This window comes from Rudaea cellulosilytica DSM 22992, assembly GCF_000378125.1.
GTDB classification, from domain to species: Bacteria; Pseudomonadota; Gammaproteobacteria; order Xanthomonadales; family Rhodanobacteraceae; genus Rudaea; species Rudaea cellulosilytica.
Map to the genome: position 1 here is coordinate 1 of NZ_KB899244.1, position 57,671 is coordinate 57,671.

The 57,671-nt window shown below is 59.5% G+C and carries 36 protein-coding genes and 1 tRNA gene (1 of these 37 running past the window's edge); 18 read left to right on the plus strand and 19 right to left on the minus strand.

Annotated elements, in window-relative coordinates:
* Positions 1 to 1,421, minus strand: a 1,421-nt coding sequence (locus tag F455_RS23680; protein ID WP_211212345.1) for an IPT/TIG domain-containing protein, incomplete at its 3' end; no start/stop codon positions are given.
* Positions 1,422 to 1,927: 506 nt separating this feature from the next.
* Between F455_RS23680 and F455_RS21245 the strand changes: the two genes are divergently transcribed.
* Positions 1,928 to 2,662 (plus strand): transposase, encoded by a 735-nt coding sequence (locus F455_RS21245; protein ID WP_051084230.1) that lies wholly within the window; start codon positions 1,928 to 1,930, stop codon positions 2,660 to 2,662.
* A 134-nt stretch (positions 2,663 to 2,796) separates the two neighbouring features.
* On the opposite strand, the gene F455_RS0116650 is transcribed toward F455_RS21245, so the two are convergent.
* Both F455_RS0116650 and F455_RS0116655 read right to left on the minus strand, forming a co-directional pair.
* Positions 2,797 to 3,042: a hypothetical protein gene (locus F455_RS0116650; RefSeq protein WP_018974451.1), complete on the minus strand. Its 246-nt coding sequence runs from the start codon at positions 3,040 to 3,042 to the stop codon at positions 2,797 to 2,799.
* Between the two features lie 11 nt (positions 3,043 to 3,053).
* Positions 3,054 to 16,286 (minus strand): IPT/TIG domain-containing protein, encoded by a 13,233-nt coding sequence (locus F455_RS0116655; protein ID WP_018974452.1) that lies wholly within the window; start codon positions 16,284 to 16,286, stop codon positions 3,054 to 3,056.
* A gap of 517 nt (positions 16,287 to 16,803) precedes the next feature.
* Here F455_RS0116655 and F455_RS0116660 point away from each other — a divergent pair.
* From F455_RS0116660 to F455_RS21255, 4 genes are all read left to right on the plus strand, one after another.
* A tRNA-Ile gene (locus F455_RS0116660) sits at positions 16,804 to 16,894 on the plus strand.
* Between the two features lie 57 nt (positions 16,895 to 16,951).
* Entirely contained in the window at positions 16,952 to 17,782 is an 831-nt protein-coding gene (locus F455_RS0116665) for a metallophosphoesterase (RefSeq protein WP_018974453.1), read from the plus strand.
* Complete coding sequence (locus F455_RS21635) at positions 17,779 to 18,249, plus strand: hypothetical protein (protein ID WP_018974454.1); 471 nt, start codon at positions 17,779 to 17,781, stop codon at positions 18,247 to 18,249. Before F455_RS0116665 ends, F455_RS21635 begins: the two co-directional genes overlap by 4 nt.
* Before the next feature lie 126 nt (positions 18,250 to 18,375).
* Positions 18,376 to 18,807, plus strand: a complete 432-nt coding sequence (locus F455_RS21255) for an antitoxin Xre/MbcA/ParS toxin-binding domain-containing protein (RefSeq protein ID WP_018974455.1) — start codon at positions 18,376 to 18,378, stop codon at positions 18,805 to 18,807.
* A 6-nt stretch (positions 18,808 to 18,813) separates the two neighbouring features.
* Here the strand turns inward: F455_RS21255 and F455_RS0116680 are convergent, their stop codons facing one another.
* Entirely contained in the window at positions 18,814 to 19,140 is a 327-nt protein-coding gene (locus F455_RS0116680) for a helix-turn-helix domain-containing protein (protein WP_018974456.1), read from the minus strand.
* 120 nt (positions 19,141 to 19,260) lie between these two features.
* Here F455_RS0116680 and F455_RS21260 point away from each other — a divergent pair, with 120 nt between their 5' ends.
* From F455_RS21260 to F455_RS0116705, 5 genes are all read left to right on the plus strand, one after another.
* Positions 19,261 to 19,518, plus strand: coding sequence for an AbrB/MazE/SpoVT family DNA-binding domain-containing protein (locus F455_RS21260; protein WP_018974457.1), 258 nt, complete (start codon positions 19,261 to 19,263; stop codon positions 19,516 to 19,518).
* A gap of 1,155 nt (positions 19,519 to 20,673) precedes the next feature.
* Positions 20,674 to 21,381: a hypothetical protein gene (locus tag F455_RS23105; protein ID WP_157578979.1), complete on the plus strand. Its 708-nt coding sequence runs from the start codon at positions 20,674 to 20,676 to the stop codon at positions 21,379 to 21,381.
* A complete protein-coding gene (locus F455_RS0116695; RefSeq protein ID WP_018974459.1) occupies positions 21,378 to 23,237 on the plus strand; it encodes a hypothetical protein in 1,860 nt (619 codons plus the stop codon). Before F455_RS23105 ends, F455_RS0116695 begins: the two co-directional genes overlap by 4 nt.
* A 42-nt stretch (positions 23,238 to 23,279) precedes the next feature.
* On the plus strand, positions 23,280 to 23,522 hold the full coding sequence (locus tag F455_RS23110) for a hypothetical protein (protein WP_157578981.1): 243 nt from the start codon (positions 23,280 to 23,282) through the stop codon (positions 23,520 to 23,522).
* A 3-nt stretch (positions 23,523 to 23,525) separates the two neighbouring features.
* Complete coding sequence (locus F455_RS0116705; RefSeq protein WP_018974461.1) at positions 23,526 to 24,515, plus strand: hypothetical protein; 990 nt, start codon at positions 23,526 to 23,528, stop codon at positions 24,513 to 24,515.
* Between the two features lie 2,025 nt (positions 24,516 to 26,540).
* Here F455_RS0116705 and F455_RS21265 read toward each other — a convergent pair.
* Positions 26,541 to 27,752 carry an OsmC family protein gene (locus tag F455_RS21265; protein WP_018974463.1) on the minus strand — a complete coding sequence of 404 codons (1,212 nt, stop codon included), beginning with the start codon at positions 27,750 to 27,752 and terminating at the stop codon, positions 26,541 to 26,543.
* A 274-nt stretch (positions 27,753 to 28,026) separates the two neighbouring features.
* Between F455_RS21265 and F455_RS21270 the strand changes: the two genes are divergently transcribed.
* Both F455_RS21270 and F455_RS21275 read left to right on the plus strand, forming a co-directional pair.
* Positions 28,027 to 31,059, plus strand: coding sequence for a TonB-dependent receptor plug domain-containing protein (locus F455_RS21270; protein WP_169337368.1), 3,033 nt, complete (start codon positions 28,027 to 28,029; stop codon positions 31,057 to 31,059).
* Complete coding sequence (locus tag F455_RS21275; protein WP_169337369.1) at positions 31,056 to 32,180, plus strand: DUF1684 domain-containing protein; 1,125 nt, start codon at positions 31,056 to 31,058, stop codon at positions 32,178 to 32,180. The genes F455_RS21270 and F455_RS21275 overlap by 4 nt, the downstream gene beginning before the upstream one ends.
* Positions 32,181 to 32,912: 732 nt before the next feature.
* On the opposite strand, the gene F455_RS0116730 is transcribed toward F455_RS21275, so the two are convergent.
* On the minus strand, positions 32,913 to 33,824 hold the full coding sequence (locus F455_RS0116730) for a LysR family transcriptional regulator (RefSeq protein ID WP_211212346.1): 912 nt from the start codon (positions 33,822 to 33,824) through the stop codon (positions 32,913 to 32,915).
* A gap of 199 nt (positions 33,825 to 34,023) precedes the next feature.
* On the opposite strand from F455_RS0116730, the gene F455_RS0116735 reads away from it, so the two are divergent.
* Positions 34,024 to 34,890 carry an NmrA family NAD(P)-binding protein gene (locus F455_RS0116735; protein WP_018974467.1) on the plus strand — a complete coding sequence of 289 codons (867 nt, stop codon included), beginning with the start codon at positions 34,024 to 34,026 and terminating at the stop codon, positions 34,888 to 34,890.
* Between the two features lie 105 nt (positions 34,891 to 34,995).
* On the opposite strand, the gene F455_RS0116740 is transcribed toward F455_RS0116735, so the two are convergent.
* Complete coding sequence (locus F455_RS0116740) at positions 34,996 to 35,520, minus strand: DUF1993 domain-containing protein (RefSeq protein WP_157578985.1); 525 nt, start codon at positions 35,518 to 35,520, stop codon at positions 34,996 to 34,998.
* Positions 35,521 to 35,789: 269 nt separating this feature from the next.
* Between F455_RS0116740 and F455_RS0116745 the strand changes: the two genes are divergently transcribed.
* Both F455_RS0116745 and F455_RS0116750 read left to right on the plus strand, forming a co-directional pair.
* Positions 35,790 to 36,365, plus strand: coding sequence for a DUF3011 domain-containing protein (locus F455_RS0116745; RefSeq protein WP_033410431.1), 576 nt, complete (start codon positions 35,790 to 35,792; stop codon positions 36,363 to 36,365).
* A gap of 212 nt (positions 36,366 to 36,577) precedes the next feature.
* Entirely contained in the window at positions 36,578 to 37,216 is a 639-nt protein-coding gene (locus F455_RS0116750) for a class I SAM-dependent methyltransferase (RefSeq protein WP_020684096.1), read from the plus strand.
* Between the two features lie 226 nt (positions 37,217 to 37,442).
* Here F455_RS0116750 and F455_RS0116755 read toward each other — a convergent pair whose 3' ends face one another.
* The 3 genes from F455_RS0116755 to F455_RS0116765 all read right to left on the minus strand — a co-directional run bounded on the left by F455_RS0116755 (position 37,443) and on the right by F455_RS0116765 (position 41,018).
* The gene (locus F455_RS0116755; protein WP_018974471.1) at positions 37,443 to 39,611 is read right to left on the minus strand and encodes an insecticidal delta-endotoxin Cry8Ea1 family protein; all 2,169 of its coding nucleotides are present in this window, start codon (positions 39,609 to 39,611) and stop codon (positions 37,443 to 37,445) included.
* A 493-nt stretch (positions 39,612 to 40,104) separates the two neighbouring features.
* Complete coding sequence (locus F455_RS23575) at positions 40,105 to 40,233, minus strand: SnoaL-like domain-containing protein (RefSeq protein WP_281167399.1); 129 nt, start codon at positions 40,231 to 40,233, stop codon at positions 40,105 to 40,107.
* 287 nt (positions 40,234 to 40,520) lie between these two features.
* Complete coding sequence (locus tag F455_RS0116765) at positions 40,521 to 41,018, minus strand: Hsp20 family protein (RefSeq protein ID WP_026293476.1); 498 nt, start codon at positions 41,016 to 41,018, stop codon at positions 40,521 to 40,523.
* Positions 41,019 to 41,226: 208 nt separating this feature from the next.
* On the opposite strand from F455_RS0116765, the gene F455_RS23685 reads away from it, so the two are divergent.
* Together F455_RS23685 and F455_RS0116775 are read left to right on the plus strand one after the other, a co-directional pair.
* Complete coding sequence (locus F455_RS23685; protein WP_018974474.1) at positions 41,227 to 41,610, plus strand: YgaP family membrane protein; 384 nt, start codon at positions 41,227 to 41,229, stop codon at positions 41,608 to 41,610.
* A 214-nt stretch (positions 41,611 to 41,824) separates the two neighbouring features.
* Entirely contained in the window at positions 41,825 to 43,114 is a 1,290-nt protein-coding gene (locus F455_RS0116775) for an NRAMP family divalent metal transporter (RefSeq protein WP_033410433.1), read from the plus strand.
* Positions 43,115 to 43,478: 364 nt separating this feature from the next.
* Here the strand turns inward: F455_RS0116775 and F455_RS21280 are convergent, their stop codons facing one another.
* The 4 genes from F455_RS21280 to F455_RS0116795 form a co-directional block, all read right to left on the minus strand.
* Complete coding sequence (locus F455_RS21280) at positions 43,479 to 43,976, minus strand: nuclear transport factor 2 family protein (RefSeq protein ID WP_083919009.1); 498 nt, start codon at positions 43,974 to 43,976, stop codon at positions 43,479 to 43,481.
* Positions 43,977 to 44,109: 133 nt separating this feature from the next.
* Positions 44,110 to 45,144, minus strand: coding sequence for a lysylphosphatidylglycerol synthase transmembrane domain-containing protein (locus F455_RS0116785; protein WP_157578987.1), 1,035 nt, complete (start codon positions 45,142 to 45,144; stop codon positions 44,110 to 44,112).
* The gene (locus F455_RS0116790) at positions 45,125 to 45,673 is read right to left on the minus strand and encodes a sterol desaturase family protein (protein ID WP_211212347.1); all 549 of its coding nucleotides are present in this window, start codon (positions 45,671 to 45,673) and stop codon (positions 45,125 to 45,127) included. Before F455_RS0116790 ends, F455_RS0116785 begins: the two co-directional genes overlap by 20 nt.
* Positions 45,674 to 45,996: 323 nt before the next feature.
* Positions 45,997 to 47,538, minus strand: coding sequence for a GH39 family glycosyl hydrolase (locus F455_RS0116795; RefSeq protein ID WP_018974479.1), 1,542 nt, complete (start codon positions 47,536 to 47,538; stop codon positions 45,997 to 45,999).
* 219 nt (positions 47,539 to 47,757) lie between these two features.
* Between F455_RS0116795 and F455_RS0116800 the strand changes: the two genes are divergently transcribed.
* Complete coding sequence (locus F455_RS0116800; protein ID WP_051084231.1) at positions 47,758 to 48,957, plus strand: XylR family transcriptional regulator; 1,200 nt, start codon at positions 47,758 to 47,760, stop codon at positions 48,955 to 48,957.
* Positions 48,958 to 48,968: 11 nt separating this feature from the next.
* On the opposite strand, the gene F455_RS0116805 is transcribed toward F455_RS0116800, so the two are convergent.
* From F455_RS0116805 to F455_RS0116825, 5 genes are all read right to left on the minus strand, one after another.
* Entirely contained in the window at positions 48,969 to 51,353 is a 2,385-nt protein-coding gene (locus F455_RS0116805) for a glycoside hydrolase family 31 protein (RefSeq protein WP_018974481.1), read from the minus strand.
* Between the two features lie 133 nt (positions 51,354 to 51,486).
* Positions 51,487 to 53,085: a GH35 family beta-galactosidase gene (locus F455_RS0116810; RefSeq protein ID WP_018974482.1), complete on the minus strand. Its 1,599-nt coding sequence runs from the start codon at positions 53,083 to 53,085 to the stop codon at positions 51,487 to 51,489.
* A gap of 5 nt (positions 53,086 to 53,090) precedes the next feature.
* Entirely contained in the window at positions 53,091 to 55,049 is a 1,959-nt protein-coding gene (locus tag F455_RS0116815) for a sialate O-acetylesterase (RefSeq protein WP_018974483.1), read from the minus strand.
* Positions 55,050 to 55,051: 2 nt separating this feature from the next.
* Positions 55,052 to 57,322 (minus strand): WD40/YVTN/BNR-like repeat-containing protein, encoded by a 2,271-nt coding sequence (locus F455_RS0116820; protein WP_157578991.1) that lies wholly within the window; start codon positions 57,320 to 57,322, stop codon positions 55,052 to 55,054.
* A 22-nt stretch (positions 57,323 to 57,344) separates the two neighbouring features.
* A protein-coding gene (locus F455_RS0116825; RefSeq protein WP_018974485.1) for a TonB-dependent receptor crosses the window boundary here: on the minus strand, positions 57,345 to 57,671 show its final stretch. It continues 2,547 nt past the right edge of the window; only the last 327 of its 2,874 coding nucleotides appear in the window; the start codon falls outside the window, past its right edge; it ends in the stop codon at positions 57,345 to 57,347.

Sequence of the window (57,671 nt, forward strand, 5' to 3'; positions counted from 1 at the left end):
GTCGCTGTCTGGCTGTTGATACCCGATTGCGAGCTGCTGACCGTAACGGAGATCTTGCCGCTTGTTGCTCCGCTCGGCACCGTGGCCGTCAAACTCGTCGCGCTCGCCGCCGTCACCGCGGCTGCGGTGCCATTGAACTTCACCACATTGTTGGCTGCGGTCGCGCTGAAATTGGTTCCCGTGATGGTCACCGACGTGCCCACCGGACCGATCGATGGACTGAAGCCCGTGATCGTCGGCACCGGCACAGTGACCGAAAACGCCAATGGACTCGTCGCCGAGTTCACCGCTCCCGTCACCGATACAGTGAACAGACCGCTGATGGCAGTATTGGGTACCGTGACGGTCAAGCTTGTCGGCGTCGCCGCCGTCACGGTCGCAAACGCCGCGGCCCCGTTGGGCACGTTGGTGAAATACACCTGGTTGTTCGTCGGGGTCGAAGAGAAATTGGTGCCGCTGATGACGACCGAAGTGCCCCATGGTCCGCTGCTCGGGCTGAAACCGTTGATCGTGGGGTCGGGCAGTAAAACGGTAAAACTTGGACCGGTGGCCGTCATTCCATTTACTGTCACGGCGACCGCACCGCTCGTCGCGCCAGCAGGCACCGTCACAGTGAGGCTCGTCGTGCTCGCTGCTGTCACCGTCGCCGCCGTGCCGTTGAAGCTCACACTGTTGTTGGCAGCCGTGGGACTGAAGTTCGTACCGGTGATCGTTACCGTCGTTCCGACGACACCACTCGTTGGATTAATACCCGTAATAGTCGGCGCTGGAATGATCACCGTAAACGAGGGACTGGCGTTCGAAATTAGACCGGAATTCGTGGTCAGCGTGATCTGACCCGTCTGCGCGCCAGCAGGAACCATGACGACAATGTTGTTCTGATCCAGAACAGAATAAATGGAATTCTGGACGACACCACCGCCAAACGTGACGTGTGCGGTTGGTGTCAAATTGCTTCCTGAGATCGTGACGGTGCTGCCCACCGCCCCACTGGTGGGATCGGTGTAGTTGATCACGGGTGGGTACAAGTAGGATGAGGGCGACGAGGCCTGCACCCCACTCACCGTGACCCAGAAGAATCCGTTCGTGGCCCCGCTCGGCGCGACCACAGTGAGGCGAGTCGTCGTAGCCGTTTGGATTGTGGCCGTCGGTCCTGTCCGGCCGCCGAAGTTCACGGTATTCAGGCTCTTTGTCGCACTGAACCCGGTGCCGTTGATCGTGACCACCGTACCCGGTGGACCCGAAGCAGGACTGAAGCTGGTGATAGTGGGGCCGCCGACTGCCGCTGCGACGCCATTAGCGAACGCGGCCCAGTGGACGATCGAACTGCCCGTTTGCGCAAAACCCTGGCTCGAAAGAAGCAGAAACAGCAGCCCTAACATCGCTCTTGTCGCGACGGTGCATCCCTTCCGCAATCCCATTGCTTTACCCCTAGATGACTGTTTCTAAATGAACTTTAAACTCTAGGGAAAGCCTTGCAATTGTCAAGAAGAGGTTTGTGAATAATCTGAGACATGCTTATGAATTTGGGCCCCAAACCGCTGTACGCCCGCGCGGATGACCGCGCAAGGCCATCGACCTCATAGTGAAGCCAACGACGAGGGAGCCAAATTCAAACGGAAATTACTTGTCACCTTTCTGACCGCACTCGGCACCCATGAAAACGCGCGGATCGAAGCCTACAGCGAGTGGCTTCATTCCGGTGTAGCCGATGAAGACCTTGCCGCAATCCGCACACACTTGCAGCAGGAACGTGCGCTCGGGAGTCCCTCAAGCCCAAGCCGGCGCGAAAGGTGCGGTGCGAAAGGTGACAGAGTAATTACCCGTTTGGATTTCAGCATTTTCCTACACATCGGCGCGACGATTCTCGGGTGCCGCGGAAGAGGCCATGAACCATGCTCTGGTCCCGTCACTGCCTCCTGCTACCATGCCGCGCCGCCCTCGTCTGGTCATAGCCGGTATCCCGCTTCACATCACGCAGCGTGGCGTGAATCGAGCCGCTACCTTCATCGACGACGAGGATTGCGAACTCTACCGCGAGCTGCTGGCGGAGTCCGCGGCAAACTACGCCATCAGTGTCCACGCGTATGCATTGATGAGCAATCACGTCCATCTGCTCGTCACTCCCATCCGCGCTGGCGATCTGGCTGCAGCGATGAGACTGCTCAACCAGCGATACGTATTAGCGTTCAACCGACGCCATCATCGAACCGGCACGCTCTGGGAAAGCCGCTTCCGTTCGTGCCTGGTCGATACCGAACGATACCTGCTGACCGTCTACCGCTACATCGACCTCAACCCGGTTCGTGCTGCCATGGTCGATGCGCCGGAGCGTTATATCTGGTCAAGCGCACGCACGAACCTGGGACTCGCTTCCGATCCCTGTGTGATCCCTCATCCCGTCTATACTGCACTCGGCACCGATGAAAACGCGCGGATCGAAGCCTACGGCAAGTGGCTTCGTTCCGGTGTAGCCGATGAAGACCTTGCCGCAATCCGCACACACTTGCAGCAAGAACGCGCGCTCGGCAGTCCGCGTTTCCAGGCCATGGTGGCCAAGACTCTCAATCGCCCTGTCGCCGTACGCCCGCGCGGAAGGCCACGCAAGGTCCTCGGCATCATCGCGCAGCCAATGACGAGGGAGCCCAATTCAAACGGATAATTATTCCGTCACTTTCTTCTAATGAAAAATCGGATTTTTCGCGAGTCACTTACAGCTTGGCGTTGACTTTGAGTAGTCCGGATAGTGCTCCGAACCAACTTTTGTTGATGGTCCCCTACCTGCGACTATTGTCTCTAACGGTCTCTTGCCCGCAGAAATGTCGATTTTGCATCTTCAAGGGCCTTTTCGAAATCCGAGAAAGAGAATTTCAACTTCACTTCCTCTTTTAACAAATAAAGGTCAGTAAGAAATTCGATTTGCATAGCCTCGTCTTCGTCTTCCTTGCTGATCTGGAATAGTCTCTGGCTTCTAAAACATACCTCTAGGACGAGATATTCTCGTCCCTCTTCACTAACGAAGGTCATCGTGAAATCGCCCATAAATTCTCCAACTATGGCTTTTGATTTTGTGGGTCTAGGAACCCAACTGCGCCGTTTGCATCAAATCTAACTCCCGCACCACTCGGCAATCTGAAGTCAACCCCACCTCGGGTAAGTTCAGTTCGAACAGCATCGTCACTCCTAATAACATAGCTAACAAAGCTTCCCGCAACAGCATTCTTGTGCATTACCCCTCCTGTCAACGGCGGGAAGGTACCTCCTGGGCGGCTTGTGTCATGTTTGTCCCAAGCCCGAGCCGCTGCTGATAGTCCTGTGTCATTTACTGGTTTATTTGCATACTCTTCTAATTCCTCGGGGGTCAATTCCGAGGCCGTTCTTCTGAGATTATTTATCGTCGCTTGCTCCCTCGCCCTCAACACGTCCATTTGATCAATCGGGTTGTTGGCCTGACCGCCTTCCCCGATCGTGTCTTCTACGCGGAGATTTGGGTCGGCTCGCTTTGCTTGATTCAACGCTTGCTTTGCCAGCGCTTCTTTAAGCAACTCTCCCAGATACGATTCACCACGCGCCCGTGCTCTTTGTCCCATCGGAGTATTCGCCTCCGACTCGGCCTCGTCTCTCTCTTCCATCGCGACTTTCTTGCCATTCGCGACCATTTCGCGAATCGCGCCGACAGTGACAATCGGGAGCTGTTTGTTTGATTTCAAATTTCCGTTGACATCGGAATCCTGATCGTTGCCGTTGGACTTAGGCCCCGTGCCAGCTGGCGCGCCGCCGTAAGTCAAGGAGCCTCGAAGCTTTCCGATCTCACCGGCCAGGAAGGTGCGATCACTTGCCGCCTGGCACAACGCATCCCCCATGCAATGATCTTCGACGTTGTACCCCGTCGGGTCCTTGCCTGACAGCGGGTTGTTGCCCACATAGCTGTATGGATTCAGCGCTTGAGAACCCGTGGTGTTGGCGATGAACGGATCGACTTGCAAGAAGCGACCAAGTTGATAGTCATAGACCCGCCCGCCCATATGGATGAGCTGCACATCATCCGCATGATCGTGCTTCGTGAACCCATGAATTGTATCGCCTAGATTGAGCGTCCCGCCCGCACGATCGCTCATGTCCCCGTTTCTGGCCTTGCCAAACGCGTCGTACATCCGCGTCGTCGGCGTATTATTGTCCAGCACATTGATCGTGCTGCCCAGGCGGTCCCTGAGCACCACGCTGATGCTGTCGACGCCATTCGTCCGACTTACGATCACCGGCCCCAGCTCGTGCACCTGCGTGGCCCCCGTGCCAGTGCCGACCTGCTCGTACCCGTTCGGCCCGAAGTAGCGGATGCCGCGGCTCGACACTTCCGTGGTCATGCTTGCGTTCGTCGAGTACGTCCACTGCATCGAACCGGTGCCGCGACCGATGCTCGTCGGATGGTTGTCGGCATCGTAGGTCGCGCTGATCGCCCCGCTGATCACGTTGCCGTTGGCATCACACCCGTAGCTCAGTCCGTTTGCCGAGGTGGCTGCATGCGGGCCGCAGCCACTGCCTGCGCCGGCATACGTATAGTTGGCCGTGCCATTGTCAGTCTTGCTATGGATATTGCCACTGTCCGTGTAGCTGTAGCCAACTAGTCCGCCGTTCGCCCGATTCGTCGACGTGAGGCGCTGCAGGCTGTCGTACGAATACGTCTCCGTGTTCGTACTGCTGCCCACTGTGCGCTGCTGGGTGGCCAGGTTGCCGAAGGCATCGTAGGTGTAAAGAAGAGCATCGATGGCCGAGCCGCTCCAGTTCAACGTATACGCCTGGCCGGTCACCGCATAGTCTGCGTGACTGCCCGTGATCACGCCGGGATATTGCTCAGCCGTGACATGGTTCCAGGCATTCTGCGCCTGCGCGGTCCAGTACACGTAGCTGGTGGTTGCATTGCTCAGCGCGTCGAGCTGGCCGTAGGCCGTGTAGGTGTGTTTCACGCTCAACCCGGCACCGCCCGTCGGCAACGCCGGGTAGGTCTGCGTGTCCACCCTGCCGTAGGTGCCGTCGTACGTGGTCGAGCTGGCCAGGTTCAGCGTGCTGCCCGGCTCGTTGATCGTCGTGGTGGTGCTGGTCGGGCGCGTGGCGCTGTCGTAGCCGTAGGTCTCGCTCCACGTCGTCGGGTTTAAGGTCAGTGTGGCGCTCGTGCCGCGTTGGCGCGTGATGGTATTCACCTGGCCGATGCCATTGACCGGATCGTAGGTCCAGGTATCGAGCAGGTTTTGTGGATCGAGACCAGCGCTGCTCGGCAGCGATACCTGTTGTTGTTGCGTCACGCGGCCCAGGGCATCGCGGCCGTTGATCGTGGTGACGACACTGCGCGCGTCGGTTTGCGTCAGTTGTTCGCCGAACGCGTCGTAAGTGAAGTTCCACGTACCTTGGTCCGGGTCGATGCTTTGCGTGCGCTGGCCTAGTGCGTTGTAGCTCGCCTTCGTTACATTGCCTTCCACGTCCTTGATCGCTGCGACATGACCCTGGGGCTCAGTCCAGTAGCGCGTGGTCTTGCCGTTGGTGAAGTTCGAGTTTCCGTTCGCGTCGATCGTCTGCATCAGCTGGCCCAGCGCGTTGGTGCTGCGGCTCATGTAGATCGTCGGATTCGTTGGGCTGCCGTCGGTGCAAGCGTTGGCACTGACTGTGATGTTGGTCTGCCGCCCCTTGTAGGCGTAGGTCGTGTCCATCGTTCCGCCGCAGGCGGCGGGCGACGATTTGGCAGTGACGCGATTCAATGCGTCGTAGCCGAGCTCGGTGTAGTTCGGCGTATCGACGCCGACATAGTAAGGCGTGCCCTGCATCGACACCGTGCCGTTCTCGTCATACTTGGTCAGCGTGGCGCTGAATGAATACTGTAGTGCCGGGGTAACACCGTTCGTTGTGCCGCTAAAGCCGGCTTGGGCTTCTTTCACCTTGCGACCGAGCACGTCGAACCAGGCGACCTTGGTCGGGTAGCCTAACTGAGCGCTGACTGCGCGGTATGCGACGTTGGCCTCGTTGCCATCGCTACCGACTCCCGCACAACCGCCGGCGCAGTTCGTCAACGCGATGTTGATCGGCGGCTCGATGTTGGCGTTCGGGGGCGAAGCAGTGCTCGGAGTCTGGTGCGTGATTTGCGTGGCGCGACCGAACACATCGTAGACTGTACTCGTCAGGATTCCGTTCGGATCCTTCGCTTGGATTATCTGGCCATCGCGTGGCTGGACCTGAGTCGTTACGGTCTGGCTCAGGCCGTTCGGGTCGAGCGTTTTGGTATAGACGAAATAACCGTCTGCTTCTGCGGTGCTGCCGCTCTTGGTGTAGGTATAGCTTGTGGTGCGGGTCGGGCTCAGTGCAGCAGCGAGATCCGGAGCATTGACCACCACCTGGGTAGGTAAACCGTAGCTGGAGGCCGGATAGCTGTAAGTCGTGGTCGACTGCTGGTTAGCGACGCCCGGCTGAACGGTTTTTGTGGCCGGCGTGCGGTCGGCGTTCCAGCTAAATTGCGTGGCCACCGTCTTGGAGCTGAGGTCCGTACCGGTCGGCGGCGTGACGCCGGCGACATAGCTCATCGAGACCGTCACGCTGTTTTGCGAGAGCTTGTTAATCCACCAATTGGACACATTCGTGGAATCGTAGGTGTTGGCCGTCGTCGTCACGTGGCTGCTGACGAACTGTCCGCCGGACGCGTCGTCGTAGCGAGTCACCGTTTGGATGAGCAGGTTGCCGTAGCCGTCCCACCCAGACAAACCACCAGTCGTCGTCGCTGCATTCACCGTGGCTGTGTGCGAACTCTGGTTGCCGGTGGTCAAATCAAATTCCGCCGCCGTCTGGTTGTCGAGCAGAACTTGATAGACCGTATTTCCTGTCGGCACCACGAGATTGTCTCCGACAATCTGTGTGCAATCCTGGCGATTCGTCAGATTGCAGGTGTAGGTATTGATCTCCGAATGCACTGTATGGCTGCCCAGGTTGGCGCTGGGCGCAGACTGAGTGTTGACCTGCTGAATGCGACCGACAAGCGGGAATTTTTGGTTGAACGTCGTGGTGGTTTGCAGACGCCGGGTTGCGTCGCTCGATACGTTCTCCGCCGTGATCGTGCGGAAGCCTTGGAAACCGCGGCCATAGTGGTTGTACATCGCATCGCCGTAACTATAGATCGCACTTCGCGATCCCGTAGACGAACCGATGCCGTTCGACTGCAACATTGTGCTCACCACTGGCATGCTGCTACTGAAATAGTAGTGCCTGCTATCGATGTAAGTGCCGTCTACCTGATACTCGGCTACGCCATCCCGCGTGCACAAAAACGCTTCCGCCAGGGTGTCGAAGTCCCAGACCGCCGTATCACCCAAACCGTTTGTCGCGGAATACATCAGTCCTGGCAAGGGGGCGTAACTCGAACATCCACCGTTGAGACCAGAGGGCAAGGAGGAACGAGGCGCCTGACCTGGTAGCGACGCGCCCTGATTGAAGTTGGCATACAGGGTGACGGTGGACGAAATCCCCGAGGCAGTGCTAGCCGACTTCGGATTGGGCTGGAAGTTACTGGTTGGAGTTCCGTTTGCTCCGTTTGCGCCGTCGGGTAGATATTGCGGGCCGAAGTCGCCGTCCACCACATCGCAAACGGCGTAGTAGGTGTTCGTTCCCTGGTTGTTGATGACAAGAGGCTTTCCAGAACATCCCAAGAGTGCCGGGACGGTTTCGAGCCCCGTGCCTCCCATATCGTTGGATACGGAAGAGTCACGCGTGTTGTTGACCCCCGACACGAGAGAAGTTGGCACCCTCTGGACGGTGAACGTAGTCGAATCGCTCTGAACGAACTTCAACATGTCGAGGTGATAAGCGGAATGATCGGCCTGCGCGCCGCCGAACGTGTTTGATGTGTAGAGTCCCGCAGCGACACGGCCCTCCCATGCGTACGGATAGTCCGGGGCGTTATCGTTGGGGGGAAGATTCACTCCGGATCCCGGATCCTCAGGACAGGCCAGTGCAAGGCATTGGACTGGGCCCGCGGCTTCCGTCGGGGGACCCACTGGAATGGACGCACCGGTAGGATTGACCGACGGGCATTCGCTGTTATTCAGCGGACCGACGATGGCCACCGTGCACATTTTGAGCGCGAAACTCGACGGATAGACAATGTCGGGTTTGCCATCGCCATCGATATCCACCGGCGAAAGTTTGTTGAGATACCGGTAGGAGCCGTTGTAAGTCTTGTCAGTGAGCCCCGTCGAGTCTCCCGTATAGATGGGGTCCGCGAAGGTCCCTCCTCCCCGATTTAGTCGGATGATCCACTGGTCGCTGTGGTCGCCGCCCCACTCGGACGGCTTGGCCATCACTAAATCTTCGAGCCCGTCTCCATTGACGTCCATCCAGCGCGTCACGCCAGTGGCGTGTTTCGAAATGGTAAGCGCGCAATCATTGAGCTGCGTCAGGCCCATTGCTGCACAGGCGGTGAGAGTGGCCGATACGGTGGCGGAGGTTCCCGTTCCAGACAGCGCCGTCCGATACACGCCAACAAAATTCGACGCTCCGGAGGAGAGATTGCTGTCCGTGATGAAAATGTCCGGAATACCGTCGCCATCGAAATCTGCAATGTGATCGATGGCTTGGGTGGTGATATCGTTCGTCCCGCCGCCGCCGTTGACGCTAGTCAGGCAGAACAGCGACGCTAATTGCTTTTGGAAAGATACCGGCGAAGTTGCACTGGCAAGCGACCCCGTAAGCGTGTTGAGGTATACCCAAACGCAGCGGTTGCTATCGACCACGACGATATCTAGCTTGCCGTCGCCGTTCATGTCCTGGAAGAAAACTTCGGAGTTCGAATCGACGGGGACATTGGTGGTGATCGTCTGGAACGTGCTGTTGAACGTTGCCAGGGGAGTGGAACCGGCGCTCAGAGCAGCACCGGTCGTCCCGGCCCAGACGCCCAATTGCAGCATGCCGGGAGTCGCACTCACAACGCCATTCGAGTCGATGGTGTAAGCCGGCAGGATGCTGAAGTCGGTGCGGCCGCTGCCATCTATGTCACCACGCGCGATCTTGTAGAGTGCGAGATCGCGATAGAACGGAGTGCCGGTCATGTCCACGGCCGTGATCTGTCCGTTGGCCGCAACTTTGGCCAGGAAAGAAGAAGTCTGGCTGTCGGTGCTGTTCGATCCGAGCACCATGTACTCTGGGGTGCCGTCACCGTCGAGATCACCAATAGACGCGAAACTCCACGCCTGCAAACCCGTCGGCAACACGTTACCCACATTTGCCATCGCATTAAGCGAGAAGTTGGGCGTGCCGTTGCTGTAGGTAAATTGCGTCGGTGAATGGCAGATGCTGCCCGCGCATTCGGTAAGGCGCATCATCATCAAACGCTGGTTGTATGACGATGCCGCGTACACTGGCGTGTACGTACGCACCGTCGTACCTGACACCGCAGTCGTGATCGATTGCAGCGCTTGTGTCTGCATCGTTAGGCCACCGGCAAGATAACTCGATGAGGTGTCCTTGACTCCAGCGGCGCCGCACGGCAGCGTGATCTCATCACAGTTGCGAGGCTCATAGGCAAATGTCACGGTCCGATCGCCACTCGTCGTGCCGTAGCCCGTGTACTCGACCTTGCTCAGCAGCACCTCACTGTTGCCGTTATCGGTGTAGGCATACTTTTGGTTGTTGCCGACCCGATCTTCGATCTTCTCGACCAGCCAACTCAGCGCTGCCGGTGCTCCCGTCGGCTTCACGCGCGAAAGCGCGCCAGAGGCTGTCGAGCACGACGTGCCGCTAGTGACGCCGCCGTAGTGCAGGATACGTCCGTTCTTCTGCTCGACACGGAAGCACGCCGCATCGCTGCCGTCGATGTCGCCATTCACCTGCGTGATGCGCGAGTAACTATCAACCTCGGTGCGATATTCCGCGCCGTTCTTGCCGTAAGTGCCAGCGACCTTGACCAGACGCTGACCATCCAGGCACAAGCGGTCGGTCGCTGCGTACGCCACGCCCAATGTCTGCCCATCCTGCTCGGGCGTCTGCGGACAGCGGTGAATGGAGCTGAGACCCGAGATCGTCCAGCCCATGCCCATCACACCGTTGCCGCTGCGGCTGTTGTAGACCAGCGCCAGATCCGGCTGCATGCCCGCGCGACCAGGCGGCACCACGATCGGTACGTGATACTGCGCTGCGCCACCATCCGTACTCGCCTGCCCTGCCATCGTGCCCACGGTCGGATCGTGGGTGACCGCATCGTTGATCGAGGTCGCTGCGGGCGGCAGGCTCAGAGTACCTCCGGATGTCGCCGTTCCATCTTGCGACACCGCCACCGTCACCGTAACCCCATTGCCGCCGATGCTCAGCACGCCCGTGTACGCTGACGATGTCGTGTTTGCTCCATTCGGCGTCAAAGTGACCTGGGCGCCAGTTCCGCTCCCCGTTCCGCCGCTCGGACTGAAGCCGAGCCAACTCGTCGCCGTCGAACTGATCGTCCACACACAGCCGCTCGGTGCGTTGACGGTAATTTGTTGGGACGTGCCTGCGACATTGAAGCGCACACTGGTCGGGCTGACCGACAACCCCGCGCACGTGGGCGAGGTGCCCCCGATCGTCACCGCAGTACTCTGGGTGTAGGTGCTGCACTCGCCGTTGCTGTTGCACGCGGCGATTTCGAAGTAGTACGTGCCGTTGCCGGGTGCGGTGTAGCTCGTGCTCGTCGGCGTGAGCGGAAGATGGCCGTTGACGAGAGTCCAGGGACCGCTCGCCGAATTGGCGACCTGGAGCATGAAATACGTGGCCGCGGGGCCGGAGGAATCCGGAACCCACGTCAACCCGATGACATTCGACCCGCCGCTCGGTGGTGTCGCAGTGAGGCTGATCGGCTTGTTGGGCGGATTGGGGCTGCACCCCGAGACTTGGTTTCGCGCGACGACGTAGGCCGTACACGCATAAGGCGTGGCCTCGCACGCCGAAACCGCATAGTAATGTCCTACGCCGTCCGTCGGATTGAATGTCGCCGAGGTCGTGCCGGCGGACGAGCCCTGGCTCGTATCGACATTCCAATTCTGCCCGTCCTCGCTGATGGCCACGCGATAACTCGCGACGGGCGTGCCGGTCGTGGCAGCGTTCCATCGGATCGACGCGGCTCCGATTGCCGGAGTCGACGACGGCGAGGTTTGAATGACGCACGCAGGCGCGTCCGGCAAGGGCGGGCCGACATACACCACGGCACTGGCTTCATCGCCAAACAGCGTCCTCGTTCCGGTGTCCTGCGCCATCTGCCAGCGGACGGTATAGATTCCTGGCGTCGCGGGCACCTGGACCGGGAACATAAAGGTCGCCGTGCCTCCAATGGGGATCGAGGCCGAGGCCGGAAGATTGACGCGATTGCCGCCCGCCCAGGATTGCCCATCGGTTTCCGCGAGATAGATGTTTTGCGCGCTCGTCCAAGTGGTCAGGCCGCGGTTTTGCATGACGACCGTGGCCGTCAGGTTCGTCCCGGGCGGATACATCGTGGGATTGATCACCGTATTCGAGCCGAACGGTGACTGCCCCTGGAATCGCGAGTCCAATGGCTGGGTCGTATCGACCGTGAACGACGAAGACGACGTGGCGGTTTGCGTCACCCCATCGATCGTAACGGCGACGGTGACCGGGCCGGTTTGTGCGCCCACGGGCACCTGCACCGTCAACCAGTTATAGCTGGCCTGGAGAACGTTGACCGGCGCGGCACCGGAGAATGTCACGGTGTTATCGCCGGCGACTGGGCTGAACCCCGAACCGGTAATGGTGAGAGTGGTGAAGTACACACGCCCATGCAGCGGCGACAGACCGTTGCTGTCGATCGTCACGGGCGGCGGGATATAGTGGAAGCTGCTCGTGCTGGTGGCGACTCCGGCAGAAGGCGTCACTACCGTGATCGGACCGTTCTTCGCGCCGATAGGCACACTGGCGACGATCTGCAGGTCGCTCCAGCTGACGATCTGTGCGGCTTGCCCGCCCGACTGGCCGTTGAAGAATCCGACGTTGCCAAACGCTGCGGGGTTGTCGCCGAAGTACTCGCCGTTGATCGTGACCTGGGTTCCCGGGCCGCCCTGCGTGGGAGTGAAGCTAGTGATGTGAGCCTGCGGCAACGGACCGACAATAAAATTGCTCGGGTCGTAGTGCGATTCCACTTCGACAAGGCGGCTGTATTGGCTGTCCACACTGCCATTGACCACCACGCGGATCGCCGTCGTAGTCACCGGCATGAATACCACGCGACGCTTCACCCGATTGTTGCCGGTGACGCTGGCGACCGTGACCCAGGTCGAGTCCTGCAGCGCTTGGACGTCGAACGCCGTCGCACCGTAGTTGGCGAAGGTCGTCTGATCCGTGGGATCGATGCCCGACGGGTAATTGTCGCCCAGCGTGTAGACGATAACGTCGTTGATTCGCTTTGCAGCCGAGAAATTCACCTGGATCCAATCGGGAAAGGCGTACGCCGTCGCGTCGTTCCACCCGCCGCCGTGTCCCCAGGCTCCTCCGGCAATATCACCGTCGATGACGGTATCGGAGCTAAAGTTCGCATTGACCGTCGATGAGGCGGACGCCGTCGCCCCGGCCCACGTCGCGGCGTAATTGTCGACGGGCGAGGCGTTGCTCTGACCGTACTGGTTGGTGATGACGACCTGGCCTGTCGTCGCTTGTGAAGGCACCCACACGTCGAGTTCGGTCGTGGTGGCTCGCGTCACCGCAGCGGCGACGCCGTTGAAGGTGACGACATTCGCGCTCGTTGAGGCACTGTCGAAGTTCAATCCATAAATCGTCACCTGCGTGGCGGTCGGGCTGCTCACCGGAGTGATTTTCGAAATCACCGGTGGAGCCGTCACGGTAAAGGTCGGGCCGGTGACGGAGGGGTTGCGTTGTTCGATGCGCGTGATTTTGATCGGACCCGTCTGCGTGCTGATGGCGATCCGGATACGCAGCTTGGTGGCCGAGGCATACAGAACGTTCTGCTGCACATCGTTGATCGTCACGACATTGTTCGCGGCGACCGGATCGAAATTGCTGCCGTCAATACTGATGATGGAATTCATTGGGCCGCTCGCCGGCGTGACGCCGGTGATGGCCGGGACGGGAATAACCGTGAAGGGAGTGCCGCTGGTTCCCGTCTTGCCGTTCACGGTGACCGACAGGGTGCCGTTGGTTGCGCCACTGGGAACCAACGCGTTGATGGAGGTGCTGTTGGCGGACACGACCGAGGCGGTGACGCCGTTGAATTTGACGATGTTGCCCGCGCCGTTCGGGCTGAAGTTGCTACCGCTGATCGTTATGGTGTCGCCGGGGATGCCATAGGTTGGCGTGAAGCCGGTAATGCTAGGCGTTGGATTGGTGATCGTGAAGGGCGTGGTGGTCGTCGCACCTTGTGCGGCGCCATTCACCACAGTGATGGGCCCGTCCGTGGTGCCGCCGGGCACCGTGAAGGTCACGGCCGTGTCCGACCACGTCGTCGGCGGGATGATCAGGCCGTTCAACCTGAGATTGCCGATGCCCTGAGAGTTTCCGAAGCTGATTCCCGACACCGTGACCAGCGTGCCGTACGGGCCGCTCTGTGGACTGAAGCCCGTGATCGCGATCGGTGGATTGCCGACCGTATAGTCGCTCGAGCTGGTGGCCATCTGGCTAGCGATGCCGCTCTGCGAACTGCTAACCGTCACCGCAATCTTGCCACTGGTGGCACCGCTCGGCACCGTCACGGTCAAGCTCGATGATGTCGCGGTCGTCACCGCCGCTGACGTGCCATTGAAGGTCACCCCATTGTTGGCGAGCGTGGTGCCATCGAAGTTGGTTCCCGTGATCGTCACCGATGTGCCCACCGGACCGATCTGCGGGCTGAACCCGGTGATCGTCGGCGTGGGTACGGTCACGATGAAGGGGAAATTGCTCGTGACCGACGCCACGGCTCCCGTGACGGCCACCAGGACGTAACCGGTGAACGCATTGGACGGCACCGTCACCGTCAAACTGTTGGTCGTCGCCGAATTCACCGTCGCGACGATGGTCGGGTTTCCGGAGGAATCGGCGAAATACACCTGGTTGTTTCCCGCGGTCGGCGAGAAATTGGTGCCGCCGATCACCATCGTGCTGAAGCGGGACGCACTGGTTGGCGTGAAACTGCTGATCGTCGGCGCGGGAAGTTTGACGGTGAACGTCGGACCGGTCGCCGTCAGTCCATTCACCGTCACGCTCACCGCGCCCGTCGTCGCGCCGGTTGGGACCGTCGCTGTCAGACTCGTCGTCGTGGCCGCCGTGACCGTGGCCACCGTGCCGTTGAACTTGACCGTGTTGTTGGCCGGCGTCGAATTGAAATTGGTGCCGGTGATCGTTACCGCGGCACCCACGAGTCCGCTTGAGGGACTGATGCCGGTGATGGCCGGTGTGGCGGTAACGACGGTGAGCGATTGCGAGCTGAGATTGGAAACCAGACCTGTGCTCGACCTCAAGCTGATCTGGCCATTCACTGCCCCTGCGGGCACGATGGCCTGGACGGTTTGGCCGGACACGTCTACCGAGTTCTGAACTGCCCCGCCACCGAACGTGGCGGAGTGGACGAAATTGAAATACTGTCCGGAGATCAGTATGGAGCCGCCCACAGATCGGCTCGTGGGCGTGAAACTGTTGATCACTGGCGGATATTCATAGACTCCGGCCGATGAGGCTTGGACTCCACCTACCGTGACGTAAATCAGTCCAATGTTGCCATCGGACGGCGCCGTCACTGTCAGCGTTGTGGCTGTGGCTGCGGTGACGTTGGCCGCTCCGGACGTCGGACTCCCGAAATAGACGGTATTCGCGCTTGGTGTGGTGCTGAAGCCGGTACCCGTGATCGTGACAGTCGTCCCGGACACGCCGGAGGCGGGACTGAAGCTTGTCACGGTGGGACCGCCCCCGTTCAGCATGGCCTGGGGGGGACGCACGCTCGTCGCGCTCTGGCCACCACTGGAAGTCCCGTTCGTGCTCTGCGTGCCGGAATTCACCGTGAAGGGCACGCCGGTGGTGCTAGTCCAGCCGTTGGTCGAGACGCCGACCGTGCCGGTCGTCGCGCCCTTCGGAACGGTAACCTGCAAAACACCTGAGGTGGCCCGCAGCACATTCGCTGCGACGCCATTGAACGTTACGACATTGGCCTGCGGCACGATGCTGAAGTTTTCACCGTACAACGTGACGGTATCTCCGGCCTGCCCGCTGCGCGGTTCCATGCCGGTCAGTCGAACCACACCGGTGGCGGGTACGCCCCACGCCTGCAATTCCACGATCCGCGCGTAGCCGTTCAAGCCGGCGTTGTTGACCACGCGGATTCCCGATGCGGCCGTCGGCGGAAACGTCACCGTTCGCTTGACCAAGTTGTTGCCCGTCACCGACGCCACGGTTACCCAGGCATCGGTGAGCACCTGCACATCGAAGTCGGTCACGCCGTACTGGGTGAAGGCCGTCGAGTCGTCCGCCGCCGACGCTGCGGCGTAGTTGTCCTGCAGCGTCCACAACGTGACCGCGTTGACGACCTGCATCGCCGGGAAGGCGATTTCGGCGGAATTGGGAAACGCATCGTCGCTGCTGTTAGCCCACCCGCCGTTTTCCGCGAGGCCCCAGTTGGTTCCGTTGGTCACCCCATCGTTCAATGAGGAGGCCGAAAAGTTCGGACCGTAGCTGGAGCTTGCGCTCGCCACCGCATGCGCACTGGCCGCTGCGACGTTGTCGATGCCCGCCGCACCCCATGCCTCGATCTCGACGATACCGATGCCGGTCTTCGTCCCGGCCGTTCCGACCACGCGAATGGCGGTGGTCTTCACCGGGACAAACGACACCGTGCGCTTGATCAGCTTGTTGCCGGTGACGTGGGCAACGGTCGTCCAATCGCTGCCGGCTTGCACTTGCACGTCGAACCCGACGGCACCGACCTGGGTAAAGGTCTGCACCTCGTTGGGCTCGCTCGCTGTCGCCAGATTGTCCTGTGGCGAGTAGACGGTCACGGTGTTGATTGTCCGCGCCTGGGCAAAACGGATCTGCGCCCAGTCGGGCGTGGACCCGTTGGTCTTGCCCAACCAACCGCCGCCGTGACCGAAGGTCACACCGACACGATCGCCATCGTTGAGCGAGGAGGCCGGATAGGCGTTGCTGGTCTTTGAGGTAACAGCCAACCCGCCTTGTGCGGCGGAGGCCCAATTGACGATGGTGTCAGTGGTTTGGGCGAGACCCTTGCCCGAAAGAAGAACAAACAGCACCCCAAACGTCGCGCGCGCGGCGACGGCGCATCCCTTCCGCAATCCCATTGCCTAACCCCTGAGTGACTGTTTCTGAACGAATCCTTAACTTTAGGGAAGGCCCCGCAAAATTGTCAAGAAGTGGCTTGTGAAGATTTGTATAGGCAGTCGGATTGCGCCTGCGGCGCCAGAGATGGGCATACCTAGCATTCGTGCGCCGAGCACACACTTCTCCTCGTCCTGGCCTGCTAAATACAGAATTTGTGGAGCCGGCCCTACCTGCGATAATGCACCCCAATCGACGCGTGATTAAATTGAACCCGAAGTAATCTGATCAAGGAAGCATTGCCGCGCGACGCAGGCAATGGGAACGCTACGATGCTTTCGTCTCTTGCAGCCCTGGTAGTCGAGCCTCCTACTTACCACTACTTACCAAAAAGATAAGTAGTGGTAAGCAGCCAACGGCCGCGCCGATACGGCGTCCGTCTTTGCTCGACGAGCGCGAAACTGTGCTACGCTAAACGTAGTATGGCTTCTCTCCTTGCCCTCTACCGCCTTCGAATATCGGTACGATCGTGACGATCGCGCCCCTGTAGCTCAACGGTAGAGCAGCGGATTTATATCCCGTAGCGCCAGATAAGCGGCCCATCCCGGTTCGAGTCCGGGCAGGGGCACCACCGAGCCCATTTGCACAGCGCGCCGTTGGCCGCCACGCACCTCGTTTGATGCTTCCCATGAAAATTCTCGTTCTCTCTGATCTTCACCTCGAATTCGGAACGTTCGTCGTGCCGGAGGACATCGACTACGACGTCGTGATCCTTGCCGGGGATATAGCCGTTCCCGGCGTCAAGGCCGTTCACTGGGCGGCTCGGCAATCCACGTTCGGTCGCGCCAGCGACGTATTGTTCCTCGCTGGCAACCACGAGTTCTACGGACAGTGCGTCCAGCCGGAACTTACGGCAATGAAACGAGCCGGCGACTACCGCGTGCACGTGCTCGACGGCGACGAGGTCGTCATCCGCGGCGTGCGCTTCTTGGGCTGCACGTTGTGGACCGATTTCGCATTGCACATTCAAACGCCAGACGGCCGGGTATCGGATCCGGTTAAGGCTATGCACGAGTGCCGTCAGGTAATGAATGACTATGTTCAGATTCGTACACAGGTGTACGAGGACCAAGACGGCGCACTACGCCCGCTGCTCAAGCCGGAACACACACTCGAATTCCATCGGCAGCAACGCGTATGGTTAGAGGCCAAACTCGCCGAGCCCTTCGACGGTCCCACCGTGGTCATCACCCACCACGCGCCACATCGTAACTCTGTGGCGGAAGAATACGAGAGCGATTGGGTATCCGCGGCCTATGCCAGCGAGTTACCCGCGTACTTCTTCGATGTGCCGGTGCTTTGGATCCATGGACACACGCACGTGTCGCTGGACTACTATGTCGGGAATTGCCGGGTTGTCTGCAACCCGCGGGGGTACATGGAAGGGCATCCAAAAGCGATGCCAGAAAATGACACGTTCAATCCCTGCTTTGTCATCGCCGTCAACGAGGTGCCATGAACCTTTTCCTCGACACCGAATGGGCCGATCCACAGGGCCAGCGATTGGTCAGCTTGGCGCTGATCAGCGAGTGCGGCGAGCACATGTTCTACGCCGAGCGCAATCCCCTCCCGGTGGAACCCACAGCTTTCGTGTGCGATGTCGTGTATCCGTTGCTCGATCGCAGCCGGCACGCCATGGACGATCGGCTGTTCACAACGCGGCTACGTCGATTCTTCAACGGCATGGATCATCCCTGCGTGATCTTCGATCACGGCGGCGACGCCGTACTGCTCCAACATGCACTCGCTGGTTTCAATCTCCCCAGCGCCGAAGCCGAGTCGTGCGGTCCGATCCCACGAGTCGAAACACGCAACGTTGCTCACAACGGCACCATCAGCATGCTGATCGAGGACTGGTTCGACTCTCATTCGGAAGCCAAGGGTTTCCGCCATCACGCCAAGGTCGATGCCAGGCGCTGCGTATAGCGTATCCGGCTTTGTCCGGGAAGATCGAGCCCGACTGGTCGACCACATGAGAAATATCACAAATGGGCAACGAGGAGCGATGAAACTATGCTGCACATCCATACATTCTTGATGGAGGGCGCCTAGATGACGTCGTATGAGACGCTCTATCACGAAACCTTGGCTCACCTCTCCAAGCGCATTCGACATCAACCCTTTCCTGCGAAGCTTGTCCGCAACCTCGCCGGCGATCTGCACGTCGAGCTGGAATTCGTGATTAACACCCTAGGTTTGTCTCGCCGCAACGTTTTCCGAAAGATCGAAGAGAGCAAAAATCTCGATCCCGGCCAAGCCGAGCGAGTCATCGGCATGCAGAGACTGATCGGCCAAGTACAAGCGATGATCACCGAGAGCGGCGACAGAGAAAAGTTCGACGCAGGGCGATGGCTCGGTGAATGGATTGATCAACCGTTGCCGGCACTGGGCGGTCGACGACCAGCAGAATATCTCGGGGACAGCGCGGGTCGCGAATGGGTTTCCCAGCTGCTGCGGCAGATTCAGGCAGGCGTTTTCGCGTAAGTTAGGCTAGTCCGCTTTTCCCTTGCGGCTGGAAGCTACAGTAACTTTCCTGGAAAGCTTTGAGCCTGAGGATTTGAAGTCCTTGATCACCTGAGCCAGACGATCGTCGTCCGCGTAGAAGTACGCCAGTGGGACGGAGGCAGCGTAAGCCAATCTCGCCGCCATGCCCATGTCGGGCTCATGAACTCCGACCTCATATCGATTGACCCTAGGTGACGCTACGAACGGGTCCAATCCTGCCTTGATGCCAAGCTGCTTTTGAGACAAACCCGCAGCCAGCCGTGCCTCTCGCAGGCGTCGGCAAAAGATGGCTTTGGGGTCCAAAGGCCGCATCTCGGCTCCGCAAATCAGGGAGCTACGAGACTCGTAACTTTCGCTTGCCAGCGATACTACGATTATCGTAGTGTTATTTGGGCGGATAGCTCCACACGCACCTCCATTGAGGGTGGGATTATGGTGTTATCGCAATTGGAACAGTCTGGCGGCTCGGTGATCGTGGCGATTCCGAGCGACATCCTTAGTCAGCTTGGCGTAGAAGCTGGGCAGAAGGTAGAACTTGCAATAAAAGACGGCGTCCTCGTCGTCCAGCCGCACCAACTTTCACCAGAGCCAACGCTAGAGAACGGGGTGAAGAAGACGTTTGTCCCATTTGCCGCCGAATGGGGTCGTGTCAGAGCAAGGTTCAATTCCATGCCCAAGCGCAGCGATTGATGGAAGCGGTCGATGTGGAAGAAGAGGGCTCTGCAACGGCGCCCGACTCACTGCTCAGCCACAGCCAACGAAGGCCAGAGCAATCAATCAACCCCGAATCCATTCACCGATAATTTGGCGCTCGAACAGGCCGAAGGGTTCTAGTCTACGATTGAAGCCGTTGACACTTCTCGCTGGATCGATGTCGCGGTGATAGCGGAGTTCTCTTCAACAGGCCGCCCAAAGAGATCCAGTGCTGCTCTCGCCCATTTCATCCGACGCAACCAGCACGAACAAGGCGACCATTTCCCAGGATACATCTGACTCCAGAAATTTTTCTTGTACTTATCCCGGCAAAATTCGTCATGCGCATCCATGAGAGCGTCGATTCAGTCTTTCAAAAACCGCTTCTTCGCTTCGATAGTTCAGCTTTCGATCACCTGACCAACGTACGTGACGTCGACACATCGTCCAATTTTTCGTTATTCAGAAAAAACCCTAACTCAGACAACGAAGTAAGCAATTGACTGTATAAGCAAAACTAATTTTCTATCACTGTTTTTAGAAAACGCAATAAAGCGTCTGAAAAATCAATAAAAACATGATGTTGCAAAATTATAATCTTGCTGACATTGAAAGAATTTGATACGGTCTATCGCTTAAATAATTTTTGGTTGAGGCCAGTTCAGGTCTTCACCTTCTGCTCTTGCAGACCATAGAGCTGGCCTAAGAATTTGCACTAAGGAGACCTAATCGCTCAGACGCGCCTATCCACCCGCACTAATGTCCTTTCCGAACCCGGAAATGAAAACGGGACCCCTGGCAGGGTCCCGCGATGCTGAAACGGCTGGTACCGAGATAGCTTCGCTCATTTAAGGGTCGCGGTCAAGTATTGCCCGGCATTCGCCGAGGCTCACCGGGATCTTCTGCCATGCAGCCATCTTCTTAGCGTTCAGTCGAAAAGCGCGCTCGTTCCCGCGCGGCGCATCTATTTAACGTGCAGTCGGCCAAGCACGGCGCGCTTCCATTCTCAGTCCAGACTTTCTCCGCACACGCTATCGCGTGCGGATGGCACTGTGCCCTTGGCGCAGCGCATTGCGCCTAGCCGAACCTGGAATATCTATGCCGTTTATTTTCTCAACAGATTCTCCCGGCTCAGACTACAGAGCCAGCACCATGCGTGTCTCCGTTGATCCTACCGCTCCGCTCTGTAAGGATATCCCCCGCCCTTTCCAACCACGCGTGTTTGGTCGACGCGAATTTGAGAAGCGCGATGTTTACGGCTTCCTGTCCGTTAAAGAAGGACGACCTGTCGAAGTCGACGGATTGTCAGCCATCGCGGTGGCACTCGCCTTCGAGTGCGATCCCTGGGTGGCGTCCTATACAGAACGACCACGCTTCTTACCTGTTGGAGATAAGAGTGTCGAACTGGATTTCTGGGTTCGTTTAGTTACTGGCCTAGAAGAATTCCTACTCCTTGTGCCCGATGCTGATTGCGTTCAGACGCTTGGCGGCATCCCGCGGCCGCGTGAGGCGGATCGCTATCTAGCTATTGCCCGAGACGGCGGCCTTTCGCTTCGTTTTGTAACTGAACATGACGTTCGAGCTGCTGGTGCGACTATCACGCAGAACAACCGTCTGCTGGCTTTTACTCAGGTCGCCCAGTCACTTGGCAACCATCTGGCGCTGCGAGCCCGAATCCTCGCACATTTCGACCTGCAACCTCGCGCCCGCATTGACCAGATTGAGGTGGCACTGTCGCCGTTCCACCCCGCCGACGTCCAGGCAGTGATCTGTGAGCTCGTTTACCTAGGAGCTCTCGACTTTGATCGGGGTAACGAACTTAACCGTCGCACGGTGATTGAGCGGAGAGTCTGGCTATGAGGCCGCGCTTCACCACCACGGAGGTTGCCACCCTACTGGCACTGCCACGACCCGACACGGCGACAATGACGGACCTTAGTGATTCGGAGAAGCAAGCCGTTCAGAACCGTACCAACGCGCTCGTTGAACTCATAGAAGGATCGACGATCAATCAGGTTGCCAAAGCATACGGACTGCACCGCAAGACACTCAGTCGTATGTTGGACCTTGTAATGGAACCCGCCATCGGCGGTGGCATCAATGGCTTCGCCGTGTGCATGCCCGGCGCACGCCTAGTCGATCCGCAGCCTCGGGAAACCGGCCTTCCCATTTTAGGCCGGGCCCATGCGATGGCCCGACTTGTTTTGGCCATTCCGGAGATCGGCGTACTGGCAGCCAAGTTCAAAAACACACTGCCCACGCGAAAACGGACCAGTCCGTCGTTCGACCGTCTCTACGCAGAGATGAAGCGAATTCTTAATGCGAAAGAGCTGGAAAATAGTTACCCACTTAACACTCGGGACGGTGGACGGAGGGTGCTGGCCACTTTCATCAAACGGTTGCGCAAACGCAACGCAGAACAGGCCATGGCCTTCGCTACTCCGACAACACTGACCAGATGGGAAGATCTAACGGGTATTCGCCCGTTTGACGAAATACAGTTTGATGGACATTACATTGATCTCAAGAACCAGTACGTCGCCGTCCCGCTGCCAGACGACACTTACGTGCTCGCGCCGATTTCAGGACTGTTGCTCCTCGCCGAGCTCGACAAGGAATCTCGCGCATGCGTGTCCTGGTCGCTGATCATTGACGCGTCGTACGACCAGCTCGACTTGCTTAAGACCCTTGAACGTGGCCTGACACCTTGGCGACCGCGCGATCTCACCGGGCTACAAATGCGGTACTTGCCCAACGCGTGGATGCCAACCATGGGAGACGGACTACCTCCCCGCCCACTCAGACTGTCGCTGGACAACTTCTCAGCGCACATTGCCAAGCATGCCCGACGCACTCTGCTGCACCATCAACTTGGGGTTTATCGGTTCGGTGTCGCCGGCATTCCCGAGACCCGAGGGAACGCCGAGGCGTTCTTCAAAGTAATTGAGCAAAAGGTACTGCGATTCCTTGCGGGCGGATTCGAGCCCGAGACGAGAAGTCGAGCTGAACAGAAGATCTCTACCAGGAAGGCATCGAACTATCCGATCTTCCAAGACTTGCTTGAAAACTTCATTGATATCGCGATCAGCACGTACAACGTGACTGCGCATGCAGAAATGTACAACCGCAGTCCGCGCGAAGTGATCGAACACTTTCTTGAGTCCGGCGGGATGCCCCTGCGTTCTTCGCGTTCCATCGATGACGCGCGCAACATGCGCCGCATTCGTATTCGGGTCACCATCCGCGGCAGTGAAGCCAACGGTGTTCTGCCCCATGTCAACTATGGGTATGGAACATACCGCAGCGAGAAGCTCAATCCACGTTGGGACTTGATCGGAAAAAAGTTCGACGCGTTCATCGAAGACGATGACGCAAGGTTCCTGACGCTTCTCGACGAGCACGGGTTGCCCTATGTCACCCTGCAGACTCTGCCTCCCTATTCACGGACACCACATGCGCTCACCCAGCGCAAGCGTGCGGAACAACTGCGGAAATCAAACCCGAGACGTTGGGAAAACATCGACGATATGATCGAGGCCTATCACGCCGATGTCCGCGACTGCGCGCGGCGCTTGAAATGGGCGGCTGATGAAATCGCAAGCGGCTCGGTGCCAAGGGCGCCTGCAAATCCGCCGCGAGCCACGCCAAGTGGCGCTGCACAAACTCTGGCAGGACTAATGCCACGCGGTGGCCCGGTGAACTTGCGTCGCCGCTAATGCGGAGATTCTCTCTTCCGATAGCACCAACCCTATCCACCAATGTTTCACTCCATGACGCCGAGAATCGCTGAAAAATCTGTCGATGACGTGAAGAGTACGGTGGCGTGGATCGACACCAGTACCGTGTGCCCCTCATACATAGATCCCATTGACAACACATCCGGAATTGCCCAGCCCATGCAGACATATCGAAAATTACGCAAACAAAGCCCACACCACAAGCCGCTGGCAATGCTGCTCGTCATCAATCCTTCGATTGCGATTAGTCAAAAAGTGACCTGACCCATGACGACCGATGATCGCCATCCGATGTTGCGGTCGCGCCGGCCCATGATCATTACCCGCCCCGGCGAGCGCCTTGCTGGCGATGCCAAAAACAGCATCGAAATTGGGGCCGACGCCATCTGGATTGACGGCAAGGGGCGCATTGGCAAAACGTTTGGAGTCCGCCAACTCATCCAAACCGATACTTGGAGGCCCTTTTCGATGTACATCGCCGAGTTCACTTACACCAAGCCGTCCAAGCCCGGCGAAGGTTACTTCGCCAGCTCCCTCCTACTTCAACAAGGCCAGACTGTCTCGTCGAGCGCGGCCAGCAACGCTACGCTCATGCGCGCCATTCGCATGATTCAGGAGGAGGGACATCGCCAAGGGGCCGAGGTGATTGGCCTTGCGTTTAATGAGGCAAACCGGTTCACTGCTAATGACTACGAGCACGTGATGTCAGTGGCGAATGAATTCGAAAAAAGCGGACGTGTCTTTTTCTTCTTCATCAATCAAACCGATTCGGGTCGCTTTGGGTTTTCGACGATCGATAAGATGCCGCCTCGGCATATTTATGGCCGCTTTTTCACCACATCACACCACTACACCGGACTTCTCTGGAATGTGCCAGAGGCCGACAAATCAATCCAAGTGATCTCCGATGTGGCACTTGCCTTCCGGGAGTACGACGAGGAGCTTATTTGGCCAAAAGGATCTGGCCTATCTTTCACTCAGTATTTCGCGCCCAATGCCTACGCAGCGGGTTGGCGGTTAGGAAGCCAGATTGAGCTGATCAAAAAGGAAATCGATGCCCTGCGTGCAGAGTACGGCCTTCCTTATGTCACAGAATGGCCGATGCAGTCTTTTGAACGTTTCGTCTACTTTGTACTTGTCCGCGTAGCATACGAGAACCCGAACTTCACGGAGCTTACCGCCGCCAACATCCGCGAAGGACTGATCAGGGCCGGCTACCTAGAGATCGAACCAGGCTATCAGGGGGTATCGGCATGATCGCTCGAGCAATCGAATCCGGTCGCGCCGAGGTGCTTCGAGGCACGGTGGCGCGGGGCTCCCTAACCCCGTTTGCCTCAATACTTGATGCGCCGTTTGTTGGCAGTGACTTTTCGGTTCTACCAGCCACTTCCGCCTTCGGATTGCTTGCTCGAATGGTACGACTCAACGCCTTTGAGCCCACTGACCTATTTCGCCTGTTCGGGATTCGCGCCCGGCGCGCGGACGACCTTTCAGAGCTGATGACGTTCTCCCAGGCACGCCATACGGCACTGGCTCGGGCCTTGCGTCTGAGTTCAGTGCCGCCAACCTGGAACCTGACAGTGTGGTTCCCATTCCAATCATCGTCAGAGATACTCCGGCCAGAATGGGCCTTCCGGTACTGCCCGCAGTGCATACGTTCTGGCTATCACACGCTGTTGCACCAACTTCCATGGATTAATCGCTGCCCTTGGCATGGTGCGACATTGATCAATGCGTGCCCCTGTTGCGGGAGCAAGCCTCCAGTGCTCGCCGACTGGCGTTTCGACAGAAACCTGACGTGCAATTGTGGTCACGCACTTCTGTCGACGAACGCGGCCCTCAAGCAATCAGTGGGACCTCCCAGTGGTGCGGCCGACTTCATCGCCGGGTATTTGGAATGGGCAGCCATTGAACGAGAACGTGTCACGCTCGTCGCCCCGGAGCATCCGACTAACATCGCATCGGCGCTAGGCGACCTGATTCCGCTGCCAAGGAACTGGGCGCGCCGGTATGGCGAACGAGATTCACGTAGACATACCCGCGTCTGGCGAGCCGCCGACCACGCTCCACATCCGGATCGAAAGGCGATCAAGCAATTCGACACGTTACGACAGGACCGCCCTGGTTTTTTGGTGGTTCCAGATCAAACGCGTGGTTCAATTGCTCACGTAGCCGCAGACCTCGCACTCAAGCTTCCCAGTAGCTCACTTACCGAACGAGAAATGAATCTGTTCCTGGCTGGAATTGGAATGGGTACTCCAAAGGCATTTCAGCCGGCTCAACGCAGGTTCTCTACAACGCTTTCTACATTGCCGCCGTGGGTGGTTGCTGGGCAGCAGTTCTTGAATCTGGCTTGCCTCCATCCGATGGCCTACCGGCCTATCGTAAAGCTAGTAGATATCATCGCTCCAGATGACAGATCGTCATTCAACTTTCACGCGCAGGCAACGATCTCCGAACTAAATCTTTTGATTCGGGCGTGCGGGCACCTCCTGGCACGCGGATACGCCGAGGGCCTGAGGGCAATCTTATCCCGGTACATTCCAGACTTGTACAAGATGAGGCGTGATGCTCCTCATTTGACCACGCCTTGGATCCTAGTGACTCGTGATCAAACCCGGCTCTTCAGCATTCGCGTAGTCTGGATACCCATGGACTGCACCCAAACTGCGGCGGCAGACCTACTTGAGGAAGCAGAAGTTGCCAATCAGCGTCGTGAACGCAGACACGGCAAAAGCCGAGAAAGGCTCGTACATAACGGAGCGTGATTTCCTGGGCAATCGACAACTTGCTACACGCTCAAGTGCGGGGCTACAAATTTGACCCAGCCTTTGTGCGTGGCACGGAAAAGAGCGCACCGGTGAGTGCGCGCTCAAACGCAGTGACGAATACACCCCAGCGCAGCGGTTGTATAAAAATCAATAAGTTGCATAATTCACACTAGAGTGCGGTGAACAGTAGCTGGCTGACTACGCACTCCAAATGATCAATCCACGCAGCAAGACATGCCTTGCTGGACAACCTCCGCAGCCGCTGGATATCGCAGGAAATGTTGGGCGTAACGGCACTTATCCTGTGCAACCAGCGCAGACATTCTTGTGCATCGTTAGCTTCTCCGCAGACAAATTTGTGCAACGTAGTCTCCGCTGCACCGTCGGAATCGCCCTGCCCCCGCTTGCCCAGCTGTTTGCAAACGGCCAGTTCCGGTCAGTCGTCCGTTCTAGCACGCGGCCAAAAACAGCTGTTCGTCATTGTCGGCTTTGCGTCGGATTCAAACAGGAATTACTGCGCTTCGGCGACGTAAGCGTGATGCACGATCTTGCCTTCCAACTTCTGCGCGTCCTTGACCAGATTGTAGAGCGGGCAGGTCTCTTCCACTGCCTTGGCCAAACCGCCGATATCGGCAGCGCTGTTCGGCGATTCGACTTTCACTTTGTAGGTGATGTAGCCGTAGCGCGCGGGCGAAGTGACATTCCTTCCGAAACGCGGGCTGAGGTCGGCGTCAGCGGTGAGTTCGAGCTTGTCCAGCAGCACGCCGCGCGCCGCCGCCTGGATTTCGAAGATGTGGGTCGGGCAGGTCGTGACGACGCCGAGCAGATTTTCTTCCACGGTCGGGGCAAGGCCGCGGCCTAGCAGATTCGTTGCGCTGTCGTGCAACGCCTGGAAATAGTTGTCGCGGCCCAGCCACGTCTGGCGCAGGCCGGTATTCGGTTCGACGCGCGTATGCGCAATCAAGGTGCGCGGTTCCGTCGATGCCGATTTCGTCTGGCTTGGTTTCAGTGTGCCCTTCGTCACCGGCACCTGATCTTCGGTGATGAAATCACGCAAACCCGGTTGTGAGTTGGGGACGCGCTGCGCCGGCGTTTGGACGTATTCGATGGTGAGCGGGCTGACTTGATGCGGCTGCGTCACCAAGTCGATGACCGAAGAATTGGCGTGCACGGCGACTTTCAATTCTTCCAATTTCGCATCCGACACCGGCGATTGGATATAGGCCTCGTAGGAAAGATTGTTCGGATAGGTCAGCGTGGCGCTCTTGCGTTGCGGGATGCTGGTGAACACGACATCCAGCGAATCAAGCGGGATGTCTTTCAATGCTGCCTGCACCACGTATTCGTCCGCCACCGCACTGGACAACATCGCGACCAGCGATTCCCATGAACCGGGAGCGAGGTTGAAGCCGGCGCCATTGCGCGGGCTGTCGCTGAGCCACTGGAATTGTTCCTTGTCGCCGATGCGCAAACGACGCACGCCTGACCGGCCCTCGGCAATGACATGGGCGTGCAAGTGAGTTGACGCAGCGTCCAGCGCTTGCTGGGCGACGATGGCTTGCTTCTTCGCTTTCAAATGATCACGCAGCGGTGAAGCATCCGCGGCACGCGCTTCGGCCGCATGGGCGATGTCGACGCTGCCGAGCGAGGCGATGGAAAGCGATACGGTCAATGCGAACACAGCGGTGACTTTGAGCGGATGTTTGCGAATGGTGACGTGCATGACCGAGCGGTTCCGTTATGGCGCTAAAGGAGGAGTGCCATTCTGCAGTACGCATGCCACAGCCCTACATGCCGCATCGTCATGTGCAAATATCGTTTGCATGCAACCGATGCGTAACTGATGCGCGCGGAATAAGCACCTAGGCAAAAGGAATTTCCGCGCGGAAGCTTTCATCAATACCTTGCGAGGCCCCTTTCGCCATGCACGGATTTCCGCATCAATGCCACAGCAAACTTCTGCGCATGCTCGGCGCTTCATTCCCACTCGCGCACCCTTGGCTTTGGCGCTTTATACCATGCTGGCAAACGGTGCCTTGCACGCACAGCAAGCACCCAATGGTTCCAACGGCGCACCCGCCGCTGCGGCCGAAGCGGCGGACGGCAACGAGGCGGATACAAACCGCGATGCCAAGACGTTGGGCACGGTTTCCGTGGTCGGCTCGCAAATCGCTGGCGGCGGTGCGCAGGCTGCATTGCCTGTGATCAGCGTGAGCAAAGAGCAAATCGATTCCACCGGTGCTGCCAACGGCGACCAACTCTTTCGCGACTTGCCACAATTCGGCGATGTCGCTTTCACGCAGAAGGTGGTCAATCAAGGGCGGAATCAAAACTACGCGCGCGGCGACGTTGCTTCGATCAATCTGCGCAACATCGGTTCCCAATACACCTTGTTGTTGGTCAATGGCCGTCGCACAGTCGAATATCCGTTGAGCGGCAACACGCCGTCGTACAACGCGAATGCCCTTCCCGCGTTCGGTCTCGATCGCATGGATGTGCTGCTCGATGGCGCGGCGGCGGTGTACGGTTCTGATGCGATTGCCGGTGTGGTCAACCTGGTTTTGCCAAGCAAACTCAGTGGCGGCGGCGTCGAAATAGGATACGGGCATGCAGAAGGCACGCATCGCTCCAACGCCTCCATTAGCGGCTATTGGGGCAGCGACTTTGCCGGTGGCCGTGGCAACATCAGCGTGCTGTACGGCTTTGCGCATCAAAGCGCGCAGTTGAACAGCGATCAGTGGTACACGGCGACGGACCGCCGCAGCATCGCTGCCAACGGCGATGCGATTCCTGATCCAAACGGCACAGCAGCCGGTTTGAGTTCCTATACGCCCTGGGGGCAATTCCAGTTAGTGAAGAAGAATGCCAACGGCACGGTCTCGACGCTGGGGTCGCCGTACTACGTGGATACCACGGGTGCGATCAAGCAAGGAGCGCTGCCGACCTCGTTGAAATACGATATCGCGCGTACGCCGGGTGTCACCCAGGAACCCGAGGTCAACCGAGGAAATTTTTTCGCCAATGCCCACTACGACCTGACCGACTCGTCGCAGCTGTTCGGCGAATTGAGCTATTACCGCGCCAAGTCCGAGACGTGGTTCGGCAGCGATCCCGACTCCGTCCTCAGCTCCACCGTTCCCAACTATGTTTACATCAGCCCCAATGCCTATTGGGTACCAGCGGCATTGAAAGCAGCAGCAGCCAGCGCGGGCGCCACTGCCATTCGTTTGTACAACTACAACCTTGCCGATGAACCGTTGCGCAAATTGACGGACGACAATTCGGAAGTGCGCGTGCTCGCGGGCTTGCGCGGCTGGGCGGGCAACGGCTGGAATTGGGAAACGGCTTTGTTGTATGCGCGTTCGCGCACGGTCGATAGTCAACAGAGCGGACTGTTCAACGAATTTGTCGCCGCGTTGAACGGCACCACGGCCAGTGCCTACAACCCTTTCAACGGCGGCGATCCGGCGCATCCGAGCTATGGCGATGCCACGCCCTCCGACATCTCCGGCGTCGTCGGCTGGACCACGCGTGTGGGCACCAACACGCTGGGATTGTGGGATTTCAAGATCAATCGCCCAGACGCGCTGCATTGGTACGCTGGCGACATCGGCGTCGCCGCGGGTGTCGAGTTGCGCCACCAAAGCGTGTCCGACGATCGCGACCCGAACATCGACGGCACGATCCAGTACACCGACTGGTACACGGGCAATGTGAACTCCAGCAACGTCTTCTTGACCAGCTACTCGTCGGACATCCACGCGAGCCGCAACGTGAAATCGGTGTTCGCCGAAGTGGCGATGCCGCTGGTGTCGCCCGATTTGGGCGTCCCGCTGGTGAAGTCCCTGGACTTGCAGATTGCCGGCCGCTATGAGGACTACAGCGATGCCGGCAGCGTGGCCAAGCCGAAATTTGCGGTGGCGTGGAATGTCGTCGACAGCTTGCTGCTGCGCGGTTCGGTCAGCGGCGGCTTCCACGCACCGGCTTTGGAACTGGCCAATTCCGGCACGATCTGGCGCGGTGGCAGCACTCTCGATTTGATCCGATGCGACGCGTCGGTAAAAAACGGTGCTTATGCCCAATACAGTTCCTGCGTCACCGCGAATAGCGGCAATCCCACGTTCTACCCGACCATCGACACGGGCACCACTTACGACAAAAATCACGTCAAGCCGGAAACGAGCAAGCAATATTCGTACGGCTTCGTGTTTGAACCGAAATTCCTGCCCGATGCCGCAGGCAAGTTCAGCGTCGGTGCCGACGCCTGGCAGATCAAGATCGAAAATCCGATCACCTCGCTCGGCACTACCAATGAGCTGCTGTACGACGCTTACCTGCGCGCCAGCGGCCAAGGCTCCAATCCGAACGTGGTTCGCCTTGCGCCGACAGCCGCAGACGCCACCCTGTTTGCCGGTTCCGGCATCAATCCGGTCGGCGCGCTGCAGTACGTAGTCACAGATTACGTCAACGGCCAGCCGCTCACCACCAAGGGCATCGACTACCACTTGAGCTGGCGCAAGCGCGACACCGCATGGGGCAACTGGTCGTTCCTCGTCGACGTCAGCCAACTGCGAAGCTATTCGCAGACTCCGTTGCCACAAGTGCAAGCAGTGGCCAAGGCGATCAGCAGTGGTCAGCTGGTCGGCATCGTCAATCCCGCCACCTTGGCTGCCTACAACCAGGTCGGTCTCAATGGCGCCAAGCCTGAATGGCGTGGCAGTGCCGCGTTAATCTGGAACCACGACGATTGGACGGTGCGCGTGCGCGACAACTACATCGGCAGCGTGACCAGCGCGGCGTACAGCTATGTTGCCGCCACGGCGCCGCAAAAAGTCACCTCGACCCAGTTGTGGACCTTGTCCCTGAGGAAGGACTTCAGCCACGACTTCTTCAAGGGCGGTTATATCGAAATCGGTGCGCGCAATTTGTTCGACAAGCAACCTCCGCTGGATGCTGGCGGCAACTACCTGCCCGCCTTGTACGAAGACTACGGCCGCTACCTCTACTTGAACATCGGCAGCAAGTGGTGATCCGCCGGATCGTCCCTGTCGCGGCCGCGCTCTTTGTCCCCGGCTTGTTCCCACTCCTCTGGAATCCCAGCGTGAAAACTTCACTCGACGGTCGCAAACATCTTGCTGTTCCCTTCTCGTTGGCGTTGTCCGCGGGCGCTGGCGCGGCCGGCATTTTGTGGCCGTTCGCTGCGGCGCTGCTGGCATTGGGCGGCGCGACGACGCCGGCTGCCGCTGCCGCAGGCGGCGCAGTGCAAGCCGCCGCCGATTTCCAAAGCGAGCATGCGCAGTGGGTGAAGAAGCGCGAAGCGGAATTGACCCAACCCGACGGCTGGACGAGTCTGATCGGCCTGCATTGGGTGGACGGCAAACAGGAGAGCGTCGGTGGCGGCGAAGGCAACGACATCCGCCTGCTCATCGCTCCGGACAAACTGGGCAAAGTGGAACAACACGATGGCGCGTTGTTCTTCAGCCCGGTCGATGGCGCCAAGGTCACGGTGGATGGCAAATCGCTGCAAGGCGCGGTGCGATTGAAGCCAGAAGGAAAAGATGGCGGCAGCAAGTTGGGTTATGACGACGGCAAGGGCCAGATCACCGTCATAGATCGCCAGGGTCGCCTGGCTTTGCGCGTGCGTCACGCCGATTCGCCTGACCGGCTGCACTTCAAAGGACTGGACGTTTTTCCACCAAATGAGCAATGGCAGGTGAAAGCGCATTTCGTGGCGCATCCGCCGGGCACGACCATCCAGATATCCAACATCATCGGCAACGTCAACGAAACCCCCAATCCCGGTTATGTCGAGTTCGACAAGAACGGGAAAACATGGCGGCTGGAAGCCACCGGCGATCCGGCCAAGGGCTTGAACTTCATTTTCAAGGATGCCACCAGCGGCAAGGAAACCTACGGCGTGGGCCGTTTCCTCCACACTGGTCCGGTGGCGGCGGACGACACCGTAGTGGTGGACTTCAATCGCGCCTACAACCCGCCGTGCGCGTTCACCCCATACGCGACTTGCCCGGTGCCGCCGCCGGAAAACCGGTTCACGCAGAAGGACAGCAAGGGCGAGGTCGTGCGGCTTACGGTGGAAGCCGGCGAAAAGAAGTACCGCGGGCACGAGGAAAAACCCGTCACAGGCGGCTGAGAGCCGACGACTGCAAGCAGAGATGCACCGGACGGTAGCTGCCGAGCACCTTGAGTTAGTCGGTTGCCGCTCAATCGGACACCACCACCTACCGCACAGCTGCCGTTCGTGAACGGCCCCTTTGGTCGAGACCCGCCCTTCCCTACCCGCGATAAGGTTCACTAATCACCCGCCCCTTACGGCCCACAAACGGCCGGCCAGAAGCGGACACCTAGCGATCCGGTGAACGCTCCACGCTGAATCCATTTCAAGTCATCGACACATCCAATGTCCGAATGCCGTGAGTGCTGCGAATCAGCAGTCCTTTCGGATCAACAGACCATCCGCCGACAGGTGGAATAGCGGTTTCGAACTGGATAGAACGTGCAGCGCTGCGATCGGATTCCCATTTGTTTCCGAGCAGATTTCGCAGTTCGACACACTTATCGACGCGACAATGCGCTCGCATCGTTAACGGTTGGATAGCTGATATCGGTCTGGACGTTGCCACCTACGGAACACACACATTGCGGCGAACGAAAGCCTCGTTGATCTATCGTCGAACGAAGAATCTTCGCGCAGTTCAACTACTCCGGACATAGCAAGCTCGAAAGCACCGTCCGCTATCTCGGAATCGAGGTCGACGATGCCCTTGAGATGGCTGAGCAAACAGAGACTTAGCCGCTCATACCCAGAAGCGGCCCCTTCCGCGACCGCCGTCGACGCATCGAATCGATTCTGCCGGGGTCGTTGCTAGCTCGCCGCGTTCTTCTGTTCGTGGTTCGTCATCTCGACCAAGAAGTCGAGAAAAGCTCTCGTCTTTGTTGGTACGTAATGACGCGACGGATAAACCACGTACAAGGGAAAGCGTTCATCTGTCCATTCCGGAAAGAGATTGATCAGTCTTCCTTCGGCAATCAGCGGCGCTGCAGCGATTAGAAGCATCTGCGCAACCCCAGAACCGGCGAGACACGCGCCGAGCAGCGCGCTCGGGTCGTTGACCGTCAAGCGTCCGCGCGTATCGACCGCGATGTGCTTTCGCTTGCGATGGAATTCCCAGCGAAACGGCTTGCCCGTCGCTGGGTCGCGAAATTCGAGGCATCGATGCATTCGGCTCACCAGATCCTCGGGCTTTTCGGGACGTCCAAAACGCCTTACGTACGCGGGCGCGGCGACGGTGACGACGGCGGTCTCGAGCAGCTTTCGCGCAACCAGGGTGGACGCTTTCGGGTCGCCGAATCGCAGCGCCAGGTCGAAACCATCCATGACGAGATCGCCGAGGTTGTCGCGTGCGATTAGCTCGAGTTCGAGATCAGGATGCGCATCCATGAATCGGTCCAGACGTCGCCCGAGGATGTTGCGGTACAAGACTGGATCCAGGTTGATCCTCAGTTTTCCGCGTACCCTCGCCGCACCGCCGCTTGCGGCGGCGGCAGCTTCCTCCAATCCTGCAAGATGCGGCATCACCTGTTCGTAAAAGCGGCGGCCCTCTTCCGTCAGCGAGACCGAACGTGTCGTACGGTTGAAGAGGCGGATCTTCAGCTTCGCTTCCAAGCGCGCGATGGCGCGACTCACTCCCGGTGGCGACATCTCCATCAAATCGGAAGCAGCCGCAAACGTCCCCGCGTCGACGACGGCCGCAAATATGCTGATGCCGTTGGACAACTTTTCGCTACTGGGTTTCATCGCGGTACAGAGATTGGTCGAATGTGATTAAGGCGGGCGACGGCGATCGTCCCACGCCGATACCAGCATGCCGGATTAGTGATGTTTTGTCATTTATCTAGTGCCATGCATGGCATTTTATTCTCCACGGCTCATTCCCAGAATGCGCACAGTCTGCAAAGAACGAGGAGAACGCGGCATGTATGCAATCACGGGAATCACAGGTAAAGTCGGCGGCGAAGTTGCGCGCCAGCTGTTGGCCGCCGGTCTGCCGGTGCGGGGGGTCGTGCGCGATACGGCCCGTGCCGGCGTATGGGCCGAACGCGGCTGCGAGCTCGCGCGGGCCGATATGGCAGACGCTTCCGCGCTCGCCGCAGCGTTCAAAGGCGCGAAAGGCGTGTTCGTGTTGCTGCCGCCGCAGTTCGATCCGGCGCCGGGGTTTCCCGAAGCGCGGGCGGTGATCGCGGCCGTCGCCGATGCGATCCTGAAGGCCAGTCCGGAAAAAGTGGTTTGCCTGTCGACGATCGGCGCACAGACGGACGAGGTCAACCTGCTCACGCAACTTACGCTTATGGAACAAGTGCTAAGCAAGCTGCCGATGCCGGTGACGTTCCTGAGGCCCGGCTGGTTCATGGAAAACGCGGCTTGGGATGTCGCATCCGCGCGCGATCACGGCGTCATTGCGAGCTACTTGCAGCCGCTCGAGAAGCCCGTACCGATGGTTGCCACGGCCGACGTCGGTCGTGTCGCGGCCGAATTGCTGCAAGAGACCTGGATCGGCGTGCGCATCGTCGAACTCGAAGGTCCGCGCCGGGTGAGTCCCAACATGCTCGCTGCAACCTTTGCTCGCGTGCTCGATCGCCCGGTGCGTGCGGAAATCGTCGAGCGGCAAACTTGGGATGCGCTGTTCCGCGCGCAGGGCATGCAGAATCCATCGCCGCGGATGCGCATGCTGGACGGATTCAACGCTGGCTGGATCGATTTCGAAAAGCGCCCCGAACATGTCGTCCGCGGGCGCGTCGAGTTGGAAACGGTTCTGCACAGCATCGCGTTGCCGCCGGTCTGAACAGAAGCTGCCGCGCAGCGCCGCCGCGCATCGATGGCTGGCAAGGCCCAGCTTCAGGACAATTTCGAATCGACCGGATTGTTGCGGCGGCGTGCAGGAGATTTCCTACTGCACGTTGGATGGCTGCGGATCTATGAAATTGAGCTGGCTCAAGAAGTCCATTTTCCCGATGTCGACACCTTGGTGACGCAAGATGGCGTAGGCCATCGCGAGGTGAAAGTAGACGTTCGGAATCGTGATTTGCTTGATGTAGTCTGCTGCAGCTATGACTTTGCCTGGCTTCCACGGCAGCGAGAGACATCTATCGTGGGCGTCCACGTAGGCCGCCGCGGGCACGCTTTCGGCAAAGGCTACAGTCTTTCGGATGCGCTCGCGAAGTTGCTCCATGGTCTCTTCGTTGTCCTCGTATTTCGGCGGCTGCTGGCCGCTGAGCCACCCGGCTGCTGCTTTTAGATAGTCGGAGGCGCTTTGCACTTGGTACGAGAACGGTTGCATGTCGGGAGCCAGACGGCCACCCACTAGCACGTTAACGTCGAACCTTTTAGCCGCGGCGTAGTCATGGGCTTTGTCGAGCCAGCCGTCCATCTTTTTGAAGTTGTCGATGCACTGCGAAACGAGCACGTAATACATTTGCCCACTCCTCGTTGGATCGAGTTCATTCATAGCCGCAGCTGATTTTGGGAGCCACCGCGCCCGATGCCTAGTACCGATGCGCTCGGTTGATAGCGGTCCACTTTAAAAAAAGTCGTTGAAGCCTTGGAGCAGGTACGGAAGCGTCAACGTGCCGGCCACAACGTCGGGCGAGCACGGTATTGGCTCAAATACTGTGTGCGCTGCCGTACGGAAACAGCCGCTCTTCCGGTGTATCTAGTGTATTGGGCAATTAGCGGAGAAACATCATGCGCACTACAGTTATCGGAATTGGACTTATTTTCGCGACGGCAACTCTTGCCACATCTGCGGGTGTCAAGGCGCAAGATCGACGACATGACGGCGATGGTGCGGTCGAATGCACCAGTCAGGATTTTAAGCGCGAGCGTTGTATGGTGACTTGGCACGACGCCCGACTGGAGCGTCAGCTTTCGGACACGCAATGCGAACGTGGGAAAAATTGGGGCATCGATCAGCGCGGCTTGTGGGTAGATCGCGGTTGTTCGGGCCGGTTCGTCTCGGTCGACGACCGCGGCTACGGCCGTGACCGTCGTGACGACGAACGCGACCGTGGACGCGATAGCGCAAGCGGTTGGCAGCCTGATTCGAGCTGGAATCACCGCTTCTCGGTCTCCTGCGAAAGCCGGGACGGACAAAACCACTTCTGTCAGGTCGACCTGGGCGGGGCTGGCCACGCAGTGCTCAAGCGCCAACTCTCGCAGACGCGTTGCATCGAAGGCGAAAACTGGGGCTCAAACCGTGCCGGCGTGTGGGTGACGCAAGGCTGCCGCGGAGAGTTCACGATTGATCGCCGCTGGCGCTGACAGCTAAATCGGCGCAAACAGGCTGACGCCGTACAGCGGCGTCAGCATCGCGTGCCTGAACCCTTGAAGAAGAAAATATGCAGTAAATACTGCAGACTATCCAGATCTACTTTTCAGGACGGCTTTTCAAAAGCTTCGACAGCTGCGATGTAGTGGATCGCCCTCTCGCACACCGCGCGCTCCTCGAATGCCCAACCGTAAAGGAGATCCTGATGTACGACCAATCCAAGCTATCCGAATTGATCCGCTTCGCACAAGTCGATGCGGGCTCCACCGTCATCGACGTTTACCCAGGCGACGGAGACTGGACCCGTCTCTTCTCCAACATCGTTGGACCCGAAGGACGGGTTTACAGCTTCGTGCCGGCCGAAGTCGCCAACTTCAAGAACGATCCAGTAGGCCGCATGCGGACGCTCGCGAAGGAGCCGGGCCGAGAGAATGTCGAAGCCGTCTCGGCTGACCTCGTGGCGATGCCGAAGGCCACGTCACCAGCGGATGTGCTGTGGTTGCATCTGTTCTACCACGATCTCCACACCAAGCTGATGCAGGCCAGGGGCGCGACGGCGGCCCACTTCAATCGAGCCGTCTACGAGCGGCTGAAGCCCGGTGGGTCCTACGTCATCGTGGACCACGCGGCCGCCTTCGGGGCGGGCACGAGAGATGCCCAGCTGCTGCATCGGATTGAGTCTGCAACCGTTCGCGAGGAGGTGGAGGCGGCTGGCTTCGTACTGGACGCGGAAAGCACCATTCTCGCGAACAAGAACGATCCGCATTCGGTCAAGGCGTTCGATCCGTCAATCAAGGGCGAGACCGATCGCTTCGCCTTCCGTTTCAAGAAGCCGATGAGTTGAGCGCTGGAGCACCGTGTTATTCCAGCTATGCGCTCAATCTGACGTCATCAGTCAGCGGTATAGCTGCCGTTCGCGAGTGGCAACTTTGGGTCGCCTCGAGACGGCCTCCTTCGACCCGAAGCTGACACCCGCAGCGGCCTACTTGACCGACTACATACGGTGTACCAGCAGAACAGGACACCAGCGAGTACGGAAATTTGCTATCGCGTAGATTTCCACAGGTGGCTCAGCCGCGACTCCAGAATGCGTCGCGCTTCGCTTGCAGGCCGTCGCTCGAAATGCTCTGGAGGATAGCGGTTCTTAGTTGAGCAAGCTGCACTGCGGACAACTTGACGTTCCGGCTCGCGTACCACCGCGTACCCAAATCGACGATATCGTCGACCGTCATCGTCTTCGGACTGACCACGTACGTGTTCGACAGAATGCCGACCGACGGATACATGTTCGGATTCTTCGGGCGAAAGGCGAACATAATCGTTCCGGTCGAACGCGTGACCTGCTCTCCTAGGTTGGACCACATCCAGGCGTTCCTCGAGGTAGGGGCGATATTGCAGAGGATATGGCCGTCGAGCGATGCGGTTTCCACATCGTTGTTGTTCTGCAACGCGAACCGTGTCCCGTCGCAGCAGTTCTCAATGATCTGCTTATATCTTCCGGCGATCTGCGGTGCGTCGGGCCAATCGACGCCCCGCTGCGGCGCAGGCGGGGGTGCATACGGGGCCACGTTTTCCTGCACGAATTCAAGCCCGCCAATCAGCGTTCCGGCCGCCCACCAGTACGACTGGTTGGGCTGCAGACCGCCTGCCGGACTCAAATAGTTGCAAGTGTAAATGTTGACCTTGATCACCGGACGATCCGGGTCAATGGCGAGGTTGAATCGGCCTCTGGTATTTGGAGGATCGCCATTCCATTTCAGCTCGAAATGGTCCGGGAAGCGCCAATAAAAATTCGGAATACCACCGCTGTTGTTCTGCGACGGCGTGTAGCCGCCTTCGTCGATATGGATGTGGGTGAGCCGGCCATTCGGCGTCTTGTGGTCGTCCGCCGGATTCGGTACGACGACCTTACCGCTACCACTGAGCACGAGCGGAGTGTGGACGTAGAAGTAGCCAAAGTCATTGTTACAAAAGATGTCCTCGCAATGATGGTAATAGTCGTAGGTACAGTCGATCCCGAGGTCGTGGCTGTCCGGCAGACCGTAAGGGCCGCACCACAAGATTCGATCGATGGTGAATGGTGTGGCAGGCGGCGGAGATGATGACGGGTCCGGCAGATGTTTCCAGGCTTCTAGGATGTAGGAGACCGTCACCGTGTACCGATTGACTTTATCGTTCCGCACCTTGCCCGCAGCGTAGAAAGCGCCAACAATTACACCGTGCCGGCCAGCGACAGAACCGAAGTGCCAATTGAGCTGGTCAGGGCCAGGGGCCTGAACGATAGTCCATGCAGAATCAGCCTTCGTCGCCTTGGTGTATTCGTCCTCGAAAGCCTGCATGGCTTTTGCCAGCGTAGCGGTGACGTAACTGAGATAGTTGACGCTGCTGTTGGAGTTGGTTGGCGCGGGGTCGATGGCGTTGCGCCAGGCGACGTCCAGGAGATTCGCACTCACCCACCCCGGTTCGATCCCGTAATCCGATGCATTGCGGATCAGATCGTAAAGGAAGGTGATGTGGAGGTTGGCTGCCTGCACGTACAGCGGCAGCACTTTCCATCCTTCGATGCCAGCCCCGCCGTTGCTCGGAATGCCGGTGAACTGCGCCATCGAGGATTCGAAGTGCTGCTGAATGTAAAGCGCCCGGTCCTTCAGCGCCTTGACTTGCTCTCTCGTCGGCTCGGACGCGTTGACGACATCATAGACCGCGAGGCGATAGTAGCTAAAATTCGTGTTGAAACCCGCGACCAGATTGGTCAACTGGCCTTCGTAATACGTCAGGATTTCCGCACCTACGAGATCAGCGACCTGCTGTTTGACCAGCGACCAGATATCGGGCAACGGAGTCTTCGGATCGGCATGCGCCGGCCAGATCAAATTGAGCATTGCCACAAGCAGCGGGCCAACGACAGGGACTTGACCGAGGACCAATCCAAGAAGGATTTGCAGCGCGGCCATCGGGTCTTCGAAGGCCGGCGTGTAATTGAACGCACCGTCACGCAGATCGATGCCGGGCGGCTTATCAATGCATCCCGCCCCGTCGCCGACCTGAGTCGGGAAGTTGTCGCGACGACAGTTGCCACGCAGAAAACCTGTTCCGATAGCTTGCGCCATGACCCAAGGCGAGCCGACGGTCACCATCGCGCCGAGCGCGATACGCTTCAGTACTTGGCGTCGAGTGGCGATGGTCGCATCGTCAACACGATTTGCCTCGCCCGCATCCAGTAAATTCGCACGTTTCATGGTGCCCCCCGGTAGCTTGACGGATCGCTACGTGCACTAGTCATTCAATTGTTCATGCAATTGAAAGTATGGCAGCGCCGGGGTGTCGCGCGTCCATTCTGCAGCAACCCGATTTCGCGCTGGCAGCATACGAAGGCCGCCGCCCCTCTAGATATAACCTGATTAGGTTAGATTGCTCTGCAGCGATTAATACTGAAGCGGACGTTTGCAAACACTTGCTTTCGTCGAAACCGGCAATTAATCCGCATTGTGGCGCAACACCGGCCAGCTTCTGCGCGACAGCTCCCGATTGCCGACGCAAACCAGCGCCTAGTTGTCACTTGCTAGCCTTAGGGCTTGGCGAACCGCAACACCTACCCATCTCGGATCGCTCGGTTGCCCGAGGATCAAGCAGCGCGGCGAGCGGCCCGACGCAATCGATCGGGGAATGTGCGCTCTCTTCCGTCGCAGCGGGCATCAACGCGTCTGCTGCGCTTTCGAACCGGTTACGCCGTTATCCGAGGTCGTAAAAAAATTGCTCGCGGAAGATCTTACCATCACGCACACCGTAGACGCAGATTTCGCGCATACTCACGCGGCCGCGACCCTTCATCGTCGCATTAGCAATTTGTTCGGCACTCATGGCGATCTCCTCTTGTGGGGAGTCCATCCTGGGGCGGCCATGCTGACAGCAAGCGCATTTCGCTCCAAGCCGACAAAGCGTTTGGCAACTTGGCTACGAAATCGGCCGCTTTTAGTCGAGCATTGTCAGACTTTTGGAAGCCAACTAGCACATCGGCAATGACGCCTCTCACTTCGTTGGACACGTCTGCGCGTTCTGTGGGGGCGCCTCGAAAGAAGGCCCCGAGGAACTCGGGGCCTTGATTGCTACACGGTGCTCAATGCAACGCCTCGTAAGAGCTTGGCTACTCAAGCGGCTTTCGGCGCCTCGATCTGCCGCGCGTCGGTCTTGCGGTCGACTTTCGCCGTGCTCGAACCTTCGTTGCGGATTTCGATACGCCGTGGCTTGAGCGCCTCGGGAATATCGCGCTGGAGTTCGATGGTCAGTAGACCATCGCGCAACGAGGCGTGCGCAACTTTGACGTAGTCTGCGAGTTCAAAACGGCGCTCGAATTCCCGCGCCGCAATGCCTTTGTGGAGATATACGGAATCCTGAGACTCCTGTTCGTCATTCTTGGCGCCGGAGACGATCAGGAGATTGGGGCGGTCGGTGAGCATCAGTTCATCCTGCTCGAAGCCAGCCACTGCCATCACGATACGGTAGTGGTCCTCGCCCTTCTTGATGATGTCGTACGGCGGCCAATTGTCGAATGGTTGAACTCGGCTTGCTGTATCGAGCACGTCGAAAATGCGGTCGAAACCCACGCCAGTGCGAAACAGAGGGGTAAAGTCGAGAGTGGTCCTCATAGCCATATCCTCAATTAACTAAGCAATGTGGAAATGAAGTAGCGTCGTCACGTCGACGCTGCAACGGCGAACCCGATCGGCGTTCGCGTTCCTGCAGATAAGCCTGCCCGACAGCATTTCAAGCCTCGTTTTCGCACCAGTCAGTTACCGTTTAGCTTTTTCTGCTATGCGCATGCGAGCGCAATCTGATACGGGGTGCTTGCGGGAAATGCTGCAGAAGCCAGAGATTCCCGACTCTTGGCGTGAAGATATCTATAGCCAGACTCTAGTTGATATGGATCAAGATCGGCATGCCAATTCCAGAAGATACTTTTGCGGCAATGCATTGTTAATCGGCAGTGTGCGTACTTTTCTATGCGGGACTTATGAGAAGGGAAAGGTCATGAATAGAAATGTGGGAAATATCGATCGGACCATCCGGATCGTTCTTGGCTTGGCGCTCCTCAGCCTTCTCGCCCTACTTCAAGGCGATGTGCGTTGGTTGGGGCTGATTGGCGTTGTCCCGTTGCTCACGGGCTTGGTCGGCTGGTGCCCAGCGTATGGCCTGTTCGGGTTTTCGTCCTGCGGAACGCCCAAGCAAAGGCTTGGTTGAACCGACAAGGCGAATGCATGCGCTTCGACGTTCCCGAGCATTGCCTCTGTGCTTAATTTCGAGATCATGCACAGGAATGCCGATCGAGCGGTGAACTTGTTGAAGCTGCTGGCGAATCCACAACGGCTGCGTGCCCTGTGCCTGCTGATAGCGAATACTGCGTCAGCGAGTTCAACGATCGGATCGGTCTGAGCCAACCCGCACAACCGGTCTTATGATCGCGCCCAGAGCCTATCTAAGTGTGCTGTGGAGCCGCCTTAGGGTTCATCCTCTGTCGCGGGTCGGCCCGGGACTTATCACCGGTGTGGCCGATGATGATCCCAGCGGCATAGCGACCTATTCGCAAGCAGGAGCTCAATTCGGTCTCAACATGTTGTGGACCATGCCCCTGGCTTTCCCATTGATGGCGGCAATGCAATCGATGTGCGCGCGCATAGGCCGCGTAACCGGGAAGGGTCTCGCGGCGAACATCAAGACCGCATTCCCGCCGGGCGTGCTGCTGGGTGTTGTCGTTCTGCTGCTGCTCGCGAACGTCCTCAATATCGCCGCCGATGTTGCGGCGATGGGGGAAGTCGCAGAGCTCGTGACGGGGATCGATCGCCATCTGATGACGGCGTTCTTCGTGGTCGGCACCCTGCTGCTCCAAATTTTCATCCCCTATCATCGTTACGTGTTTTTTCTGAAGTGGCTCACTTTCTCCCTGCTCGCGTACGCGGCGGTCTTGTTCACCGTCCATGTGCCCTGGGGTCAGGTGGCGCTGCGCACCGTCTGGCCAAACTTCACGCCCAATGCGGCGGCCGCTGCCGTGATCGTTGGCGTGTTCGGCACGACGATCAGCCCTTATCTGTTCTTCTGGCAGGCATCCGAAGAGGTGGAGGATATGCGCGGAAGAAATGACAGAACTCTGCTCGAATACGATGCGCTTTCCGCCTCCTCTGAACTTCGTCGCATCAGCTGGGATACGTGGAGCGGCATGTTTTATTCCGACATCACGGCGTACTTCATCATTCTTTCGACCGCGGTGACGTTGCATGTGGCAGGAGTGACAGACATCAATACGGCAGCGCAGGCAGCGAGCGCTCTGAGGCCCCTCGCCGGCGACTTTGCATTCTTGCTGTTTGCTCTGGGCATTCTTGGGGTTGGCCTGATCGGCGTACCGGTACTCGCAGGCTCGGGCGCTTATGCGTTTTCGGAAGCCATCGGCTGGAATTGGGGCCTGGAACGCAAGGCAAACGATGCGCGCGGGTTCTACGGCATCATTGCTGTTAGCGTACTTGCCGGACTTGTGATCCAGTATTCACCGATCAGTCCGATGAAAGCCTTGTTCTGGAGCGCCGTCATCAATGGCGTCGTCGCAGTGCCTTTGATGGTCGTGATTATCCTGCTTGCGTCGAAGAAATCCGTAATGGGCGCGTTCACCGCGCCCCGGAACTTGATTGTCCTTGGTTGGATTGCCACGGCGGTCATGGGCGCGGCGGCCCTTCGAATGTTCATGCCCGACTAGAACGCATACCCTGCCCTCCCATTCACTCATTGCGCTCGCACGACGAGCCCACGCCGTGCATGGTCAAGAAACGCCGGCGAAAAAGCGGCCGATTCTGTATCTAGTTCGACACCACCGTCGCGGACAGGGACCTCGGAATTTTGAGGCGCTTCTCCGTAGATAATCATCAGCTCTGTGCGACGGTCATTTGTCGGAAGGTGAAACATGCGGACTAATGCAGTTCTCTCCGGAAGGGAGAGATCATGCTCTGCAAGCAGGCGTTCTATGGCTGCGCCATCGGATGCAGGGTCCCCTGCTACTCGACTCCGGATACCCGCTGATCGCCGCGATGCGAAACCGTGGGCTTGGATTCTTGCGAGTGCGCCTATTTGCTTTCCGCTACACGCGTCGCCTGCCACGTAATCGCTTGCCACTTGCCGTTGCGCAGAAGGAATGTGCCGCTGTTGCGGAAGTAGCTGATCTTGCCGTCTGGGTCGCGCTTCACCAGCCGAAACGTCAGCGCAGCCATGTCGCCGTACGGCCGCACGAGTATGTCCTCGGCGGTGAATACCGGACCGGGTTTCGCCTGGCTGTCGGCCTTGGCTTTCGGCTCTTCAGCAAACGACTTCAGGATATCGCCCTTGCTCATGACTTTGCCGGCCGAACTGGTGTAAACCAGATCATCGGCCCAAAAGCGCTCGTGACCCGCCGCGCTGTTGTTTACCGCCGGAGTCAAAAATGTCATCAGCATCGTGGTGATCTCGCCACGAGTGCGAGCCGCATCCGGCGGACTCGCATCGTTGCCATATGCTGCGATCATCACGAACAAACTTGGCAGCGCGAACAACAGCATTAACCTTTGAACGGGTCGCAAGGTAAGCATGGCGATTCTCCTGATTAAGAGGCAACAAGCTTGAGCGTACACATCCCTTCAATGAAACACCACGGACGCTACGCCAGCCCCTTGATTACCGGGCAACACCTTTCCACCTCAAGGCCTCCACCGCGATGTGCGTCTATTCTGGGCGTGCGCTTGGCATGCGGCGCGCCAATAGCGCCGTCGCAATTGCTCCGACAATCAAACAAACGTAGAGAGTTGCCGCGCGCCAGATCAGCAATGCCGTCGCGAGACCTACATTCGGCACCCACATTCCAAGTGTGGAGCTCAGTCCAATTTCGGCCGCTCCTGCTCCGGCGGGAATGCCCGTCCATATAGCCGCTTGCAGTACGAGCGCCTGCAGCAGAAAGGTCAGTGCAAACGAGACCTGATGTCCGAGAATCAGCAGCGCGAGCCAGAGTATGCCGTAACGCGTCAGTTGCTGAAGGAAAGTCAGGGTAACGATACCGAACAAGAAAGCCGGCCCTGCTTCGAGAATTAGTTGCATGTCCGAGCGCAGCTTGGCAAGAAGATCCGACACCATCAACTGTATGGAACGCACTTTTGGCCAGCGTCGGCTCACGGCGTTGGATCCGAGCAACGCTTTCGCCAGAGTGCGTCGCGCGAGCCACGCCCCCGCGGCGAGAATTGCGATCAGTGCACTCGTGGTGAGCGCCAGCGTGCGCAAATGAGCCAGCGCGGCGGAATGGATCAATACAAGACCGGCGACGGGAAGCGCCAGAATAAAAAAGAGTATGTCTAGTCCCTGGTCCACTGCGGTGATGCTCGCAGCACTGCTGGTCGAGGCTCCGGCGCGGTGTAAGTAGTACAAGCTGGCAGCATAACCGCCAATGCCGGCAGGTGTTGCAATGAAGGCAAAATCCGTGGCTAGGGAAATTCCCAACAGATGCACGACGCCTGTCGGTGAAGCCAAGCAATGCACGAGCAGACGTAATTTGAGCGCTCGGGATATCCAGCTAGCCGCGAGCAGTGCAAAAATAGCAACGTACCCAAGAACTGGAAAATGAAGCGTAGCCGCCAGCGCATCTCGGCCGCCGAGCATGATTGGGATGGCAACCGTCGCGCCTAAGGCGACGGCGATGAGCAGATATCCAGTGCGTTGTGCACCAGATGCCCAGACACTTCGACCGACGTCAGCCCTTTTCGGAAGCACGTGCGCCCGTTCGATCGGGATTGGATCCGCGCACTGATTTCGACGTGTATCGCGTACCCAACAAGATGTCCCAGAGTGGCGTAGTCACGCCGAAATTCGCATTGGGGTGGTGGTGATGGATATGATGTGCCGCCGCCCAACGTCGAGGCAACGAGCGCCGAAAATGGACGCTGTGAATGATGGCATGGCTTAGTCCGTAAGCGGCATATCCGGCTGCCAGCCCGCCCGTCAGGAGCAACGCAAAGCTTGTCGGCAAAAGCAGAGCCAACACGGCAGCCACCACCAGTATGCCTAGCGGCGGCAGGAAAAAAGGCAACGCGTCAAACGCCAACGGCGTCTGGTGATGCTTCCAGTGGCTCTCTTTCAGGACGCGCACCGGTCCGTGGAAAAGCCAGCGGTGAAAGCAGTACTCGATAAGGCTAAAGACGACCAGTCCGAGGACGATGGTTAGAACGCCTACGGTCGGATGAAGGTCGCGGCGGCCAATACCCGCAAAGAGCAAGCCGAAACCAACCGCAATGTCGGCCACGAGGCCGACCCGACTGTTCGCTCGGGTGGTGGAGATCCATTGCAGAACTCGTAGAGTCGACCTGTCCCGCCTCTCGTGTGAATTAGTTAGGTTCATAACCATTGCATACGCGACGGTGGCGACGAATGGGTTCCCGTATACCCGCACCTACGCACGGAACACGGCTACAACACGTTCTACTTAAGTTAAGGGCACACATCCAATTTCCCTTAATACAGCAAAAACGACAGCGAGCGTTCCACACCGTCGCTGTAATGCTACGCGTGAATTCACTGCACGGCCAGCATCTGCAAATTGATGTCGTAGACGACGAACAAAGGCGCTTACGGCTTTGGCATCAACTCGTAGGCGGTGATCTCCACCAAGACGACATCGTTTGATCGCATGGGGACGGACAATGCCGCTCTGCCTTGTGCATCGACGACGAACGTATACACATCGGCTTTGTCCGAGGTTACGGCTCGCAGCTGTTTCTGCTGGTCGGTTGACAACGATTTCGGGGAGCCCATGCGAAGGTATGCGGAGTACGCATCGTTGGCGTCGTAGCCAGTCCTGTAGATGGCAGCGCGATATCTGCCCGGTCGCATATGCTGCAGGTCGAGGCTTACGGAGCGCGCCGGCAGAGACGGAAAGACCTTGGTGTAGAAAGGGCGATTGCTTTGGTTCTGTTGAGGTTGAACGAAATCCCACACCAGCGCTTTGAGTACGTTGTCATTCCACGTGACATGACTTTGCGCATCCGTGGTTTTCAATTCAGACGCGCCGAGTCGGTTCAAATACTTGTATGCGAAATAAACCGGCTTGCGGATACCTTGCGGGTTCATCAGGCCAAAGCCGCCCTGAAACGGCGCCGTGGGCGGACCGGGCTCCTCGAACAGATCGCTGAAGGCCCAGTAACTCATGCCTTGCGCCATGTCCTCGCACGCTTTGAACTTGTCGAGAACATATGCTGCACTCACATACGAATCGTGTACGGCGTCGCGCGGCGTGTAGCTGGTGCTCCATTCGGTGAAATAGAGCGACAAGCCTGGCCTCGAGGAGCCGTCGATCTGTCGGCGCACGCGACGGACGTCGCCTACGATCGCATCCGGCAAAGGCGAGAGCTTGGTATCGCTTTCGCCATGTTCGTCGAGAAAACCGCCGTCGACGCCGTAGGTGTGCGTGCTGACGAAATCGAGCGGCACGCCGGCATGCGCTGCGTGTTCGATCAACTCCGGCACCCATGCCGCGCCGGCGGTAGCGGGACCGCCCACTTTTAATTGCGGATCGATGCGATTGATCGTACGCGCGGTGACGTCGAAGAGTTCAAAGTAGGCTTTTTGATCGCCGCCCTCCCAGAAACCACCGAGGTTGGGTTCGTTCCATACTTCGAAATACCAATTGCGGATCTCCTGCGGTCCGTAGCGTTGCTGCAAATGACGCACGAAGGCGTCGACCAGCGCGCTCCACTTCGAAAGGACGGGGTGGGATGTATTGCCCTTCCAGTAGAAGATGCGCTGATCCGAGGTTTTCATCGCTTCGGGTGTGAAACCCAGCTCCACGAATGGGCGCATGCCGATCGCCAACAATCGGTCGTAGAGACGGTCGATCTTGCTCCAGTCGTATACCGGCCTGCCGTCGACTTCGCGGTAGGTGCCGAGAGCATCATGGAAGATGGCGTGAAAGCGGAGGTAACGGAAGCCGAGTTCCTTTCGCACCGTCTCGAGTTGGGCAAGACTGTCGTCGCGAATGAGCGTGCCCGGGTAATCGGAACCGACGGAGAAGTTGTACGACCGATCGAGCGGCGCCGACTCTCGTTCCACGTCGATGGTGATATGGCGTGTCCCCTGCCCGCCTTCGACCGTGGGCACCAAGCAACTCAGCATGCATACAACACCGGCTGCGGCCCAAACTCTGCGATACCGCTGCACTCTCGTTCTATGCATGAGCTTGCTTTCTCACCTCAAAGTCGAACAAGAGGTGAAGTCCAACAAATTCGGGTCGCTGATTTCCAGAGGGAGACTTTTATGATTTTTATCAGACTTGGCCGCCATCACGAGCGATAATGCCTTTACGGAAGTGGCTGACCACCTATCCACGCGGGAATGTCCCTACATTACGGAACCGAAACACCCACCATGTCGCCTCATCGGATTGCCCTGCTGTTCAATGCGAACAAGGTCTACGACCGGCAAATCATCGCGGGCATCGGCGACTATCTGAAGTCGACACGCATGGTTTGGGATCTTTTCATGGAGGAAGACTTCCGCTCTCGCACGGTCGGCATTCAGAACTGGCGAGGCGACGGCATCATCGCAGACTACGACGATCCCACCGTAGCCGAGGCACTTTCCGGCCTGCCCATTCCCGTTGTCGCGGTTGGCGGTTCTTATGCGAATGAAAGCCAGTATCCGGCCAAGGTCCCCTACGTTGCCACCGACAACGTCGAACTTGTGCGCCTGGCCTACGTCCACCTGATTGAGCAGGGTCTGCAGCATTTTGCCTTCTACGGCCTGCCGCCGTTGCCCGGCAACCGCTGGGCGCAGGAACGCGAAGTGGCCTTTTGCAACATGGTCGAGCACGACGGATTGCAAGGCATCGTCTACCGCGGTTCCCAAACCAGCGCCGGTGGCTGGGGTCTGGCGCAAGAAGAAATGGTCTCCTGGGTTCGGTCGCTGCCCAAGCCCATCGGCATTATCACCGTCACCGACGCGCGTGCTCGACAACTCCTGCAGGCCTGCGTCGTCGCCGACACGCCCGTGCCCGAACAAATAGCCGTCGTCGGCATCGATAACGATCCGATCGCGCAACTGCTCGGCCGCATTCCGTTGTCGTCGGTGATCCAGGGTGCTGAGGAAATGGGCCGGCGCGCCGCGCAGATTCTTCATCAGATGCTGCATGGCGGCGATCACTCCAATGTACGGATCGTGGTTCCCCCTGCCGGTTTGTCGGTGCAAACTTCCAGCCTGCATCAGCCGTTGAAGAGCCCGCACGTGATGCGCGCACGTCACTATATCCGCCAGTACGCGCACCTCGGCATCAAGACCGAGCAAGTTGCTCAATACGTCGGCATCTCCCGCTCCTTGCTCGAAGAGCACTTCAAACGCGAGCTGAAGAAAACCGTGCACGACACGATACTCGAACACAAGCTCGAGATGGCTCGCGGCATGCTCAGCGACACGTCAATGCCGCTTGCCGAAATCGCAGTCCGTTGCGGCTTCACCACGCTACAGTACATGTACGCGGTGTTTCGCCGCGTATACAACTGTACTCCGCGCGAATTCGTCAAGTCAGCTCGCGGTTGATATCAAGCGCGCTAGGGCTTGCCCGACGATCCACCGGGCATGCCGGCCGACGCCGTTCCGGCAATCTGCAACAGCCCTGGCGCGGCCTTCGCGAGTGTCTTGTCCCCGCCCGACACGCCCAAGCGCTTCGCCGCGTCGTTCCAGCGCAGAGTCGTCGTGGTGCCTGTGCCCTTCTCGTAGGCATACGATGCGCCATCGTCGTCGTAGAGCGAGAAGCCTGCGTCCTTGCCCGGATAAATCTTGATCGCAGCGATTGCCTGTTTCGTCGCCGTCGACGGAATCGGAGCGCCGAGCGGAACGATCGATCCGGCTCGCACGAACACCGGGATGCGATCAATCGGCGCGGCCACCTTGACCCATTGGCCACCCTGATAGCGCTGGTCGGTCCAGTAGTCGTACCAATCGCTGCCGTTCGGCAGATAGACGTCCTTGCTCGTCTGGCCCTGCTCGGTGACCGGTGCGACGAGAAAGGCGGGACCGAACAGGTACTCCGTGCCGAGATTGGCAACCGCCGGATCGTCCGGGAAGTCCATCCACAACGCACGCATGAACGGCATACCGGTGTCGTAAGTGTGCTTGGCGCAGCTGTAGAGGTACGGCAGCAACTGATAACGCAGCTTGTCGTATTTCGCCATGATCGCTTCGGCCTCGTGACCGAAGGCGAAGATTTCGGTGTGCTTGCGGTCACCGTGCAGGCGCAGGGTCGGCAGGAAGGTGCCGTATTGAAACCAGCGCGTCAGCAATTCCGGATAGTCGTGGTATTCGCCGACCACGTCGCGCGCATCATTCGGATCGACGAGTGGCGGTTTGCGCGCGTTGCTCGTCGCCGGCAGCGGCTGCCAGCCGCCGATGTCGTTGCCCCAATACGCGATGCCCGACGCCGTCATGTTGAGCCCGGCAGGAATCTGTCGCTGCAACGCCTCCCAGGTTGGTTGGATGTCCGATGACCAGAACAATGCGCCGGTACGCTGCGAGCCGAGATAGGCAGCGCGGCTGAGGATCAGCACACGCTGATTGGATTTCCACGCGCGCATGCCCTGGGCGACGCCTTCGACGTGCAGCAGCGGATAGACGTTGTGATAACGATCGCCCGAGCCGATCGAATAGAACAGGCCGTCCGGCACGAGGTCGGGCTCGGTTTCATCGAGCCACGGGTAGTCGAAACCATGGCTCAGGATATTGTCGCGTGCGCGCTCCCAGAACCAGCGACGCGCTTCGGGATGTGTCGCGTCGAGCAGTGCGCCGGCGCGGTCGGAACGAAATGGCAGACCGTCGACGGATCGGCCGTTCTTGTCCTTGAGCAGGTAGCCTTTGCGGTCGAGCTCGTCGAAGTAGCGGCTGCTCTTCTCGAAGCGCGGCCATATCGAGATGATCGAGCGCAGACCGAGACCGCGCAACTCGCGGTTCATGCCGTCCGGATCAGGAAATTCGGTTGGGTTGATATCGAGTTGGCCCATTCGCGTCCAGTAGAACCAATCGAGCACCACGACGTCGAGTGGATAGCCCTTCTGCCGATAGGTGTTGGCGACGCCGAGGATTTCCGCCTGACTGGCGTAGCGCGCCTTCGATTGAATCAGGCCGAAAGTGGCCTTGGGCGGAATCGGGGTCTTGCCGGTGAGGCGCGCGTAACCGGCGTAGATTTCCGCCGGCGTGCCGACGATGACGAAGAACGATACACGCTCGCCGACTTCGGAAACCCAGTGCGTTGCGCCGTTGATCGCGACCGCCACGCGCGTCTGCGCCGGGTTGTCCCAGACGAGGCCATAGCCCTTCGACGAAACCAGGAACGGGATGCACACGGTCTCGCCGCCCGGAGCGTCGTACCAATGCTTGCAATCGATCGCGCGACCGCGCAGATCGAGCGCGCCGAGCGATTCCTGATTCTGGCCGAGACCATAGAAATGCTCGTCGGCGGATGCGGCAAACGTGGCACCGACGGCCCAGGTCGCCTCCCCGGCCACCTCGTGCGGATTCATCTCCCAGCCGCGCAGGTCAAGAATCGTTTCGCCTTTCGCGTTTGCGACTTGCAGGCCGACCGGCGCAAGCATCGGTGCAAAGTATTTTTCCATCTGACCGACGACATGCGGCGGCGGCGCGGGGTTGACATGCAGGGCTAGCGCGTCGGACACGAAGCGGTCGCCCGAGGCATCGCTGGTCCGCTTGAATGCCGCGTGCTCCGGCTGACCGTTGATGCCGTAACCCGGCGCAGCCAGGGCGAGCGCCTTGTCGGTCGCAATCGTGACGTGAACAAGGTTCGCGCCATAGGCCTCGACGCGCACCCACGCCCCATTGCGATCGAGCACGGCGAGCGGCGGCGATGCGGCCACGGCAGCGTCGACGAGCCCGATCATGCCGATGCCGGCAACAAAAATTCTTCGCAGCCATTGCAGGTTCATGTCGAACTCCGTGAATCGCACTCAAGCATACGGCTCTCGTTCGCGCGTGGGCAGTGCGATATTTCCCGCGCACGAATTTTTTTGCTCATGACGAGCAGCGCGAATGAAACCAATGTGTTGCGCATGACATCCTTTAATAGGTGGCAAGCCGTAGCTTGAGAATCTGCGGCAGAGTGCTGAAATTGAGTCCCCAATCGGTCTGATCGCCGTTCCACAGCCGCTTGAATATCCAGCGACCAGCGTCGTAGCGCCCTTCTTCGACGCGATCGAGCAGAAAGCGTGCGTCCTTGCGCGACTTCCCGGCGATGAAATCGACGCGCACATTGCGGCCGGTAACGAGATATTCGTTCGCGCCGAGTTGCGCGATCAACACACCGCCGTCGAGTGCCGCATTGCCCTTGGCCGGCGCGCTGCCGAACGGATCGTGGCCGTAGCTCACGCGGACCTGCCAATCGCCGAGATCGAGCGTCTGCTCGTGCGTGTCCTGCGGTTCGGCAGCGCCCCACAGCTTGCCCGCATAAGCGGCCTGCGCGATCTCGCCGCTCATCGGCGCGAGCAGACGATAGTGCGCGGCGAACGGCTCCAGTGACTTCGCATCGATCGCACGCGCGCCCAACGGATAGTTCGAATAGCCGGTGTAGTCGATGCCGAACGGCGAGAAGCCGATCGCGTGGCGACCGAGCGCGGCGAACAGATAGCGCGCATAGCCCGCCTCGCTGCTTGTCTCGGCGACGAAGAGCGGATTGTCGGCACGCGCATAACGCTCGAGCACTGCGGTGTACTTCGCGTACTCGGGCAGGTAGATGTCGGGCGCGAGCACGTCGAGCGCAGGCGCGGCGGCCTTCCATACGTCGAGCACGTTGTCGGTCGGGCCGCCGCTCGAATAGCTGCCGGGCTTACCGGGCGTGAACGGATCGCGCAGCGCGCAGTTCGCATACATCGGCAGCGGGTAGACGACCTTGCCCGCGGCGGCGACCTCGCCGACGAAGTGCGCGACCGACCAGGCCTGGAAAATTTCGTCGGCATCGCTGCCGAACAGCGTGCGCCAGGTGCCTGCCGGCTTGCGGGTCGCGCGCAACAGCTCGGCCGGCACCGGCCCGGAGAACAAGGCGTCAGCCGCGGGCGAGTGATCGCGGTCGGTGCCGTAGGTGCCGGTTTCGTTCTCGACCTGGACGAGGATCACCGTGTGCCGCTCGCCGTCGATTCCGCGCAGATGCTTCATCAATTGCGTAAACGCCTTGCGATCGGCGGCCAGCGTCGCCGCAGCGTGCGGCGATAACGAGTTCAACACCTTGCCGTCGCGCGTGCGCATGCGCGGGAAGCGCGCATCGTCGAGCTTGACCCAACCTGGAGCATAGCTCGGCCCGTTGTTCTTCCAGGTCGCAAACCAAAGCAGGACCAGACGCACTTCGTGCTCGCGCGCCTGGGCGACGAGCGTATCGAGAAAGCCGAAATCGAACTGCCCTTCTTTCGGCTCGATCTGTTCCCAGGCGATCGGCACGGCGACAGTGTTCGCATGCATGTCCGCGATCGCCGGCCACACCTCGGGCAGCATGTCGGGCCAGGCGCTCGAATTGTTCACCTGCGCGCCGAGGATCAAATAAGGCTTGCCGTCGACGAGCAAGGCGTGGCGTCCGTCGCTGCTGACGATACGCGGCAGCTCGCCGGCGACAGCAGTGGCGGAAACCGTGGCGACGAACAACAGTGCGACGAATAGTCGTTTCAGGCGCATGATTCTCATCGCTTAGGCTCGCTGCGGAATGGCGCGGCCGGCAGTCCGACGCGGTCGATCAGATTGGCATCGATCGGGTTGTCGCTCCAGGCGTAGCGCACCGCGGTCGGTTGGGCGACGGTCGGGCTGGAGACCACGATGCTGTCGCCGTTGATAGTCGCCTCTGCGGGTTGGTAGTGCAGGTCCGCGCCGGCGACCTCGAAGCCGCTCACGCGCATGCCGCCGCCGCGCACCGACAGACCTTCCGGCGCGTCGAACGTCAACAGCGCACGCGCGCCCTCGATGCGTATCGCCTGGAACACAGGTCCACCCGCCGCGACGGACTCGCCGAAGACGACGCGGCGTGCTGCTTGGGCCAGGCGATATCCGACATCCTGCTTATCGGTCGGATGGATATCGTCGGGATTGCCGATGTCGATGCTCACCGCCTGTCCCGTGTGCGGCAAAGCGAGCGTGGCCGACTGCGATTCGCGCAACTCCGCCCACGGGCTCGCCGCCGGCGTGTCTTCGCCAGTGCGGAAGTTGGCCAGTTGCACCCAGAGGAACGGCAGTTCGGGCTGCGCCCATGCCGCACGCCATGCACGGATCAAGTCCGCGAACTGTTCCCGGTAGACCAGCGCCTGTCCCGGCAGCGCGTTGGCCTCGCCCTGATACCAGAGCACGCCGCGCAATGCATAACCGAGCAGCGGATGGATCATCTTGTTGTACAGCAGCGTCGGCACTTCATTCTGTCGGTAGTCGGGCACGAGACTCACCGCTGCCGGACGGAAACGCCAGGGTTCGATAAGCGGCCTGCGCGCACTACCGTCCGGCTGCACGTAGACCTGGGCCGCGTCGCCGTGGATGCCACCTCCACCACTGAGATCCTCGACCCGAATCGCGACGGTGTTGAGCCCTTCGTGCAGCGCACTCGACGACACCCGGTAGGCACGCGCGCCATTCCATTGCTGCACGGTCTCTCCGATCTTCACTCCGTTGATCCAGGTGCGGTCGGAATCGTCGATCATGCCCAGGCCCAGCGTCACGCCACGTGCCGCTTCCTCCGCACTCAAGCGGAAATGCGTGCGGTACCAGGCGATGCCGTCCATGCCGTAGTAGCCCTGATCTTCCCAGTAGCGCGGCACGTCGATCGGCGCCCAATCGCGCTCATCGAGCGTTTCGGTCGCCCAGGCCGGATGGCCTGCACGGTCGAGCACGTCGCTGCTCATCGTGCGCCAGTGCGCAAGCCGGCGCCGCGTGACCGCGAGGCGCGAGGCTTCCTCTTTCTCCTGTCGCTGCACCGCGTCGGCGATCGATTGCGGATTCGCGTTCGCTGTACGTGAATCCATCCAGGCCTCGATGCGGCTGCCGCCCCAGGTACTGTTGATCAGGCCCTGCGGCACGCCGGTGCGCGCCTTGATCGTGCGCGCGAAAAACCAGCACACGGCGGAGAAGTCGCCGACTGTCCGCGGCGTAGCGGCAACCCAGGTGCCACCGGCGAGGCCATCGGCCGGCGCGAGCGCCCAGGATTTCGGAATCTTGAAATGGCGGATCGTCGGATCGTCGCCGCGGGCGATCTCTTCTGTCGCGTTCTGCGCCTGGCTTACCGTGAACTCCATGTTGGATTGGCCCGAACACAGCCATACGTCGCCGATGAGCACATCGCGGACCTTGCGTACGCTGCGGCCATCGCTGGCCTCGAGCGTCCACGGCCCGCCGGATGCGTGCGGCGGCAGCGTCGCGCGCCAGCGGCCATGCGCATCGGCGCGCGCTTCGGCGTCGGCGCCATCGAAGCGCACGTGCACCCGCGTACCCGGCGTCGCACGGCCCCAGACCGGGATGACGCGATCCCGCTGCAACACGGCGCCGTCGCTAAATGGTAGCGACAATTGCAGCCCCGCTTCGGCGTGAACGGCGGGCGCCGCCATGACGACCGCGACGAAGCCGCGTGCCGCGAAACAAAAACATCGTCGTGCGAACTCCATGCTTATGGTTTCTCCCCACATCGCGTCGTAGTTGTGGAATTGCGCGTTGCCGTACACGGCGGCTCCACCGGATCGCCGTAGACGATGCCGCGGCCGGCTGCGCCGAAATAGAGTCGGCCGAAAACGCGCGGGTCGCCGACGAGATGGTCGATACGGCCGTAGCGGTGCCCGGCATCGTCGATGCGCTGCCAGCTCGCGCCTTCGTCAGTCGAACGGAAAATGCCCTGTTCGCCCTTACGGCGGCCGGCGACGAACAAGGTCGGTGCCGTTTTGCCGGGCGCGGCCTTGCCGAAGCCGAGTGCATCGACGCCCGTGATCGATGCCATGGTCGCAGTGATGCGGCCGTCGGCGTCGCCGCGCATCAGCGCCCGATTGCGGGCTGCGATCCAGAGTAGGCCAGCCGCTGCGGGCGAAACATAGAGGCGCGGCCCCGCGGCTCCGCGTGCAGCATCGCCGAACGCGCCGCCGATCGGCGCGAAGTGCGCTCCGCGGTCGCGACTGACGTAGAGTTTTCCGCTGCGCGCAGCGCTCGCGTAGAAGCGCGACGCGTCGACACGATCGGCGAGCACATGCTCACCGCCTTCAAGACCGTCGGCAGCTGCCCAATGCCGGCCAAAATCGCGCGTCAGAAAAACCCGCTTCGACCCCGACGGCGCCCACACTACGGTCTCTGCATCCGCAGCGATCGCAATGCTGCCTGCGCCCTCGCCTTCGCCCGGTTCGCTCGCGAACGCCTGCCATGAACGGCCGCCGTCGATCGAAAATGCAGCACGCACCACGCCGCCCGCGGGATTTCTCGTCCGGCCGGCGCGCACGATCAGCTCGGGCTTGTGCGCGGCGAAGTCGATGCTCTCACCGTTGCTGTAGCGCTGCGGAATGTCGAAGTGCGGCGGTGCGACGTCGAGATCGTCGTGGCGAAAGCCGTCGAGATCGCCGAGCGCGCTCAGCAACGGCGCGCCCTGCGGCGGACTGATCAGATCGAGCGCGACGGTCTCCTCGAGACCGCGGTCTTCGAAACGCCAGTTCACCGTGCTGCCCTGATCGAAGCCGAGCATGTTCGTCGAAGCCCAGATGCCGTAACCGGTGACGAACAGCACACGATCGGAATCGAACGGATCGATCGCGATCGAAGCGATCCAGTGTGGCCGGTGCGCGGCGACCCAAGGCGCGCCGTCGTTATCGAAGCGCGAGCGTGCCAACACCGGCTGCCAGTGCGCGCCGCCGTCGCGGCTGCGGAACAGCTCGTCACCCAGATCGTAGCGTGCAAACGTCGCGGCCATCACAAGCTGCGGATTGCGCGGATCGACGGCGACAGCACCCCAACCAAAAAAACCGCGCGGCAGCGGCGTGATGTTCGTCCAGCGCTGCGCGGCCGGTTCGTATTTCCATACCGCGCCGTCGTGCATGCTGTCGGGGCCGGGTTCGTCGCCGTAACTCAAGTAGAAGGTGCCGTCCCCTGCGCGGGCCATATGGTTCGGGCGTAGGCCGATCGGCTGGCCGGGCACGGCGGTCCAGGTGCGGCCAGCGTCGGTCGAACGAAACAGACTTGTCTCGCGCGTCGATACGCCCGCGTACAAGGTTGGCGTCGGCTGGCCGGATTTGCCATTGGCTGGATCGAACTCGACGAAGACGATTCCGATCGCCTGCCTGCGCCATGCGTTCGCCGCACTCGCGCCGGCCGAGGTGGCCGCGTCGGGAAAGCTCTTAACATTGCTCCAGCTCGCGCCGCGATCTTCGCTGCGCCACAAACCCGCGCCGCGCGAACCGAAGAACAGCACGCGACCGTCGTGCGGATCGACTGCAAGGCGTTCGCCGTTGCCGCGGCCGAGTTCGTTGCCGCCGAGCTTGAACGGCAGGTCACTGCGCGCGAACGTGCGGCCGCGATCGCTCGAACGCAGGATCGCACCGTTCGGCGCGAAGTCAGCCGTGTAGGTGCCGGCGGCAAGATAGATGCGGTTCGCATCGGACGGATCGACGGCGAGGCTGTCGATGCCGAGCAGGTTGACGTCGGCCGCGCCGATCCAGTCAGTCAACGACGCCCAGCGCGCGGACGACGCATCCCAGCGATACGCACCACCGATATCGGTGCGCACGTAGAGCAGGCCTTTTTCGGACGCATGAAACACCAGCCCGGGAACGAAGCCGCCGCCACCGATGACGACGTTGCGCCAGCGATATGCCATTTGATCGCCGGTTGCCGCGCTTGCCCCCAACGTTCCTGCCAACAGCAAGGCACCCAACGCTAGGTGCCTTGCCCATGCCGAAGCCTTCATCGTCCGCGCAATCCCTGTGCGATCAGAACGACGCGCGCAGAGTCAGCGCATAGCGGCGATCGTTCACGTACCAGGAGGTGATATGTTTGCCGGCCGCATTCTGATACATGATCGTGCGCTGTTCGGCGTTGTTGAGATTGTTCATCTCCAGGCCGAGCTTGAGGTTGTCGTTGAACGCGTAGAAGACCGAACCATCCAACTGGCCGTAGGCGTCACTGAATACCGGCAGTTTCCACGCGATGTTGTTGTCGCCGCCGTTATAGCCGTTCGGACCAATCGACAACAGATAGTTGCTGCGCCAGTTGTAAGCCAGTCGGACTTGCCACGGACCCTGTTCGTAGAACACAGC

Excerpts from the sequence above, each read along its gene's own strand:
- F455_RS21245 (WP_051084230.1), top strand. The coding sequence starts at position 1,928 with ATGCCGCGCCGCCCTCGTCTGGTCATAGCCGGTATCCCGCTTCACATC.
- F455_RS0116650 (WP_018974451.1), bottom strand. The coding sequence starts at position 3,042 with ATGGGCGATTTCACGATGACCTTCGTTAGTGAAGAGGGACGAGAATAT.
- F455_RS0116655 (WP_018974452.1), bottom strand. The coding sequence starts at position 16,286 with ATGGGATTGCGGAAGGGATGCGCCGTCGCCGCGCGCGCGACGTTTGGG.
- F455_RS0116665 (WP_018974453.1), top strand. The coding sequence starts at position 16,952 with ATGAAAATTCTCGTTCTCTCTGATCTTCACCTCGAATTCGGAACGTTC.
- F455_RS21635 (WP_018974454.1), top strand. The coding sequence starts at position 17,779 with ATGAACCTTTTCCTCGACACCGAATGGGCCGATCCACAGGGCCAGCGA.
- F455_RS21255 (WP_018974455.1), top strand. The coding sequence starts at position 18,376 with ATGACGTCGTATGAGACGCTCTATCACGAAACCTTGGCTCACCTCTCC.
- F455_RS0116680 (WP_018974456.1), bottom strand. The coding sequence starts at position 19,140 with ATGCGGCCTTTGGACCCCAAAGCCATCTTTTGCCGACGCCTGCGAGAG.
- F455_RS21260 (WP_018974457.1), top strand. The coding sequence starts at position 19,261 with ATGGTGTTATCGCAATTGGAACAGTCTGGCGGCTCGGTGATCGTGGCG.
- F455_RS23105 (WP_157578979.1), top strand. The coding sequence starts at position 20,674 with ATGCGTGTCTCCGTTGATCCTACCGCTCCGCTCTGTAAGGATATCCCC.
- F455_RS0116695 (WP_018974459.1), top strand. The coding sequence starts at position 21,378 with ATGAGGCCGCGCTTCACCACCACGGAGGTTGCCACCCTACTGGCACTG.
- F455_RS23110 (WP_157578981.1), top strand. The coding sequence starts at position 23,280 with ATGTTTCACTCCATGACGCCGAGAATCGCTGAAAAATCTGTCGATGAC.
- F455_RS0116705 (WP_018974461.1), top strand. The coding sequence starts at position 23,526 with ATGACGACCGATGATCGCCATCCGATGTTGCGGTCGCGCCGGCCCATG.
- F455_RS21265 (WP_018974463.1), bottom strand. The coding sequence starts at position 27,752 with ATGCACGTCACCATTCGCAAACATCCGCTCAAAGTCACCGCTGTGTTC.
- F455_RS0116735 (WP_018974467.1), top strand. The coding sequence starts at position 34,024 with ATGTATGCAATCACGGGAATCACAGGTAAAGTCGGCGGCGAAGTTGCG.
- F455_RS0116740 (WP_157578985.1), bottom strand. The coding sequence starts at position 35,520 with ATGTATTACGTGCTCGTTTCGCAGTGCATCGACAACTTCAAAAAGATG.
- F455_RS0116745 (WP_033410431.1), top strand. The coding sequence starts at position 35,790 with ATGCGCACTACAGTTATCGGAATTGGACTTATTTTCGCGACGGCAACT.
- F455_RS0116750 (WP_020684096.1), top strand. The coding sequence starts at position 36,578 with ATGTACGACCAATCCAAGCTATCCGAATTGATCCGCTTCGCACAAGTC.
- F455_RS0116755 (WP_018974471.1), bottom strand. The coding sequence starts at position 39,611 with ATGAAACGTGCGAATTTACTGGATGCGGGCGAGGCAAATCGTGTTGAC.
- F455_RS23575 (WP_281167399.1), bottom strand. The coding sequence starts at position 40,233 with ATGAGTGCCGAACAAATTGCTAATGCGACGATGAAGGGTCGCGGCCGC.
- F455_RS0116765 (WP_026293476.1), bottom strand. The coding sequence starts at position 41,018 with ATGAGGACCACTCTCGACTTTACCCCTCTGTTTCGCACTGGCGTGGGT.
- F455_RS23685 (WP_018974474.1), top strand. The coding sequence starts at position 41,227 with ATGCTGCAGAAGCCAGAGATTCCCGACTCTTGGCGTGAAGATATCTAT.
- F455_RS0116775 (WP_033410433.1), top strand. The coding sequence starts at position 41,825 with ATGATCGCGCCCAGAGCCTATCTAAGTGTGCTGTGGAGCCGCCTTAGG.
- F455_RS21280 (WP_083919009.1), bottom strand. The coding sequence starts at position 43,976 with ATGCTTACCTTGCGACCCGTTCAAAGGTTAATGCTGTTGTTCGCGCTG.
- F455_RS0116795 (WP_018974479.1), bottom strand. The coding sequence starts at position 47,538 with ATGCTGAGTTGCTTGGTGCCCACGGTCGAAGGCGGGCAGGGGACACGC.
- F455_RS0116800 (WP_051084231.1), top strand. The coding sequence starts at position 47,758 with ATGTCCCTACATTACGGAACCGAAACACCCACCATGTCGCCTCATCGG.
- F455_RS0116805 (WP_018974481.1), bottom strand. The coding sequence starts at position 51,353 with ATGAACCTGCAATGGCTGCGAAGAATTTTTGTTGCCGGCATCGGCATG.
- F455_RS0116810 (WP_018974482.1), bottom strand. The coding sequence starts at position 53,085 with ATGCGCCTGAAACGACTATTCGTCGCACTGTTGTTCGTCGCCACGGTT.
- F455_RS0116815 (WP_018974483.1), bottom strand. The coding sequence starts at position 55,049 with ATGGAGTTCGCACGACGATGTTTTTGTTTCGCGGCACGCGGCTTCGTC.
- F455_RS0116820 (WP_157578991.1), bottom strand. The coding sequence starts at position 57,322 with ATGAAGGCTTCGGCATGGGCAAGGCACCTAGCGTTGGGTGCCTTGCTG.